This window comes from Thermostichus sp. MS-CIW-41 (assembly GCF_054058915.1).
The window spans coordinates 1-41,811 of the sequence record NZ_JBSSBO010000026.1; the positions used below are offsets into that span (position 1 = coordinate 1).

The 41,811-nt window shown below is 58.3% G+C and carries 37 protein-coding genes and 1 pseudogene; 19 read left to right on the plus strand and 19 right to left on the minus strand.

What is annotated here, in order from left to right; genetic code table 11:
- Nucleotides 1-343: 343 nt before the first annotated feature.
- A complete protein-coding gene (locus ACVWXE_RS08830; protein WP_457490113.1) occupies nucleotides 344-1,843 on the plus strand; it encodes a S41 family peptidase in 1,500 nt (499 codons plus the stop codon).
- Between the two features lie 211 nt (nucleotides 1,844-2,054).
- Nucleotides 2,055-3,404, plus strand: a complete 1,350-nt coding sequence (locus tag ACVWXE_RS08835; RefSeq protein WP_457490114.1) for an adenylosuccinate synthase — start codon at nucleotides 2,055-2,057, stop codon at nucleotides 3,402-3,404.
- Nucleotides 3,405-3,686: 282 nt separating this feature from the next.
- Here ACVWXE_RS08835 and ACVWXE_RS08840 read toward each other — a convergent pair whose 3' ends face one another.
- Nucleotides 3,687-4,286 (minus strand): pseudouridine synthase, encoded by a 600-nt coding sequence (locus ACVWXE_RS08840; RefSeq protein WP_457490115.1) that lies wholly within the window; start codon nucleotides 4,284-4,286, stop codon nucleotides 3,687-3,689.
- Nucleotides 4,287-4,433: 147 nt separating this feature from the next.
- On the opposite strand from ACVWXE_RS08840, the gene ACVWXE_RS08845 reads away from it, so the two are divergent.
- Nucleotides 4,434-4,847 carry a hypothetical protein gene (locus ACVWXE_RS08845; protein ID WP_011431749.1) on the plus strand — a complete coding sequence of 138 codons (414 nt, stop codon included), beginning with the start codon at nucleotides 4,434-4,436 and terminating at the stop codon, nucleotides 4,845-4,847.
- Nucleotides 4,848-4,913: 66 nt separating this feature from the next.
- Here ACVWXE_RS08845 and ACVWXE_RS08850 read toward each other — a convergent pair whose 3' ends face one another.
- The 7 genes and pseudogenes from ACVWXE_RS08850 to ACVWXE_RS08880 all read right to left on the minus strand — a co-directional run bounded on the left by ACVWXE_RS08850 (nucleotide 4,914) and on the right by ACVWXE_RS08880 (nucleotide 13,724).
- A complete protein-coding gene (locus ACVWXE_RS08850) occupies nucleotides 4,914-7,466 on the minus strand; it encodes a glycoside hydrolase family 10 protein (RefSeq protein ID WP_457490116.1) in 2,553 nt (850 codons plus the stop codon).
- A gap of 189 nt (nucleotides 7,467-7,655) precedes the next feature.
- A pseudogene (locus tag ACVWXE_RS08855) lies at nucleotides 7,656-8,955 on the minus strand (RNA-guided endonuclease InsQ/TnpB family protein).
- 201 nt (nucleotides 8,956-9,156) lie between these two features.
- On the minus strand, nucleotides 9,157-10,470 hold the full coding sequence (hisD, locus tag ACVWXE_RS08860) for a histidinol dehydrogenase (protein ID WP_414422451.1): 1,314 nt from the start codon (nucleotides 10,468-10,470) through the stop codon (nucleotides 9,157-9,159).
- Nucleotides 10,471-10,703: 233 nt separating this feature from the next.
- A complete protein-coding gene (locus ACVWXE_RS08865) occupies nucleotides 10,704-11,447 on the minus strand; it encodes a hypothetical protein (protein WP_457490117.1) in 744 nt (247 codons plus the stop codon).
- Nucleotides 11,448-11,562: 115 nt separating this feature from the next.
- On the minus strand, nucleotides 11,563-12,747 hold the full coding sequence (locus ACVWXE_RS08870; RefSeq protein ID WP_457490118.1) for an LL-diaminopimelate aminotransferase: 1,185 nt from the start codon (nucleotides 12,745-12,747) through the stop codon (nucleotides 11,563-11,565).
- Between the two features lie 49 nt (nucleotides 12,748-12,796).
- The gene (locus ACVWXE_RS08875; protein ID WP_414407272.1) at nucleotides 12,797-13,381 is read right to left on the minus strand and encodes a TolB family protein; all 585 of its coding nucleotides are present in this window, start codon (nucleotides 13,379-13,381) and stop codon (nucleotides 12,797-12,799) included.
- A 58-nt stretch (nucleotides 13,382-13,439) separates the two neighbouring features.
- Nucleotides 13,440-13,724, minus strand: coding sequence for a DUF427 domain-containing protein (locus ACVWXE_RS08880; protein WP_414328853.1), 285 nt, complete (start codon nucleotides 13,722-13,724; stop codon nucleotides 13,440-13,442).
- Nucleotides 13,725-14,258: 534 nt separating this feature from the next.
- Between ACVWXE_RS08880 and ACVWXE_RS08885 the strand changes: the two genes are divergently transcribed.
- The 9 genes from ACVWXE_RS08885 to ACVWXE_RS08925 all read left to right on the plus strand — a co-directional run bounded on the left by ACVWXE_RS08885 (nucleotide 14,259) and on the right by ACVWXE_RS08925 (nucleotide 23,225).
- Entirely contained in the window at nucleotides 14,259-15,668 is a 1,410-nt protein-coding gene (locus ACVWXE_RS08885; RefSeq protein WP_457490126.1) for a DUF697 domain-containing protein, read from the plus strand.
- 36 nt (nucleotides 15,669-15,704) lie between these two features.
- A complete protein-coding gene (locus ACVWXE_RS08890) occupies nucleotides 15,705-16,469 on the plus strand; it encodes a proteasome-type protease (protein WP_011431739.1) in 765 nt (254 codons plus the stop codon).
- 52 nt (nucleotides 16,470-16,521) lie between these two features.
- Nucleotides 16,522-17,508: a glycine--tRNA ligase subunit alpha gene (gene glyQ / locus ACVWXE_RS08895; RefSeq protein WP_414328660.1), complete on the plus strand. Its 987-nt coding sequence runs from the start codon at nucleotides 16,522-16,524 to the stop codon at nucleotides 17,506-17,508.
- A gap of 150 nt (nucleotides 17,509-17,658) precedes the next feature.
- Nucleotides 17,659-18,186 (plus strand): LabA-like NYN domain-containing protein, encoded by a 528-nt coding sequence (locus tag ACVWXE_RS08900; RefSeq protein ID WP_457490119.1) that lies wholly within the window; start codon nucleotides 17,659-17,661, stop codon nucleotides 18,184-18,186.
- A gap of 329 nt (nucleotides 18,187-18,515) precedes the next feature.
- A complete protein-coding gene (gene lepA, locus ACVWXE_RS08905; protein WP_414382983.1) occupies nucleotides 18,516-20,327 on the plus strand; it encodes a translation elongation factor 4 in 1,812 nt (603 codons plus the stop codon).
- On the plus strand, nucleotides 20,320-20,925 hold the full coding sequence (yqeK, locus tag ACVWXE_RS08910; RefSeq protein WP_414389772.1) for a bis(5'-nucleosyl)-tetraphosphatase (symmetrical) YqeK: 606 nt from the start codon (nucleotides 20,320-20,322) through the stop codon (nucleotides 20,923-20,925). Before lepA ends, yqeK begins: the two co-directional genes overlap by 8 nt.
- Before the next feature lie 42 nt (nucleotides 20,926-20,967).
- A complete protein-coding gene (rsfS, locus tag ACVWXE_RS08915) occupies nucleotides 20,968-21,339 on the plus strand; it encodes a ribosome silencing factor (RefSeq protein WP_011431734.1) in 372 nt (123 codons plus the stop codon).
- Nucleotides 21,340-21,935: 596 nt separating this feature from the next.
- Entirely contained in the window at nucleotides 21,936-22,256 is a 321-nt protein-coding gene (locus ACVWXE_RS08920) for a hypothetical protein (protein ID WP_011431733.1), read from the plus strand.
- Nucleotides 22,257-22,313: 57 nt separating this feature from the next.
- Entirely contained in the window at nucleotides 22,314-23,225 is a 912-nt protein-coding gene (locus ACVWXE_RS08925; protein ID WP_457490120.1) for a histone deacetylase family protein, read from the plus strand.
- On the opposite strand, the gene ACVWXE_RS08930 is transcribed toward ACVWXE_RS08925, so the two are convergent.
- From ACVWXE_RS08930 to remA, 6 genes are all read right to left on the minus strand, one after another.
- Nucleotides 23,222-24,373, minus strand: a complete 1,152-nt coding sequence (locus ACVWXE_RS08930) for an NAD-dependent epimerase/dehydratase family protein (RefSeq protein ID WP_457490121.1) — start codon at nucleotides 24,371-24,373, stop codon at nucleotides 23,222-23,224. The genes ACVWXE_RS08925 and ACVWXE_RS08930 overlap by 4 nt on opposite strands.
- A 92-nt stretch (nucleotides 24,374-24,465) precedes the next feature.
- Nucleotides 24,466-25,404 carry a fused MFS/spermidine synthase gene (locus ACVWXE_RS08935; protein WP_414342992.1) on the minus strand — a complete coding sequence of 313 codons (939 nt, stop codon included), beginning with the start codon at nucleotides 25,402-25,404 and terminating at the stop codon, nucleotides 24,466-24,468.
- 119 nt (nucleotides 25,405-25,523) lie between these two features.
- Complete coding sequence (gene speD, locus ACVWXE_RS08940) at nucleotides 25,524-25,982, minus strand: adenosylmethionine decarboxylase (protein WP_414328672.1); 459 nt, start codon at nucleotides 25,980-25,982, stop codon at nucleotides 25,524-25,526.
- Between the two features lie 62 nt (nucleotides 25,983-26,044).
- Nucleotides 26,045-26,569, minus strand: a complete 525-nt coding sequence (locus ACVWXE_RS08945) for a hypothetical protein (protein ID WP_457490122.1) — start codon at nucleotides 26,567-26,569, stop codon at nucleotides 26,045-26,047.
- A 210-nt stretch (nucleotides 26,570-26,779) separates the two neighbouring features.
- The gene (gene gmk, locus ACVWXE_RS08950; RefSeq protein WP_369791759.1) at nucleotides 26,780-27,427 is read right to left on the minus strand and encodes a guanylate kinase; all 648 of its coding nucleotides are present in this window, start codon (nucleotides 27,425-27,427) and stop codon (nucleotides 26,780-26,782) included.
- A 100-nt stretch (nucleotides 27,428-27,527) separates the two neighbouring features.
- Nucleotides 27,528-27,797 (minus strand): extracellular matrix/biofilm regulator RemA, encoded by a 270-nt coding sequence (gene remA, locus ACVWXE_RS08955; protein ID WP_414330335.1) that lies wholly within the window; start codon nucleotides 27,795-27,797, stop codon nucleotides 27,528-27,530.
- A gap of 359 nt (nucleotides 27,798-28,156) precedes the next feature.
- On the opposite strand from remA, the gene ACVWXE_RS08960 reads away from it, so the two are divergent.
- Entirely contained in the window at nucleotides 28,157-29,173 is a 1,017-nt protein-coding gene (locus tag ACVWXE_RS08960) for a phosphotransferase enzyme family protein (protein ID WP_187147247.1), read from the plus strand.
- Nucleotides 29,174-29,412: 239 nt separating this feature from the next.
- Here the strand turns inward: ACVWXE_RS08960 and trmFO are convergent, their stop codons facing one another.
- Nucleotides 29,413-30,792: an FADH(2)-oxidizing methylenetetrahydrofolate--tRNA-(uracil(54)-C(5))-methyltransferase TrmFO gene (gene trmFO, locus ACVWXE_RS08965; protein WP_414412725.1), complete on the minus strand. Its 1,380-nt coding sequence runs from the start codon at nucleotides 30,790-30,792 to the stop codon at nucleotides 29,413-29,415.
- A 183-nt stretch (nucleotides 30,793-30,975) separates the two neighbouring features.
- On the opposite strand from trmFO, the gene trpD reads away from it, so the two are divergent.
- Nucleotides 30,976-32,007: an anthranilate phosphoribosyltransferase gene (trpD, locus tag ACVWXE_RS08970; RefSeq protein ID WP_414329730.1), complete on the plus strand. Its 1,032-nt coding sequence runs from the start codon at nucleotides 30,976-30,978 to the stop codon at nucleotides 32,005-32,007.
- Nucleotides 32,008-32,058: 51 nt separating this feature from the next.
- Here trpD and ACVWXE_RS08975 read toward each other — a convergent pair whose 3' ends face one another.
- The 3 genes from ACVWXE_RS08975 to ACVWXE_RS08985 all read right to left on the minus strand — a co-directional run bounded on the left by ACVWXE_RS08975 (nucleotide 32,059) and on the right by ACVWXE_RS08985 (nucleotide 32,978).
- The gene (locus ACVWXE_RS08975) at nucleotides 32,059-32,226 is read right to left on the minus strand and encodes a hypothetical protein (protein WP_457395908.1); all 168 of its coding nucleotides are present in this window, start codon (nucleotides 32,224-32,226) and stop codon (nucleotides 32,059-32,061) included.
- Complete coding sequence (locus ACVWXE_RS08980; protein ID WP_457395907.1) at nucleotides 32,213-32,335, minus strand: hypothetical protein; 123 nt, start codon at nucleotides 32,333-32,335, stop codon at nucleotides 32,213-32,215. Before ACVWXE_RS08980 ends, ACVWXE_RS08975 begins: the two co-directional genes overlap by 14 nt.
- A gap of 271 nt (nucleotides 32,336-32,606) precedes the next feature.
- The gene (locus ACVWXE_RS08985; RefSeq protein ID WP_457384674.1) at nucleotides 32,607-32,978 is read right to left on the minus strand and encodes a nitroreductase family protein; all 372 of its coding nucleotides are present in this window, start codon (nucleotides 32,976-32,978) and stop codon (nucleotides 32,607-32,609) included.
- 275 nt (nucleotides 32,979-33,253) lie between these two features.
- Between ACVWXE_RS08985 and dapA the strand changes: the two genes are divergently transcribed.
- Together dapA and ACVWXE_RS08995 are read left to right on the plus strand one after the other, a co-directional pair.
- Nucleotides 33,254-34,174, plus strand: a complete 921-nt coding sequence (gene dapA, locus ACVWXE_RS08990) for a 4-hydroxy-tetrahydrodipicolinate synthase (RefSeq protein WP_457490123.1) — start codon at nucleotides 33,254-33,256, stop codon at nucleotides 34,172-34,174.
- Nucleotides 34,175-34,393: 219 nt separating this feature from the next.
- Nucleotides 34,394-36,229 (plus strand): ribonuclease J, encoded by a 1,836-nt coding sequence (locus ACVWXE_RS08995; RefSeq protein WP_457490124.1) that lies wholly within the window; start codon nucleotides 34,394-34,396, stop codon nucleotides 36,227-36,229.
- A 71-nt stretch (nucleotides 36,230-36,300) separates the two neighbouring features.
- Here ACVWXE_RS08995 and ACVWXE_RS09000 read toward each other — a convergent pair whose 3' ends face one another.
- Entirely contained in the window at nucleotides 36,301-37,182 is an 882-nt protein-coding gene (locus ACVWXE_RS09000; RefSeq protein ID WP_457490125.1) for an SGNH/GDSL hydrolase family protein, read from the minus strand.
- A gap of 238 nt (nucleotides 37,183-37,420) precedes the next feature.
- On the opposite strand from ACVWXE_RS09000, the gene ACVWXE_RS09005 reads away from it, so the two are divergent.
- The 3 genes from ACVWXE_RS09005 (at nucleotide 37,421) to purD (ending at nucleotide 41,367) form a co-directional block, all read left to right on the plus strand.
- A complete protein-coding gene (locus tag ACVWXE_RS09005; protein ID WP_457474020.1) occupies nucleotides 37,421-38,710 on the plus strand; it encodes an HD domain-containing protein in 1,290 nt (429 codons plus the stop codon).
- A gap of 83 nt (nucleotides 38,711-38,793) precedes the next feature.
- Nucleotides 38,794-39,969 (plus strand): glycosyltransferase, encoded by a 1,176-nt coding sequence (locus ACVWXE_RS09010; RefSeq protein ID WP_414383000.1) that lies wholly within the window; start codon nucleotides 38,794-38,796, stop codon nucleotides 39,967-39,969.
- A gap of 102 nt (nucleotides 39,970-40,071) precedes the next feature.
- The gene (gene purD, locus ACVWXE_RS09015; RefSeq protein ID WP_457467032.1) at nucleotides 40,072-41,367 is read left to right on the plus strand and encodes a phosphoribosylamine--glycine ligase; all 1,296 of its coding nucleotides are present in this window, start codon (nucleotides 40,072-40,074) and stop codon (nucleotides 41,365-41,367) included.
- Nucleotides 41,368-41,811: the final 444 nt, after the last annotated feature.

The following is a 41,811-nucleotide window of genomic DNA, read 5'->3' on the forward strand; positions in this document are numbered from 1 at the left end:
AATTTCTTGACGCAACTCTTGTGGGACTATCAGCTTGCAACGTACAGAGATAGTCTGGCTCATGGGCTTATTGTAGTTTATCCAGACTTTTGACCGGCAAACCTGTATAGAGGAGGGCTTTCCTCCCGACACCAAGCCTGCGGCTATGGTGCGGGCCTCCAGCCCGAAAATTTGGTGAATGCGCTGGGGATTTTCTGGCTGAGGGCATTTCCTTCAAAAGCAAGGGGGCGCAGCCCCTAGTGTTCCAAGTCGCAAAAAATAGATATCTACCACTGCTGGCAGTGGCAAAGGGGAGCGTTTAGGGTTTATCCTATTCGCAACATCTGCAAGAGGGCAGGCTGCCATGAAGGGATTTGCGCGCGTACTTGGGGCTTGGGGGATCCTCACCCTGATCGCCGGGATCTCGCCCGGCAGCGCTGTGGGCCAATCGGCCTTGCCTCCTGTGCCCATCATGCCCTCGGATCCCCAAGGTTCGTTTCCCGATCCAGGGATCCCGGCAGCCCCTTCGCCTCCCCGTGAGCCGGTCGGGCTGGATCTCCGCCATCTGGTGGGATTGTTCATCAACGAGTCCTTGGGTGCAGGCAACCAAGCTGCTGCGGTTAGTTACAACGACCTCTACACCCGCCTGTTGGCCCGAAGCTACGGGGATCCCCGCCCCCCCATTGAGGTGGAGTACGAGTTCATTCAAGAGATCCTGCGGGAGTATGGGGATCCCGCCGATCGCTTCTGGGATCCGCAAGCTTTCAAGGACTTGCTCAACCGTCCCCGTCCTCCCGTACAAGCCCGCGGGATCGGCCCGCGCCAGGTTTATTTGGCAGTGCCGGATCTCACCCCAGCCACGGCTCAGCAGATCCGCCAAACCCTCTACACCCAAGACTACAGCCAGGGCATTGTCCTCGACCTGCGCGGCTCGGTGGGCTACGACCCCCAAGTGGTAGCAGATGTGGCGCGCCTGTTTTTGCCCCGCTCCGTCCAGCCGCTGCTGATTACCGAAGACCGATTCGGGCAGCCCACCCTCTGGAACAGCGAAAATCTGCCCATTGCCGCCGGGATCCCGTTGGCCGTTCTGGTGGATGGCAACACCCGCCAGGGGGCCACCCTCCTGGCTGCCCAGTTGGGAGCCAGCGGTAGCACCCTTATCTTGGGACAGCCCACCCAAGGCAGCGAGCGACAAACCCGCTTCTTTGCTCTCCCCTCCGGCGCGGCGGTGGAACTGGCCGTGGCCACCTGGAAAACAGGGGATGGTCGCTCTTTGGAGCGAGGTTTAGTGCCTTTGCAGACCGTGGAAGGAGATGACAATGCTTGGCTGAATGCCGGCCTGCAAGCGCTGGCCTTGCCCCCCCGGCGACCTGCCCTGCCCCCACGGCCTACCGTGCTGGTGCAAGAGGGCCGAGTTGGCCGCTTTGAGCTGGGCATGGATACCCGCAACGTGGATACCCACCTGCTGGGCAATGTCGATCAGATCCCAGCGGCCTCTGGAGCCAATGTGTTTCAGCCCAACAGCGACCTGAAGATCTTTTACCTACAAGACTACATCCTCTTCACCTACCGTCATCCGGGCATTGTGGATAGCTTTTTCGCCAACCGCATCTACACCACCCACCCGGAAGCCATGACCGGCGAAGGGATCCGCATCGGCTCCACCTATTCGGAAGTGATCGCCGTTTACGGCGGGCCCGGCGAGAACGGCTACAACGAGGTGGTACCCTATCCCAAGGGAAGCCGAGAATATCTGCGCGACGACCGCTACTACGTCAACTACGATGCCCTGGGCCTGGCCTTTGCCTTTGAGGTGGGATCCAACCAGGTCACGGCCATTGGCCTGTTCAAGCCGGGGAGCTGAAGGCGAGGGCAACTGGGGAATCTCTGTTGGCTTGCCAGAGGGTTCGGGGATCCCGCCCATCTCCACGTTGTCCCCTGCCGGAGAAAAGTTAATCGATTGTTAATCTTTTTGTCCTGATCTCTCAACATCGCCCGGAGCGATGCGGTAGATTAGTGCAGCAACCCCCGCAAAGGGGATTTTTTGTGCCATCTACGGACTGTAGGAGAAGCTCTTGGCAAACGTCGTGGTTGTCGGTGCCCAGTGGGGCGATGAAGGAAAAGGGAAGATCACCGACCTCCTCAGTGAAAAGGCCCATGTGGTCGTCCGCTATCAAGGTGGGGTGAATGCAGGGCATACCCTGGTGGTGGGGGGCCAAACCTTCAAGCTACACTTGATCCCCTCTGGCATTCTCTACCCCGACAAACGCTGCATCATCGCCAGCGGCACGGTGATCGATCCCGAGGTTCTGCTGGCCGAGATCGACCGACTGCATCAATTGGGCATTTCCACCGACAACCTGTTCATTGCCGAAACGGCCCACGTCACCCTGCCCTACCACCGGGTTATTGACATCGCAGAAGAGGAGCGGCGTGGCATTTACCGGCTGGGCACCACCGGTCGGGGCATTGGCCCCACCTATGCCGACAAGGCCGAGCGCATGGGCATTCGCGTCGTGGACTTGATGTACCCTGACCAGCTGCGGGAGCGCCTCAGTTGGGCCATTCCCTACAAAAATGTCTTGCTGGAAAAGATCTATAACTTGCCGCCCTTGGATCCCGAGCCAATTATCGAGCAATACCTGGCCTATGCCGAGCGGCTGCGCCCCTATGTTACCGACGCTGCTCTGCTTCTCACCCAAGCCATCGAAGATCGGGAGAACATCCTGTTTGAAGGGGCTCAAGGCACCCTGTTGGATCTCGACTACGGCACCTACCCCTACGTCACCTCCTCCCATCCCATTGCCGGTGGCGCTTGTATTGGCGCTGGGATCGGCCCCACCAGCATTGACCGGGTGATCGGGGTGGCCAAAGCCTACACCACCCGCGTTGGCGAAGGCCCTTTCCCCACCGAGCTCAAAGATGAGATCGGGGCGTACCTGGGGGCAACCGGTGCTGAATTTGGCACCACCACAGGGCGACAACGGCGCTGCGGCTGGTTTGACGGGGTAATTGGGCGCTACGCGGTGCGAATCAATGGCCTAGACTGCCTGGCCATCACCAAACTGGATGTGCTGGATGGCTTGGATGAGATCAAGGTGTGCGTGGCCTACGAGTACCAGGGGCGGGAAATTCGTCACTTTCCCAGCGATGCCCGGGTTTTCGCCCAGTGCAAACCCATCTACGAAACCCTGCCGGGCTGGAAATGTTCCACCAAAGATTGCCGCTCCATCCAAGACTTGCCCCCCGAAGCCCATGATTACCTGAAGTTTTTGGCACAGTTGATGCAGGTGCCGATTGCCATTGTTTCTCTGGGGGCCAGCCGCGACCAGACGATTATCGTCGAGGATCCCATCCACGGCCCCAAGCGGGCCCTTCTCTACCCCAATGGTGGCAAGCGCGCCCACGCCCTCATGCCCGACTGAGTGGGCTCAAGAACAATTGGGAACAAGGGCAATCATAGGGCAATCATTAACAAACAATGTAGTGATCAAATGCTCAGTAATGATCAATGTGAGTTAAGTTATGGTCATTTCAGGTTAGGGTGAAACGCCTAAGCTACGGAGAAAAGCCTTCCGGCCCTGTGCGTTCAACGTCTTAGGTGTGGATGCAGTGTCCTAGTTTATAGTCATTTAAGAGGGAATAAAACTGTTCCGTTGTCTTGCTTCCCAGCTCCTCACTGCCGAGCGAATAGGAAGCGTCTTAATCTAACTTGAAATGACTCTAATGGTTTGAGAAAAACAATATTGCCGCAGTTGGGCCAGTTCTACCTCACTGAGATCTTGCCACTGGCCAGGAGCAAGCCCCGCCAGAGAGAGGGGCCCCAGTCCAACCCGAACCAACCGCAAAGTTGGGATCCCAACGGCGGCAGTCATGCGGCGCACCTGGCGATTGCGACCCTCCCGCAGCGTCAGTTCCAGCCAGGTGGTGGGGATGGAGCGGCGAAAGCGAATGGGGGGATCCCGTGGCGGCAGGGTGGGTTCCTCAGCCAAGACCTTAACCTGGGCCGGGCGCGTTTTTCGCCCTTGGATGATCAGCCCCTGTTGCAGCTGTTGCAGGGCTTGGGGGGTGGGGATCCCTTCCACCTGAACCCAGTAGATGCGCTCATGGCCGAACTTGGGATCGATCAAGCGGGCATTGAGGCGACCATCATCGGTCAGCAGGAGCAGCCCTTCGCTGTCGCGATCCAGTCGCCCCACCGGATAAACCCTGGGCACCGGAATAAAAGACTTGAGGGTGGGCCGTCCCTCTCGGTCGGTGAATTGGGTGAGCACGCCATAAGGCTTGTAGAACTTGAGATAGCGCATGACACACAAAACAACAAAACTGTGAACCCAACCTTTCCAATCTTTAAGATTTGGCAGAAAGATTTGGCAGAGCGGCTTCAACGGTAAGATCAAGCCTTAAGGAGCAATATCCCTCCATCGCCAGCAGCGTTTGACGGAGCTCAACCCATGACCATAGACAACAACTTACTCTGGGTTTTGGTTGGAACAGCAGGGCTCTCTCTCCTCAGCCTGGTGTACGTGCTGGTGGATGAGGGCAACAAACGTCGCCGCTACGAACAGCAAAAGGAAAAAGAAGCTGCTCAGCCACCTGCGGTTGTTCCTGCAGAAGAAGCCGGGATCCCAGCTGCACCTCCTCCTTCTGCTCCTGAACCTGTTGCTGCTCAGCCCGCTTCAGCGCCACACACTGCTGACGGGTTCCCAGAAGCGTCGCGTAGCGATGACGAGGAGCCAGAAACCTCCCCGGAAGCGGTTCGCGCCAGCAGGACAGAGTCCTTGCCCAGCCCTGAGGACTCTGCTCTCCCCAAGGAGCCGGATACAGGGCCTGACCCCGCAGAGGAAATGCCGAAAGATACCCCATAACAGTTTTTTTCGGTTCTGGGGAAGTTCTGGGGATAGATGGGATCCCCATCCCGCAAGAGGGGAGCTTCATGCCCTCATCAGGGTTTGCTCTCCGTAGCGCAGCATCATCTCCAAAGCCGCGAGACGGTTGCCCCAAACTTGAACTCGATAGGGGTTGCGCAGAGATTCCAGCCGCATCCAAGTGGCAAGATTGGTTTTCAAGTTGCCCAGTTGCTGACGGGCTTGTTCCAGGGCTTCCGGGGTGGGATCCGCTGCCAAGGCCGCCAGGGATCCCTGCACCCGCTCTATTTGCTCCATCCATTGGCTGTGCTCCCACAACCCCAACCGTTTCTGCTCGAGCAAAAACATCCACTCCTGCCGCAGCGCCTGGAAGCGATCCCGAACAGCCCCAAAGGGATCCCGATAGGGAATGCGAGTCGAGGCAATGGCGGAGGACCTGAGGATGGCTTCCAGCTCTGGGGTAAGCTGCCGCACCGAGAATAAAGCAAACCCCCCGGTGGGCAAATCCCGCACCACCTGCAGTTGATCCAAGAACTCGACGGGCGGCAAGTTCAACAAATTAAGGCTGGGGACGAAGAGGGTGGAGAAGCGGCTGACAATTTCCAAATTGGGCTGCACCAGTTGCGCCAAACGCCGTGTATTGCCCGCATAGGTGAGGGGGATCAACAGATCCAGCTCCCCTGCCTGGATCCACTCTTCCCAGTTCTGCTGCAGCCTTTGCAGGCGCTCCTGCTTGGGCAGAGCATAGACAGCTGCCGAGAGGATCACGCGCGGGTTGAGGGAGCGGGCGGTGCGGGCAATGGCCTCCACCACCTCGTTCACCTGCTGGGTGCGGTAGCGGGTCCACAACTGCCAGAGGGAGCGATCCCTCAAGGGATCCAACTCCAGCGGATCGACGCCGGACAACTGCTGAAACCCCTGACGAGCGGCCCGACCGAAGCCAAACACCTGGCGGCTGGCAGCGTTTTGGAAGGGATAGCGGATGTAGTCCAGGTGGATTCCGTCTACCTGGTAGTCTTGCACTAGCTCGCGGGTAAGAGCCAGGAGATAGCTGCGCACCTGCGGATTGGCTGGGTCTAGCCAGGTTTCCGGCTGCCCGCGCGGGAACAGACGGCCACGATTGTCCAGATTGGCCCAATCGGGGTGAGCCGTCAGCACCGGGCCGATGTAGTCTTGGGGCAAGTTGATCTCCGGCAGCAGATTGTGGCGGGTGTTGCCCACCGCAAGAGTCCAAATCCAAGCGTGCAATTCGAGGCCCCGCTCATGAGCCAAGCGCACCGCCGCCCGCAAGGGATCCCAGCCACGGGTGAGGGGGTTCTGTTGGGGGGCGACGCGGCTGGGATGAATGGCAAAGCCAGCATTCATCGTCTCGAAAAAGACGGTGTTGAGGCCAGCCTGAGCCAGGCGATCGAAAATCTGAGCCAGCCCTGCCTCAGAGCCTGCCTCGACAATGGTGCTCCGATCCAGCCAAATGGCCCGTACCTCAGACAAAGCCGTCAACCGATCCACCGGGTAGTGGGCCCACAGATCCGCCCGTGCCTGTTCAAAAGCCTGCCGCGCCTGCTCGTATTGCCCTGCCTCCACCCAGGCCGGTAGCTGTTGCAACACGCTGCGGGCTTGCTCCAAAATGGGCTTGTACTCGGCTGCTTCTACCCCCCCTTGAGTGGCCCGAGCCAGCAACAGGGATCCCTCTACCCGACCCAGCAAGCTCCCCAGCTCTTGGCGCATGGCCAGCAACTCCAGGGTGTTGATGGTGCTCCGCACCGCTGGCAAAGGGGATGGGGTGGCAGCAGCCTGTCTGAGGGCAGCGAAACGGCCTTGGGCCCGGCGCAGAGCCGCTTGCAACCACTCCCGATCCAACTGCGCCGTCTCCTCGGGAAACTCCCCCCAACGCCAACCCAGGTACACACTCTGGCGGCTGGCAATCACCGCATAGGCATTGTCCCCCATGTCCACCTCTTCCCAGACGGCCACCAGACGACTTTCCGGGCCGGTGGGCAAGAGGGCTCCCCCGGCAACCACAAAGTGCTCCGCACCGCTGGCGCGATCGGCCGCCTGAACGCTGCGGGCCCATGCTTCAGCAAACTCTGTCAGGCGCACCGTACTGGCCAGAGGAATATCTCCGCTCCAGTAGGCGCCAATCAGGCTGCGTAAGGGATCCCGTGCCTCAGCAGGGATTTCCAGCGGGCCGCTGACGATCAACTGACCCCCTTCCTGTTGCATCCATTCGGCGAGAGCATGGGCTTGAGCAACGGTTAGGCGATTCACGTTTGGCAAAAAGACTGTGCTGCGCCCCCGCAAACCTGCTGGCTCGATCCCGTCGATCACCTGGTAGCTGAGGCCGCTCTGCTGCAGTTGCCGCTCGATATTGGCCCAGTTCTGCCCTGGCAAGCGTACCACCGTCAGAAGGTGCTCCGCACCGTGGACAGCGCTTTGGCCGTGGGCAACCGGGGATCCCGTCCAAACCAGCAGACCCACCCAGAGGAAACCCAGACAAACTGCCAGGGGCTTGAAGAATCTTAAGATGAAGCCCCAGAAACGATCCCTCACCATCCCAGACCAGCCTGCTTGAGGACTCCGTCCCGCCAAAGGACTGGGGAACCGAACCGCCAACAGCATTGGATCTCCTTTCTTTGAAGACCATCCGTCAGGAGCGCGGATATGAACCTGCACCTGCCCAGACCATTCAACATTATTCAATTCAACAATGATGTTGGTGAGGATCCCTGCCAGTGGAAGGGGGAAATCCCCAGGCGGCGCTAGGGCAGGCGAGGGATCCCGTTGCTTGTCCAGGTTGAGAAATAGGGCTTATTTTGGAGTGTGACATACTCCCGCACTCATGCTGACGCAAAGCGCTCCGCGCCGCTGGCGCGAAAAGGACATTTCCTGCGCTTGAGGACTCCGTCCCGCTGACGCGAAAAGAACGGGATGCCCCACCGCCCTGTGCTTGATGTTGATGGCCGCATGGTGGTCGCGCTCTAGTTCTAGCCCACAATGGGAACAAGAATGCCACCTGTCTTGAATCGCTTTCGGTACTCTTTGACCACACCGAGAGCAGTTTTGACTGCTGCCGTTGGGATTCACTGCAATCGCCCTCAGCCCAGCTCTTTCAGCCTTGACTGCCAGAATTCGCAGAAATTGTCCCCAACCAGCATCATAGGTGGATTTTGCTAGCTTCGTCCTCGCAATACCTTTGATATTCAGGGCTTCGTACCCAATATGCTTGCCCTTGCTTACCAGCCAGTTCGCTGTTTTGTCATGAAAATCTTTGCGCTGAGATAGTGGTTAGTGGATAGTGGTTAGTGGATAGTCACTATTCACTATCTACTGGTCACTATCCACTAGTCACTAGCCATAGGCGGTTTGACCCCTTCTTCTCGCGAGACAAGGCTCGCTGCAACCTCTTGAGCCTGAGCTCTGCCTTGCGATAGTACTGGGGAACTGGAACAGACTCCCCCGCATCGGTCACCAAAAAGGAGTCCAGTCCCACGTCGATCCCTGTAGTGTTTTCCAGCGTTGCAGACTCAGGAGTAAACTCAGGGACGGACGAATCTTGCAGGCTCAAGGTCACATACCACCCGTCTGCCCTGCGGCTGATGGTAGCCGCCTTAATCACAAAGCCCTCAGGCAAAGGACGGTGCTGAATTATGCGAACAGCACCGATTTTGGGCAGATGGATAAACTGCCCGCAAATGCAGTCCTGTTGCATCGGGGGGAAACTGAAGGAGCGATACCGCCCAGCTCCCTTAAATCTGGGTTTCCCTGCCCGCTTGCCGTTACCGTCCCCCTTCAGCCACCGGTCGAATGCTTTGTGCACTCGCTCTATGCAGTTCTGGAGGACTTGCGAATGGACTGCTCTGTACTCCGGAAACAGGGCTTTCATCTTCACCAAATCCCGTTTCTGGGAGTAGAAATCGGGATTGTCTTTTAACTCAGGCAAGTGACAGATTAAGGGACAAGCATTGATGTCACAGCGATTGTGTTCCCACCACGCAAAGCGCTCTGCCAAGCGATAGTTATAGTGCTTCCGCAACAACTCTAGCTATTGCTCCATTAGAGCAACTTGGCTAGAGGTAGGGCGTAAGCGATATTGATAGGCAGTTCTCATGATGAGTTTATAAAAGTTCTCATGATGAGCGTATAAAATCCTGCTACGCCGGTCATAGCACCAGTAAGGACAAAGCATCGTGTCCTTGCCTCTCATCCCGACCCTCACCCTGGATAGTGGTGAGTGGATAGTGACTAGCCACTAGTCACTAACAGAGGGTGGGGCTTCCCGGCGGTCTAGCTAACTGCGACCAGGGCTTGATTAGCGCTCCTCCGCCAACCGCACCTGTACCGACTGGCCGTGGGCGGGCAACCCTTCCGCTTGTGTGAGAGCCTGAATGGCGCTGGCCACCTCCCGCAAAGCCGCTGAGCTGTATTGAATCAGACTGGAATGCTTTAGGAAAGTTTCCACCCCCAAAGCCGAGGCATAGCGGGCCGCACCGGCGGTGGGCAAGGTATGGTTGGGGCCAGCCAGGTAATCTCCTACCGCCTCCGGAGTATGGTGGCCCAAGAAAATGGCCCCCGCATGGCGAATGGGATCCAGCAAAGCCCAGGGATCTGCCACCTGCAGTTCCAAATGCTCTGGCGCAAACAGGTTGGACAAAGCCACCGCCGTTGACAGATCCGGCACCACCGCAATCAGCCCGTAATTCACCACCGACTTTTCCACCATCAGACGGTTGGGATGGGCCTCCATCTGGGTGGCCACCGCCTGCTGCACCTGCTGGGCCAGCTGGAGATCGGTGGTCAGAAGGATGGCCGCCGCCAAGGGATCGTGCTCGGCTTGGGCCAGCAAATCGGCAGCCACATAAAGGGGGTTGGCGCTCTCGTCGGCGATGATCAACACCTCCGATGGCCCGGCCAGCGAGTCGATCCCCACCGTGCCGTACACCAGCTTTTTGGCCAAAGTTACGTAGATGTTGCCGGGGCCGGTGATCACGTCCACCTTGGGGATGGTCTCGGTGCCGTAGGCCAAAGCCCCTATTGCCTGAGCCCCTCCAACGCGATAGATGGTGTGGATGCCTACTTCTTGGGCGGCCACCAAAATGGCCGGGCTAATCCCCTTGCCCCCCGAGCCGTCGGATCCCGGTGGCGTCACCATCACAATCTCGGGCACCCCTGCCACCTGGGCCGGGATGGCGTTCATCAACACCGTGCTGGGATAGGCGGCTCGCCCTCCCGGAATGTAGAGGCCGGCGCGATCCACAGGGCGGTATTGCTTGCCCAAGACGATCTCAGGGCCGGGAAAGCTTACCCAACTGCTGGGCACCCGCTGCCGGTGAAAAGCTTCAATGCGCTGCTTGGCCAGCCGTAGGGCTGAAAGCAATTGCGGAGATACCGCCTGGTAAGCTGCCTCTAGCTCGGCCCCAGACACCTTCAGCTCGGCAACGCTCAGCTCCACCTGGTCAAACTCAGCCGTATAGGCCAGCAGGGCCCGATCCCCCTGACGGCGTACCGCTTGCAGGATCTCCCGCACAGTTGCTTCACGGTGCAGGTTCTGGTCAGCCTGAGTGCGCTCCGAGATCCGTCTAAGCTCGGCTTCAGCCTCGGCTAGCTGGGTGACGATTCTCAGCATGGCAACTCCTTCGCATAGCGCGCCGTAACCCCATACTAACGAGGGATCCGGCGGCATCGCGGTAGCAAATGCAGATCTTCGGCTGCACCGGTTTCGGCGACAAGAGGAAACATCTCCAAGCAGGGATTCCGTCTGCACCTGGCGTGATCCGGGTTGAGCATGGTCATAGCTTAGCCTGGATTGTCCTCGGCCAAGCGCCGATAGCCCTACTCAGGAAAAAGACTGGCCCCTTTTCATAGGCGCAGTTCTGACGATTTGATCAAGTTGCGAAAATCGTGGATTACCTCTTCACAGCGACGGAAAAAAGCCAGCACCCAATCCCGTAGCACCCTTTGCTGAGATTCGTCCAGTTCCTTGAGGGATCCCCGGTAGTGGATCTGGCCGCTGCGCTCGATCTCGAACTGGTTCAGCCATTCTGCTTTGGATCCCTGGCGTTCCACCACTTCCTGCCGTGCTGCCTTCCAATAGTTGACGATCACCGCCTTGCCCAAATAGCCGGTTGTAATCTGGCAGAGACGGTTCAGAGATTGCACGAAGACATCCATCTCCATGCGCGGGCCCGCCACAGGAGCGGAACTGGGCTGGGTAGCGTTCCGGCCTGCCTCTGCCTGGCTGGTAAATAGACGAAAGGTGGCCAAGCCCTTTGGCGTATCCTGCTGCAGCTCGGCTCGCAGGCGGTTCACGGCCAAGGTGTAAACCGGCATCACCAGCTCGTCATTCACCGCCACCAGCAGCGCCCATTCCGGCCCAAGGGGGTAAACGAAAACCCGCTGCTCGGCAAACTGAAAGTCAAAATAGTCAAGTCCTGGGGGCATGGTCTCCAAAACTTGAAACAGCCCTTCGGTAAGGGCTTGCTGCTGTCGGCTATCCAAATCCTGAAAAGAGCGGTAGAAGAAAGGGCGACCTGCCCGACTCAAGAGCGCCACCCCCATCACCCCGCGGATGGACAAAAAACTGTCGAGCGTTTCCTTCTCCATGCCCACTCAACTTGGGTAACACTCTTACTCTTATCCTGACTTAGATTGCCCGAGGGTGGGCGAGCACAACCAACCGAGAGCTGGATGCTCGATGTTTGGGATTGATGTTTGGGATTTAGGAAATGCACCGGGACAAAAACGCCTCGATCCGTCCCACCGCCTCCTCCAGACGGGATCCCTCGACCACCAAAGCAAAGCGGACATAGCCTTCCCCACTGGGGCCAAAGCCAGAACCGGGAGACAGGGCAACCCCTGTGGCTCTCACCAAGTCCAGACAAAACTGGGCAGAAGAGCCGCGATAAAACTCCGGCAGAGGCGCCCACAGATACATGGTGGCTTCTGGCAAGGGCACAGGCCAACCGATGCGGTGTAGAGCCGCCACAGCTATATCCCGTCGCTCGCGGTACACCTGCCGCCAGCGCTGCAAAAAGCTATCGGGAACTGTCAAAGCTGCTGCTGCCCCCCGCAGAATGCCCTGGTATTGGTGGAAGTCGATGGTGGATTTCACCCACCGCAGGGCTCGGATCAGCTCTCGGCTGCCAATGGCGTAGGCCACCCGGAACCCTCCCATGTGATAGGACTTGGAAAGAGAAAAAAACTCGATGGTGCGGGTTTTATCGGGATCCGCCTGCAGCGCAGAAGGGGCCACCTGGCCGTCGAAGCGCCAGTCCACATAGGGAAAATCGTGGGCCAGAACGATGTCGTACTGCTGACAAAACTGCAGGGTTTCTTGCCAAAACTCCGGGGTGACGGTGGCAGTGGTGGGGTTGTGGGGGTAGTTCAACACCAGCAGCCGCGCCTGCCGGCAGATCGCTGCCGGGATCCGATCCCAGCGGGGCAAGAAGCGGTTTTCCGCCCGCAGGGGCAGGTAGTAGGGGATCCCGCCCGCCAGATGGATCCCGCCCACGTGAGAGGGATAGGCCGGATCCGCAACCAAAGCAACATCGCCGGGGTTGAGCAGGGCCAGGGGCAAGAGGGCCGTTCCCTGCTGGGATCCGATCAACGGCAGCACCTCTGTTTCCGGATCGATCTCCAGGCCGAACTTCCCCATGTACCACTTGGCGCAGGCAGACCGAAAGTCCGCCGTGTCGTGAAACAGCGTGTAGCCATAGGTAGAGGGATCCGACAGAGCCGATTGGATGGCCGCCAAGGAGTCTGAAGGTGGGGGCAGATCGGAGGATCCCAGAGACAGATCGATCACATCCAGGCCAGAGCGACGAGCCTCTCGCTTGGCTCGATCCATTTGGTCAAACACATTGCCGCCGAGGGGCTGAAGTCGCTGGGCGAGGGGAATCGACATGCAACAACTCTTGCAAAGCAGGGGGGTCTATCCTAGCTTGAGGATCCCCTCAGGGATTGTCGCCAGAAGTGGGGGAAGAAGGTGAGGTTGGACGCGTGCTGGCCGCCGGCCCCCGGTCGAAAATCTCGATGTGCCACTGTCCTTGGCCGTTGCTCTCAAAAGCGATAAACCGGCCATCGCCGCTGATGGTGGGGTTGCGCACATCTCCTGGCACCCGGCTGCTGATGTTTTCTATCCTGCGAGTTTCCCGGTCGTAGAGGAAGATCTCAGACTTGCCCAGAGCATTGGAGACATAGACGATGTAGCGACCATCGGCGCTGATGTCGGGCGAGGTGGCCGCCACGTCGCTGGAGTTGAGGCCGGGCAGATCCACCAAGCGACGTTCCACCGTGTCGTAGAGAAAAATATCCTGGCTGCCGCTGCGGGCCGAGGAAAACACCAGGTAGCGGCCATCTCCGTTGAAAGCAGGCTCCCCATCGGGGAAGATGCTGTTGAGGCCACTGTTGGTCAGGCTGGGACGCGGGGTGCGAAAACCTGCGGGGCTGCAGCCCAACAGCACCAAGCTCAATCCGGCCAGGCCCAGCTTTCTCGCCCACCGGGCCGCGCCAAACAGGATCCGGCCATCGGTCAGCATGGCATCGCCTCTCCAACCCACTCTTCCCATCATACCCGGTTGACAAACTCGGCTCCGGCTAGGGCTCCACCTTGACACCCTTCCAGAAGGCCACATAGCCGCGGATGTTGGCGGCAGCGGGTTTGGGATCCGGGTAGTACCAGGCGGCATCTTTGTTCTCCTGGCCGTTGACCACGAGGGTGTAGTAGCTGGCCTCCCCCTTCCAGGGGCAGGTGGTGTGGGTAGAGCTGGGCTGGAAGTATTCCCGGCGCAGAGATTCCGGCGGAAAATAGATGTTGCCTTCTACGGTTTCGTAGCGGTCTGTCTCGGCCACCACTACCCCATTCCAGATAGCCCTGGGCATGGAAAACCTCCTCTTGCCAAGTTTCGGATATCGGATTTTTGAGTTGCGGATCCCTGCGGCTGAGGCCGCCTTGCTTTGAGCTTAACTCTTCCCTTCCTCTTATGATCGTCTTGTATTGTCCCTTGTATTGTCCGATGAGAAGCTCTCTGTCCGGTGGGGAAGCCTGCCGATCCCGAGAGCAAAGTGGAGCATGACTCTAGTCAATAATAAGCTCAACTATACTGAAAATAATGTATAATATGTTCAGTACGGATTACTACCAGTTGATCTTTCTGTTTACTTTCGAGTCTGCCAACATGGTAGCCAAAGCAAAGCAGAAAATTGGTAGTAAGACGACACGGAAACTGCGCTTTGGGTATTCTACTCAAAGCTTTGCGGGATACCGCCATTCTGTTTGGACTCCGTCCCGCTAACGCGAATGGAAACAAACAGAATGCTATCGCTGCATAGTTGAACAGTGATGTTCAGCAGTGTTCAGCGTAAATGTATCAGTCTTTTAAGGGCTGCTTCCTACCGCTATTGAGCGCTACGGCTATGGCTCGCCGCAACACCCTACAAGATGACCTCAACTACCAACAAGCCAAGCGCAGCCTGCGCCAGTGGGTGGCCCAACTGGATCTGCGCCCCCAAGAGGTCGCGGGCTTAGAAGGGGAGTTGGAGAGCTTGCAAGCGCTCTTGGACAAGCTGGAAACCGAGGTCATCCACATCGCCGCCTTTGGTCTGGTGGGGCGAGGCAAGTCTTCCCTGCTCAATGCCCTGCTGGGCGAGCCAGTCTTTGAGACGGGGCCCACCCATGGCATCACCCGTACCCAGCAAGCGGCAACTTGGAACATCAGCTGGGAAACCCGCCCCCAGTCCTCCTTCTCTGGCACATCCCTGCAGGGATCCCGCCTCCCCCCTTCCTCGGTGCAGTCGGTACAGGTCACCCATTGGCAGGGATCCCGTCTGGAGCTGATCGACACTCCCGGCCTCGATGAAGTAGACGGCGAAGAGCGGGCGCGGCTGGCCCGAGAAGTGGCGCAGCGGGCGGATTTGATCCTGTTTGTCGTCTGCGGGGATCTGACGCGGGTGGAGTTTGAGGCTCTGGCCACCCTGCGGGAGGCGGGCAAGCCTATGCTGCTGGTGTTCAACAAGATCGACCAGTACCCAGAGGCGGATCGCCAGGCCATCTACGACAAGATCCGCAACGAACGGGTGCGGCAGCTCCTTTCTCCCAACGAGATCGTCATGGTGGCGGCCTCCCCTCGCGTACCCCGCCTGGTGCAAAGGCCGGATGGGAGCTTTGCTGCCCAGATGGAAGTGGGATCCCCGCAGGTGGATGAGCTGCGCCTGAAAATCCTGGAAGTGCTGCATCGGGAGGGGCGTTCGCTGCTGGCCTTGAATGCCCTCCTGTTTGCCGATCGGGTTAACCAGCAGGTAATTGAGCGCAAGCTGCAAACCCGTGCCCAGCAAGCCCAAGACCTCATCGCCTCAGCCGCCCGCACCAAAGCGCTGGCGGTTGCCCTCAACCCCATCACCCTGCTCGATACCTTGGGAGGGCTGGCCATCGATGTCACCCTGATCCTGCGCCTGGCCCGCCTGTACGGCTGGCCCATGAGCACTGCAGGAGCCACACAACTGCTGCAGAAGATCATCCTCAGCATGCTCAGCCTGGGCGCCGGCGAGTGGGTGGCGCTGTTGGGCCTGGGATCCCTGAAAACCTTGCTGGGGGGATTCTCTCTGGGAGCCTACGGTTCCGTGGCCCTGACGCAGGCGGTGTTGGCCGGGTTTTCCTGCTATGCCATCGGCGAGTCCGCCCGCCGCTACCTGGCCCAGGGAGCCAGTTGGGGGCCAGAGGGCCCCAAAGCCGCCATAGCCCAGATTTTGGCCGATTTGGACGAAGCCTCGATCACCGCCCGCCTGCGGGAGGAAATCCGCCACAAAATCGGATTTGCTTTCCCCTGACCCTCTACAATCAAAAAGCCGAGCCGCGTCGTCCTCATGACCTACTGCCTTGGCATCATCACCCGCTTTGGCTTGGTGATGGCGGCAGATTCCCGCACCAACGCCGGGGTGGACTACGTCTCCACCTACCAAAAGCTGTTCGATTTTTCCGTGCCCGAAGAGCGGGTGATCTTGATCTGCACCTCCGGCAACCTGTCCATCACCCAGGGCGTTTTGACCGAAGTGCAGCGGGATCTGCGCCAACAGGAAAGTTCCAATCTCCACACCTTCCCCCATCTCTACGACGTGGCCCGCTACCTGGGATCCAAAATTCGTTACATCCAGGAGCAAGACCGACCCTGGCTGGAAAAAGACGGCATCGACGCCCAGTGCAGCCTGTTGTTGGGGGGACAGATCCGAGGCGAGGAGCCGGCCCTCTTTTTGATCTACAGCCAGGGCAACTGCATCCAGGCCACCCCGGAAACCCCTTTTTTGCAGGTGGGGGAAACCAAATACGGCAAGCCAATCTTGGATCGCACCCTCTCCTACGAAACCTCGCTAGCAGATGCGGCCAAATGCGCTCTCCTCTCCATCGACTCCACCATGAAATCCAACATCTCCGTCGGCCCCCCCATCGATTTGGTGATGGTGCAAGCGGATCAGTTCAAGGTCACCCACCGTCTGCGCCTGCGCACCGGGGATCCCTACCTGGCCAAGATGCGCAAACTGTGGGAGAGCGCCCTCAAACAAGCCTTCGACCAAATGCCCCCCATCGAGTGGGACTACTCGGATCCAGCTGATCGGGAAGAGCTGCTCGACTGAGAGGGGGAGATTGGTAGGATAGGGGTTAATCCATCTCTGCCCAACCCCTGCCATGTCAGCCCACACCTTTCAAGACTTGATCTTTCGCCTGCAACAGTTTTGGGGGGAGCAGGGCTGCTTGATCCTACAACCCTACGACCTGGAAAAAGGCGCCGGCACCATGAGCCCCCACACGTTTTTGCGCGCCTTGGGGCCGGATCCCTGGCGAGTGGCCTATGTCGAACCCTGTCGCCGCCCCACCGATGGACGCTACGGTCAAAACCCCAATCGCCTGCAGCACTATTTTCAATACCAAGTGTTGATCAAGCCCTCCCCCGATGACATTCAAGATGTGTACCTAAATAGCCTGCAAGCTTTGGGCGTGAACCCGGCAGAACACGATGTTCGCTTTGTGGAAGATGACTGGGAATCTCCCACCTTGGGGGCTTGGGGCGTGGGCTGGGAAGTGTGGCTGGACGGCATGGAAGTAACCCAGTTCACCTACTTTCAGCAGGTGGGCGGACAAGATTGTCGCCCGGTTTCTGTAGAAATTACCTATGGGCTAGAGCGCCTGGCCATGTATCTGCAGGGGGTGGATTCGGTTTTCGATCTCTGCTGGAATGAGCATCCTTCTCTGGGACGGATTACCTATGGACAAATCTATTTCCAAAATGAGGTCGAGCAATCTTATTACAACTTCGAGTATTCCGATCCGGAGATGCTACTGGAATTGTTCCGGCTCTACGAAGCCGAGGCCAAGCGTTTGATCGAAACCACCCAACAGAAACTGCAGAAACAGGTGTTGCCGGATCGGTTGGCCGTGTCTCTGCTCCTGCCCGCCTACGACTATGTGCTCAAGTGCTCCCACACCTTTAACCTGCTCGACGCTCGTGGTGTCATTGCTGTAGCCGAGCGCACCCTCTACATTGGGCGCATCCGTAACCTGGCTCGACAATTGGCGGAGCTGTACGTTAGCCAAGCGGATCGACCGGGATCCAGCTATGCCCTGCGGCAACCGGAACCCGCTTTGGTTTACAGGGGTGCCTCTCCCCAGAGTTAATTCTTGAGAAAGGGATCCCACCTTTGGCTATGATGAGAGATTGGTGTCAGCAAGGTGCTGGCTGCCCAAATGGCTCTTGTGGAAAGTCAGTGACCTCGTTTTCATCCTCTTTTTCTGACCAGTTCACCTTACTTTTTTCGGAAAAGCTTTATGTTTTACCGTCATCCCGTCACTCGGGTTTCCATCTTTATTGATGGCAATAATATGTTTTATGCTCAACAGAAAAATGGCTGGTTTTTTGACCCACGCCGGGTGCTGGATTATTTTGTTAGATCACAGCCGAATGTTGAATTGGTCAACGCCTTTTGGTACACCGGCATCAAGGATCCCCATGATCAGAGGGCCTTTCGAGACGCTCTGATCAGCATGGGCTTCACTGTGCGCACCAAGATCCTCAAAGAATATCGAGATGAAGACTCCGGTCGGTACTCCCAAAAAGCAAATCTGGATATCGAAATAGTAATCGATATGTTCAACACCGTTGGCCAGTACGATAGGATCATTCTATTTAGCGGCGATGGAGATTTTGAGCGGGCCGTCGAGCTGTTGCGTTCCAAAAACACGCTGATTACAGTTGTCTCCACCGAAGGGATGATCGCCCGCGAGCTGCGCAACGCCACCGACCGCTACATCGACCTCAATGACATTCGCCCCTACATTGAGAAGTTAGACAAGTAGTGCTTTGGGCAGGGTTCTGGACTGCTTCCTCTGCCGTCGGGTCAGACCCATAGCCTCCTGGCGAGCTGGCGACAACACCGCCTAAGTTCGTTCTGGCTTTTTCCATCTTCACGGATCCCATCCCTGCCACACAAGCGGCACGTCCGTTGTACCGGGCATCGTCGGCGTTGCCGGAAAAAAGCAGTCCCGGCCAATGCGGAGGACGCTCCGGTGCCCGACAGAAGAGCTGTATCTTCTCCCCTCAGCAGCTAACTTCTGGGCAACCTTGGCTTAGGCAGAGGGCCAGACAGGCTAGCATTGTAAAAAATCTTTGCCCTGATCAGGTTTTTATGACCGGCGTTCCTGTCTCCCGTATTCGCAACTTTTCCATCATCGCCCACATCGACCACGGCAAATCCACCCTCGCCGATCGCCTCCTGCAGGAAACGGGCACCGTTTCAGCCCGCGAGATGAGGCCACAACTGCTGGACAGCATGGAACTGGAGCGGGAACGGGGCATTACCATCAAGCTGCAAGCGGCCCGCATGAACTACCGTGCCCAAGACGGCCAAGACTATGTTTTGAACCTGATCGACACGCCAGGGCATGTGGACTTCACCTACGAAGTCTCCCGCTCCCTGGCCGCCTGTGAAGGGGCGTTGCTGGTGGTGGATGCCTCTCAAGGGGTGGAGGCCCAAACCCTGGCCAACGTCTACCTGGCCCTGGAGAACAACCTGGAAATTATTCCGGTGATCAACAAAATCGACCTGCCGGGGGCCGAGCCGGAGCGGGTGATTGCGGAGATTGAGCAGGTAATCGGCCTCGACTGCAGCGGGGCAATCCTCGCCTCTGCCAAGGTGGGTATTGGCATTCAAGAGATTCTGGAGGCCATTGTGCAGCGGGTGCCCCCCCCACGGGATACGGTGGCGGATCCCTTGCGGGCCTTGATTTTCGATAGCTACTACGACGCCTATCGCGGCGTGATCGTCTATGTGCGCATCATGGATGGGGAGGTGAAGACGGGGGACAAGATTTGCTTTATGGCCTCTGGCCGAGAATACGAGATTACCGAGCTGGGGGTGATGCGTCCCAACCAAGAGCCGGTTGATGCCCTACATGCGGGCGAGGTGGGCTACATGGCCGCCGCCATCAAGAGCGTGGAACACGCCCGGGTTGGGGACACCATCACCCTGGTGAATCGCAAAGCTCCTGAGCCCCTGCCCGGCTACAAAGAAGCCAAGCCGATGGTGTTTTGTGGCCTGTTCCCCAGCAGCTCCGATCAGTACGCCGAACTCAAAGAGGCTCTGGAAAAGCTCAAGCTCAACGATGCTGCCCTGTACTTTGAGCCAGAAATTTCCAGCGCCATGGGCTTCGGCTTCCGCTGTGGTTTTCTGGGCCTGCTGCACATGGAGGTGGTGCAGGAACGCCTAGAGCGGGAGTACAATCTCGATCTGGTGATCACAGCTCCGACGGTGGTGTACCAAGTTACCCTCAACAACGGCTCTGTGATTCGGGTGGACAATCCCAGCAAGCTGCCTCCCCCCAACGAGCGCACCAGCATTGAGGAGCCGATTGTCAGGGTAGAGGTGATTCTTCCTGAGGAATTTGTCGGTACCGTGATGGAGCTGTGTGAGACCAAACGCGGCACTTTTAAAGACATGAAATATCTGGCGCAGGGTCGGACTACGCTGGTGTATGAGCTGCCCCTGGCGGAAGTGGTCACCGACTTTTTCGACCAATTGAAATCACGCACTCGTGGTTATGCCAGCATGGACTACCAAATGATTGGCTACCGCGCCGATGATTTGGTACGTTTGGACATTTTGATCAACGGCGATGTGGTGGATTCTCTATCCACGATTGTGCATCGGGACAAAGCTTTTTATGTAGGCCGTTCTCTAGTGGCCAAGTTGCGGGAGCTGATCCCGCGCCATCAATTTGAAGTGCCCATTCAGGCGGCGATTGGCTCTAAAGTGATTGCTCGTGAAACCATACCGGCCCTGCGCAAAAACGTCTTGGCCAAATGCTACGGAGGAGACGTGACCCGCAAGCGCAAGCTTTTGGAAAAACAAAAAGAGGGGAAAAAACGCATGAAGGCGGTGGGAACGGTGGATGTGCCCCAAGAAGCGTTTATGGCCGTGCTGAAGCTGCAGAATGACTAGGGCGATGGGCACTCAACTGGGGCGGGAAGAGGTGTTGGCCTGGCTACAGGAGCGGGTGTCTCCTCCTCGCCTCCGCCATATCTTGGGGGTAGAGGGGATGGCCCGACAGCTGGCGGCCCACTACGGGCTGGATGAGCAGAAAGCTGCCTGGGCAGGGCTGATGCACGACTTGGCCAAGGCTTTCCCGCCGGAGCAACTGTTGCAAAGGGTGGCTCAGGAACGGGAGCTGGATGAAATTGAGCGGGCCGAACCTCACATCCTGCACGCTGAGGTGGGATCCCTGGTGGCGCGGGAGCAGTTTCAGGTACAGGATCCGGAGATTTTGGCGGCCATTGCCAACCACACGCTAGGGCAGCCCGGCATGGATCCGCTCAGTTGCGTGGTTTTCGTGGCCGATGCCCTGGAGCCGAATCGGGGCAACAGCCCAGAATTGGAGCGGTTGCGGCAGATGGCTTTTGTAGATTTGTCTAAAACCGTAGTGGGAGTATGTGACTTGAGCCTAAAATTTTTGCTAGACCGGAATCAGGTGGTTCATCCGCGCACACTCATGACTCGGAATCATTTTTTGTTACATCCTTTAGAAAAAGCGGTGTCCTAGGTTAACTCAGTCGTTTCAGGAGGGTTTTAGTTGCTACATCTCATGCCTGCCCCTGCTGGGGATCCCATCTATTGCATGGCGCTGAGTGCAGCTCGCGCGGCAGAAGAGAAAAAAGGTGGCGATATCGTTCTGCTGGATGTATCCCAAGTCTCCACTTTGGCAGATTACTTTCTTCTGGTCAGCGGATACTCGCTTACGCAAGTCCGCGCCATTGCCCGAGCAATTGAGGAAAAGGTTTGGGACGAGTGGAAACAAACTCCGCGCCGCATCGAAGGGCAGGAATCGGCCTCTTGGATACTGATCGACTATGCCGATCTCATTGTCCATGTGATTATGCAACAGGAAAGGGACTACTATGACCTAGAGTCTTTCTGGATCCAGGCTCAGCGAGTCGATCTGCCCATAGCAGGCTAAATCTATTTGTTTTGGATCCCTGGATTTGGCAGTTCTTCAGGTCTTGGAGCCAAGGGAAGAGTTGCTCTTTACAACTCTTTAACTGCCTTCCAGGGCGTCCTTGACAGACAGAAGTTTTAGTCAATTGTCAAGAAATATGTAAGTTTCTTAATATTCCCGCAATTTCTTACACAGTCACGTGTTAGGGTAGTGAATGACAAATAGCTGAGTAAGATCTTCCTGCCTTTTGCAGTCGAGTTTCTATAGTCTTTGTTAAACGCTCTACCTTGTTTCTCTTGAACGCTGATAATTCTTCGTTGGTACTGAATACCAGCAAAAAGATTTTCCAGCTGCTGATGGCTCCTATTGGCTGCTTTCAGCGGCAAGTGGAAAGGCAAACGAGGCGAATAGAGGAGGCAAGGATTGGCTGCACAAGAGGATCTTACGAACGAAACCGCAACTTCTTCCCGACGGCAGACTTAACTGCAACCGGCTTAAATGGTCGGCTTGTAGGCAAAATCCGGTGCCAAAAGCAGCGGAGGAAGATGGGGAAGCAGCGTTTTTTGTTTAATGTCTGTTTTTAAGAGCGACAGGGATTTTTAGGAGGGACATTCATCATGGAAAAGATGTTGGTTAATATCGTCGAGTACCTGGCATTGGGAGAACTGGAAACTATCCTCTCCACTGAGCACCCCCATCAACAGGTGTTTTATGACGCTAGGGAGCGGGAAGCGATGATGCAGCAGATCCTAAACCGGGTCCCCGCCATCTACATGTGGCTGGCTGCCGATGAGTGTCCCAGCCGCGATCAACTCAATTCCTCTGAGCTGGAATTGCTGCGGTCGGTAGTGCGGGATGTGGTCAATCAAAAACTCCAACAAGCCTCTTTTGGCCTTGACCCCTATGCGGGATCCATGTCAGAGGTCTTCTACGGATAGAGGGGGCGGGCTTAAGCTACACTGCAAAGGCGTTGCCTTAGCTTGTTGCCTCTGCCCATGTTGCCTGTTTACTATTCCGATATTTTCCTCAGCCACGATACTGGGCCATTTCACCCCGAGCGTCCGGCTCGCTTGCAGTCCATTGTTAAGGCGCTGCGTGGTGCCCCTTTTGCCAACCAGTTGGAATGGCGGGATCCCCCCTTGGCGGAGCTGGCAGAGCTGGAGCGAGTACACTCGCGTCGGCACATTCAACAGGTGGCTGAGTTGGCAGCAGCAGGTGGGGGACACATTGATGCCGACACTGCTCTCTCGGGGAGAAGTTTTGAGGCAGCGCGCCTGGCTGTGGGAGCTTGGATTGCCGGCTCTGCTTCGGTTTTGGCCACCGCTCAGCCGGCTTTAGTGCTGTGTCGTCCGCCTGGGCATCACGCGGAGCCGGAACGGGCAATGGGATTTTGCCTCTTCAGCAACGCGGCCATTGCGGCGCTGTGGGCGCTGGATCAGCCGGGGGTAAAGCGGGTGGCGATTTTCGATTGGGATGTGCACCACGGCAACGGCACGCAGGCGGTGGTGGAGCGCTATCCCCAACTGGCTTATGCCTCTATCCACCAGTTTCCCCTCTATCCCGGCACGGGATTGGCCCAGGAAACCGGGATCCACGGCAACCTCTGCAACGTGCCTTTGCCTGCCGGCTCGGATTGGTTGGCCTACAAAAAGGCCCTCGACGAGAAGATCTTGCCGTTCTTGCAAGCGTTCCAGCCGGATTTGCTGCTGGTGAGCGCCGGCTTCGACTGTGCCAAAGGGGATCCCTTGGCCGGTATGCGGATAGAGCCGGAAGACTTTGGCCGCATGGCCCGCCTCTGCCTGGAGCAGGTGACCCGCAAAACCCTCTTCGGCTTGGAAGGCGGCTATAACCTGGACAACCTGGCGCGCGGCTGGCTGAGCCTGGCCCAAGCTTGCCTGGAGAGTTAACCTTTCCACTTCACCTTGGGTAAAATCTGCCGCACATCCACCCGATCCTTGTACTTGAGAGCAAAGTTGAGCAGCGAATCCAAGAGGGAATCGGACAGATAGTGGGGCTGGAGGCCCAGGTCTAGGAGCTTGGTGTTTTTGGCGTTGTAGTAGTGCTCTTCCAGCTCGACGCGGGGGTTCTCCAGGTGGTTGATTTCCACCTTCAGGCCCATGGTGGCTCCCGCCTTTTGCACCAGCAACGCCAGTTGCTCAACACTAAATTGCTCTGTGAACTGGTTCATCACCCGGAATTGGCCCGGCTCGGCAGGGTGAGCAATGGCCAGCTCCACGCAGCGCACCGTGTCGCGGATATCCAGGAAACCGCGGGTCTGGCCGCCCTTGCCATACACTGTCAGCGGATGGCCCACGGCCGCTTGAATGCAGAAGCGGTTCAGAGCTGTGCCGAATACGCCATCGTAATCGAGACGGTTGATCAGCACCTCGTCCATGCCGGTTTCTTCTGTGAGCACGCCGTATACCACCCCTTGGTTGAGGTCGGTGGCCCGCAGGCCCCAGACGCGGCAGGCGAAGTGGATGTTGTGGCTGTCGTGTACTTTGGAGAGGTGATACATGGATCCCGGCTGCTTGGGGTAGGGCAGGGTATCCTTGCGGCCATTGTGCTCGATGGTGATGTACCCCTCCTCGATGTCGATGTTGGGGGTGCCGTACTCGCCCATGGTGCCCAGCTTCACCAGGTGGCAATCGGGAAATTCCTCCTTGATGGCGTAGAGGATGTTCAAGGTGCCCACCACGTTGTTCACCTGGGTCATCACCGCATGCTCGCGGCTGATCATCGAGTAAGGGGCAGAGCGCTGCTCGCCAAAGTGAACAATGGCCTCCGGCGGGAAGCGGCGCATGCAGGAGATCAGGGCTTCGTAGTTGGTAACGTCGCAGACAAAGATGGGAATGTCCTTGCCGGTTAGCCCCTTCCAGCAATCCACCCGTTGCTCTAGCTGGGCAATTGGGGTCAGGGTAGAAACCCCCAGTTGCAGATCCCAGAGGCGGCGGACGTAGGAATCGAGAATGGCCACCTCATAACCCCTGTTGGATAGGTGCAGGGCTGTCGCCCAGCCACAGTATCCGTCACCACCAATAACCAGGACTTTCATCAGGGAAGCAAAATTCGGCTGCTCACGAATCTACCAAGTTATGGCACCAAAGACAAACTCTCCTGGGATCCCTTTGAGCGCTGCATGGCTCCTCATTCAATGCGAGGCGGGTTGTCCAGGGTATAAACCGTGGTCTCGGCGGCAATGGCACGGCGCAGGTGAGCTGGGACTTGGTAGAGGCCCAGAAGGGTGATGCCATCGATGAATTGCAGTGCCCCTCGCTCGGGATCCAACTGTTGGCTCAGAATCTGGTCGATCTGCTCCGGTTCTGGCCTGGAGGGGATGGGATCCTGAGCTGCCAGGGCAAAACCCAGTGGGCCACCGTAGGTGGGGGCATAGATGGCGTAGGGCTGCACGGCGGCAAACACCGTTTTCAGGGTGCGAACAATGCGGGTGTGTTGATGAAGCTCAACCGGCCCCGTCGGCCCGGCTTGGATGGTGAAAGCCCCATCGGGCTGCAACTTGGAGCGAATCTGGCGGAAAAACTCCTGGGTGAAGAGGCGGTAGGCAGGGCCGGACTCAATGGGATCGGAAAGATCGGAAAGGATCACATCCCAAATGGGGCCTGTTTCCTGGAGAAAATCCAAGGCATCGGCAATCACCACCTCCACCCGCGGATCTTCAAAGGATCCCTGGTGCATTTCCGGCAGGTGCTCTCGACAGGCGGCCACCACCTCCCCATCGATATCCACCATCACCACCTGCTCCACCGAGCGCCAACGCAGCACCTCCCGCAGCGTTGCCCCTTCTGCCCCCCCCAACACCAGTACCCGCCGGGGGATCCCGCCCGCTTGCACGACCTGCACCATAGCCGGATGAACCAAAGCCTCGTGGTACAGAAACTCATCCACGGTAGTGGATTGCCAATGCCCATCCAGCATCAGACCCTTGCCGAAGGCCCCCGTCTCGGCGATCAGCATCTCCTGGAAAGGGGTTTTTCGGTAGGCCAAGATGCGCGTGACGGCACGGGCGGTGTAGTCCCAAGGGGTAAAGTACTCCTGAACCCAGAAGAAACTTCTCGGGCTGCTCATAAGCACCTCGCTACAGCTTTTTCCAGCAACATAGACTGACCTCTGGGGTGAATCGGATCCCACCCAGCCTACAGATGGCCCCCATGACAGTTTGGAAAAAGCTGCGATTGGCGAAGATCTCAGCGCCTTCGTCGGGTCGCTTCACAGGTGAGCACCTCAGCCGAGTCTGGGGCCTCTTCCAGGAGTGTCGGTTGCGCGGTGCGGCGGGGCACCTTGCGCAGGGAATATCGTCGCGCTTGAAACACGTCGATCAGATATTCACAGGCCGCTTCCGGTCGGGTGTGGCGACCACAGGTGAACACATCCACCGCCGCATAGCCCGCTTCGGGCCAGGTGTGAATGGAGATGTGGGATTCCCCCAAAAGAGCGAGGGCTGTAATCCCCTGTGGCTCAAATGGATGGCACAGCTCTCCCAAAAAGGTGGAGTTGGAGCGTCTCGCTGCCTCCCGCAAAGCCTGTTGCACCAGGGAGGCATCATCCAAAAGTTTGGCCGGGCAGTCGTAAAGCTCCAGGATACAGTGGATCCCGATCAGAGCTGGAGACCTATCCCCTAATTGGCCAGATAGTGTGTGCAGCATACTATCCCCTAATTGGCCAGATAGAACTGATTAGAACCAGAGGCTGCACAGAAAGCGCAGCTTTACCATTGTCTCACAATCAGGCAGAACTGGGCGTAGTAGCCATCGGCTCTCCGCACTACCCGCACCCGATTGATTTTCAGGGTGAGGATGTCCCGCCGCGCCTTGTCGTTGCAATACAAAGCAAAGGTGCCTGCCTGGAAGCCATCCGTGAAGGTGAGGGACATCCCATCTGCTGCCAGCTTCCAGCCGGAGATCTTGTACTCCACGGAGCGGCAATGTTTCTGGAACTTGGGATAGCCCTTCCGGGCTGCCTTCTCCTTGCAGCGGCGGTAGAAGTTGGAGATGGCAAACCAGGCCCGCTCCGCACTGGCTTGTCGGGCAGAGGAGTTCAGCTTCTGGGCGAAGGGGAACTCTCTGGCCAAGTCCTTGCAGAGGGAGTACAACGTGGCCCTGTTCACCCCCTGATGATCCATCCAGTGGCGCAGGCACTTGTTGCACACGAACTGGGCAGTCCGAATGGCCTCATACAGGGCTTGGTACTGCTGGGCTGTGCCGTTGAGGAGCTTGGCTTCGAGGACGCGCATGAGCCTACTTTATCAAAGGTCTAGCAAGATAAAAGCCGCCCTGGTCGCGTCAGCGGGCCGTAGGCCTTAGGGCGGGGCTTCAGACCCAGTTTTTTGGTAAAGCCAAACTACCCTCCCCAGCAGCTTTTTTCTTAACCGAAAGTTAACCCTAGGCCCAATCTGGAGCCACTGCACCACCGACAACAGCGTTCCGGGAAGGGGCTGGAGAAGCTAGGGCTGCTGCTCCTTTGAAGAGGGAGAGGGGGGATAGAGCAGGGCTTCCAGCTCCTGCAGCGCTTGCTCCAGGTTGTCGTTGACAATCACGTAGTCAAATTCGTCTTGGGCATCCAATTCCTTGCGGGCCTGTTCCAGGCGGCGCTCGATGCTGGCCTCTGAGTCTTGTCCGCGCTCGCGGATGCGACGTTCCAGCTCTTCCAGAGAAGGGGGACAGAGAAAGATGCGAATGGCATCTGGGTACTGTTGCCTCACCTGACGGGCCCCCGCCAGCTCAATTTCCAGCAGCACATCCTGACCCTGATTGAGTTTTTGGAACACGATCTCGCGGGGAGTGCCGTAAAAGTTGCCCGCATACTGTGCCCATTCCAACAGCTCGTTGGCTTCAATCAAGTTGAGAAATTCCTCCCGACTGCGAAAGTAGTAGTTGACGCCTTCCTGTTCGCTGGGGCGGGGGGGGCGGGTGGTGACCGAAACCGAGAGATACAGCTCGGGGTGGCGCTGGCGCAACTGGTTGACCAGCGTACCCTTACCCACTCCGCTGGGCCCTGTCAAAACCACCAAGCGACCGCGCGGGGTAGGAGCCGGAAGGGATCCCTGCTGCTGCGTACACTCAGAGGAAACCGGGGTAGGAGAGGTTGGCATAGACAGAGACCGACGCAAGACGGCTGGGCAATTGACTTGTTTGGGTTGGTTTTAGGATATCTCACTTCTGGTTTCTCAAACGGCTCACAGCGATGGGCTTTCACTCGGTTTCGTCTGGCAAACCGGGCTTGGCCGTCAGGAAGCGGTTGGCAACGGTTTCGGGTTGGATGGCGGAGAGGATGACGTGCCCGGAATCGGTGATAATGACAGCGCGGGTACGACGACCATAGGTGGCATCCACCAACTGGCCCCTCTCGCGGGCATCGCTGATGATGCGTTTGATGGGAGCTGACTCGGGACTGACAATGGCGACCACACGCCCAGCGGCGACGATGTTGCCAAAGCCAATGTTGATTAGGCGGGTATCCATGGGGTGATGAGGGAACCTAACGGTTGTCCGGCCAGCAACCTTCATTAAGGTAGCAAATGGGGCTCTTTCGCGGGTTTGCCACAACGACACCTGAGTTCTCGGCCAATTGGGCAGTGAGTTCTGGCGACAAGTCCCGTTCGGGTGAGCCGCAAAAAGGCTGTGGTTGCATAACAAGCTGCACCCTCCCAAACAACTTGCCCTGTTTATCGAGGACGGTAAAATCGTCAACATGAAGCCACTTCAATAGAACTTGAACTGTAAGCCTCAAAGGCCGCCGCTGTGGTAAGCAGTTTGAGGCAGCTCTGAAAACGAAAAGATCGACCCAGCACCCCAAGCTTGAATAGATTTCTTCCTTGCCTATGCTTGACCTGACTTGGCTGGATCCCCTTGTCCAGCACTTTCAACTGGGGGATCCAGAGCCACCCGAAGCCATCCGAGTGGGCCTCATTCACCAAACTTGGAAACTCAACACCTCTGAGGGATCCTTCATCGTCCAGCGCCTTCATCCCCGATTTGATCCTGCTGTCACTGAAGATGGTCAAGCCATCGGCCAATGGTTGAGACAACACGGCTTCCCCGTCCCCCAATTCCGCCGCGCTCGCGATGGATCCCTGCACTTGTCCTGGGCAGAAGGGCTGTGGCGGGTCATGGATTGTCTGCCGGGATCCTGTCACCCAACTCCTCCCAATTGGGGCTATCTGGAAGAGGCGGGGGCAGCCGTTGGACGCCTGCATCGACTCTTGGCCCAGATGGACTATCGTTTTCGCTTCCAGATCCCGCATTTTCACGATACGGCTCACCTTTGGCAACAGCTACGCCAGTATGAGCCGGCCCCAGAAGTGCAGGCAGAATGGCAGTTTTTAATCGAAACTGTGCCCAATCTTCTGCTGCCCTCGGGGATCCCAACTCAAATCATCCACGCCGATCTCAAGTTCAACAACTTTTTGTTCGATGAGCAGGGGCGATTTGTGGGCCTGGTGGATCTGGACACCTTTATGTATCACAATCTCTATGTTGAATTGGGGGATGCCCTGCGCTCCTGGGGCAAACGAGGAAATACCCTTCAGCCAGAGGCGATCCTGGCCGGGTTGCGGGGCTATGCCCAAACCGGGAACTTGCACGCCCTACAACCGGAACTCCTTCTCCAAGGGATCCAACTGATTACCCTGGAATTGGGGATGCGCTTTTTGCAGGATTGGTTTGAAGACGCTTACTGGAATTGGGATCCCCAGCGCTACCCCAGCCGCAAAGCCCATAACCTGGCCCGCTGCCAACAGCAAATTTGCCTCTATCAAGACCTAACCCAGAGGGCACCCCAACTGTTGGAGTCCATGCGCGCCCTTTTGTCTTGTGAGCAGCGGAAAGAGGGAAGGTAGCCAACAGGTTTGCCCAGCTTTTGACAGCTCGTTTTGGGATCTGCTACCGCGGCATAGGAATGAAACATTTCTAAATATTTCTGTGGCATTGCTTCCCGACTCTCCTCCCCCAGAGGGAGAGGGGCTGGGGGCGGTCGCGAAACGCCTAGGAAGTGTCTCAATCTAGTTTCAAATGACGATAACGCTCAATCTCGACTTTGACTTGGATCGCAATGGTCGGGAACACGCTCCAAGCTCCCCTAGGCGGTTTGCACTTGGCGCACCAACCCAGTCGTTTTCAGAGCAGCCAAAGCCCGATCCCGGTAACGGCCATAGCGCTCCTGCTTGTTGCGAAGCTTGCGCCCCTCCAAATCCGGCAACAGCCCAAAATTGGCCGGCATCGGCTGAAAGTGCCTGGGATCGGCGCTGCTGATGAACTGAAACAGGGATCCCATCATTGTTTCGGGGGGCAGCGTGATCAAGGGCAACCCCAGAGCCAGGCGGGCGGCGTTCTGTCCGGCCAACCATCCCCCTGCCACCGCGCAGGCATAGCCCTCGGTGCCCACCAACTGGCCGGCGGCAAACAGCGTGGGTCGGCGACGAAATTGCAAGGTCGGCCACAGAAGCTGGGGCGAATTCAAAAATGTATTGCGGTGCATCACCCCAAAGCGGACAAACTCCGCCTGTTCCAGGCCGGGGATGAGGCGAAAGACCCGCTGCTGTTCTCCCCATTTCAAGTTGGTTTGAAAGCCCACCAAGTTCCACAGCTGCCCTGCTTTGTCCTCTTGCCGCAACTGCACCACCGCGTAAGGACGGGATCCCGTGCGCGGATCCACCAGCCCCACCGGCTTCAAGGGGCCGAAACAGAGGGTGTCTTTGCCACGGCGCGCCATTTCTTCAATCGGCAAGCAGCCCTCGAAAAACTTGCGCTCCTCTCGTTCAAAATCCTTGAGGGGCGCCTGCTCCGCCTCCACCAGCGCCCGCCAAAACCGTTCGTACTCCGCTTCCGTCATGGGGCAGTTGAGATAGGCTGCTTCCCCCTTGTCGTAGCGGGAAGCCTGAAACACCACCGCTCGGTTCAACGAATCCCCGGTAACAATGGGGCTAGACGCATCAAAAAAGCTCAGGTACTCCAGGCCCGTAAAGGCTTGCAGTGCCTTGGCCAGGGGATCGCTGGTCAGAGGGCCGGTACAGAGGACGGCAATGCCCTCCGGGATCTCCGTCACCTCCTCCCGACGCAGGGTGATGCGGGGATGGTTTTGAATGGCTTCCGTGAGAGCCTGGCTGAAGCGGGCCCGATCCACTGCCAATGCCCCTCCTGCCGGCACTGCATGGCAATCCGCCGTCGCGATCACCAGGGATCCCAGTTGTCGCAGTTCTTCCTTGAGTAGCCCTGCCGCCCGATCGCTGGCTGCAGCCCCAAAGGAGTTGCTGCACACCAGCTCCCCCAACTGATCGGTGTGATGGGCCGGGCTCTGACGCACGGGGCGCATCTCCGAAAGGATGACAGGCAACCCTGCCTGGGCAATTTGCCAAGCAGCTTCTGTCCCCGCCAACCCCCCGCCCACAACATGGATGGGGGCAAAGGCTCCCGCTCGTGCAAGCTGGCTGCAAGCCCTTGGGTTAGTTGGAGGGTTCATCACAACCTCCGGGAGGGAAGAGAAGAATAGAACGCACCCTGCTAGGGCCGGAAGCGGTTCAGGTCAAACCCACTATACCAACCATCAGCATGGCCCGACCTGCACGAGGCAAGTGACCCAGAGGCGGGATACGCTACTAGATACGCTACTATGAGTACCCGCTGACACCCAGGATCCCGACCCATGACGGAAACGGCTGACCTTTGGCCACAGCTTTTGGGGCAGTTGCTGGATCGGCAATCTCTCAGCGAAGCCCAAGCTGAACAGTTGATGAACGGTTGGCTCCAGAACCAAGTGCCAGATGTGGTGTCGGGGGCGATTCTGGCGGCCCTGCAAGCCAAGGGTGTGAGCGCTGGTGAACTGGCCGGCATGGCACGAGTGCTACAGCGGGCTTCGCTGGGATCCCCGCTGGACTTGCCTCTCCTGGTGGATACCTGTGGCACCGGCGGCGATGGGGCCGGCACTTTTAACATTTCCACGGCGGTGGCCTTTGTGGTCAGTGCAGCCGGGATCCCGGTGGTTAAACATGGCAACCGTTCCGCCTCTGGCAAGGTCGGCTCGGCGGATGTGCTGGAGGCCCTGGGGGTGAACTTGGGGGCTGAGCCAGAGCGGGTGCGGGCGGCTGTGGCGGAAGTGGGCATCACCTTTTTGTTTGCTCCCCAGTGGCACCCGGCCATGCGGGCGGTGATCCCCTATCGGCGGGCCCTCAAGGTTCGCACCATTTTCAACCTGTTGGGGCCCTTGGTCAACCCCCTCTATCCCAACCGCCAGGTGATCGGGGTTTACGCCCAGGAGCTGGTGCCGGTAATGGCAGAGGCCCTGCGCCTGTTGGGACGGGAAGGGGCCATTGTGTTGCACAGCCGCGAAGGTCTCGACGAGGCCGGTCTGGATCAACCCACCGATCTGGGCATCCTGTCCGGTGGGCTGGTACGGACGGAAGTCTTGAACCCTGCAGATTACGAGCTGACCCTGGCACCCACCCAAGCTCTCAAGGGGGGGGATGTGGCGGAAAATGCCGCCATCCTCACCCAAGTTCTCCAGGGATCCGGGACGCCTGCCCAGCAGGATGTGGTGGCCTTGAATGCTGCTTTGGCCCTGCAGGTGGCCGGAGTGGCCCCCGATTGGAGAGCCGGGATCGCCCAAGCTCGCGAGATTCTCGCCAGGGGTGCCGCTTGGGATCGCTTGCAACAGCTGGTTCATTTTCTCAAGGCTTGATGCCGGTAGGAGTCCAGGAGAGGGCGACAGGGATCCCACCTGAGCCTAGGGCTAAAACTCCCGCCCTCGCCCAAAGGCCAGAACTTCATCCACCCCCAAGCGAGGCTTGCGCGGCAGGTTACCCGCTGCCGCATATCCAACCGCCAGCAGCATCACCGGCACGTAGCGGTCGGCAATGCCGAACTCCCGCTTTACCCCTTCCGGATCAAAGCCGATCATCGGGCCCGCTCACCAAACCCTTGGCCTGAGCCGCGATCATCAGCGCCATGGCAGCCATCGCCCCAGAGCGAATCGCTTCATCCCGCGCCAAGGTGGGATTGTGGAGCATGCCTCTAACCCCCAAAACCCTGAACTTTGCTGAATTTACTGAGCTTTAGGCGGTTTGGCAAAAGTCATTGAGAGGGATATAGTAGACCAAGTTTCCCCCTGATCCTTGAGTCCACCGCAACGGTTGCCGGGAAGTGAAGGGGGAAAGCGCTCGGGGGGTATTCCTCAGGGCTTTGCGGGATACCGCCTTCCTGTTTGGACTCCGTCCCGCTGACGCGAACAGAGGTAGGCAGGATGCGATCGCTTCTTTCCTGAACCATGTTCAGGAGAGTTCAGCGTGAATGTATCAGATAGGTTGCCTGGGCCATGTTCACCCAGCCTTCCGCTTTTTCGGGCGAGAGGATCCCGGCAGCAACGCTTCTTTGCACAATTTCAGGCAGTTTCTCATACCCCCGCAGATCCCCCAGGATGATAAACACCACCGATGCATCCGCCACCTTCTGTTGGTTGTAGGCCAGAGATTTGAGGCGCTCTTTGTCTTCCGGGTCGGTGACCGCAACAAACCGCCAGTGCTGAATGTTGAAGGAAGAAGGAGCTTCCGTAGCATAAGCCACCAGCTCTCGGATCTCCGCTTCCGATAAACGGCGGCTGGGATCCAATTTGTCGGCGGAAATGCGCTCTTTCAGGGCAGTTAGGGCGTCCATAGGGATCCTCAAGTGTCGGTAGAAAGGCTGCTCCCCCCAAAGGTAGGGGCAGGATTGGCAAATGGCTATACATTCCGTGTTCAAACGGTCTGTCTTCTTTGTTATCTCCCTTTTATCCAGCCTGTGGCAACCGGGTGAGGCACAAACTGGGCCTTGGCAGGGCAGGCAAGCGGGATCCCTAACGCAAAGGCAGGTATGATGGAAAAACAAACTGGTCTCATCTGGGTCGCCCGATTAATCGTCGGATTGGTGTGGTTGATGGGGAGAAGCAATCGGTGAACTTCGGTCGAGTGCTGACGGCCATGGTTACCCCCTTTACCGATGAGGGGGAGCTTAACTACGATGAGGCCGCTCGTTTGGCCGATTACTTGGCAACCCACGGCAGTGACGGCTTGGTGGTCTGTGGCACCACAGGCGAATCTCCCACCCTAACCTGGCAAGAGGAGTATGAGCTGTTCCGCGTGGTGCGAGATGCCGTAGCCGGTCGGGCTAAGGTGATCGCCGGGACGGGATCCAACTCCACCCGTGAGGCCATTGAAGCCACAAAAAAGGCTGCGCAATTGGGTTTGGATGGCTCTTTGCAGGTGGTGCCCTACTACAACAAGCCTACCCAGGCCGGCCTTTATGAGCACTTCAAGGCCATTGCTCAAGCCAGCGACCTGCCCATCTTGCTCTACAACATTCCCAGTCGGACAGGGGCCAGTTTACAGCCGGAGACCGTAGCGAAATTGGCAGAATTGGAAACGGTTGTCGCCATCAAAGAAGCCAGTGGTATGATGGATGTAGCTTCGGAAATTCGGCGACTCACTCCCTCGCGTTTCGCCATCTATTCAGGGGATGACTCTCTGACGTTGCCGCTCCTATCTTTGGGGGGGAGCGGGGTGATCAGTGTAGCCAGCCACCTGGTTGGGTTGCAGTTGCAGGAGCTGATCCAGAGCTACATCAGGGGGCAACACGATCAAGCTTTGGCCCACCACCTGCGCCTGTTTCCGTTGTTCAAGGTTTTATTCATCGAGACCAACCCAGTTCCGATTAAGGCCGCATTGGAGATGCAGGGTTGGCGAGTGGGTCGGGCGCGCCTTCCCCTAGCGCCTCTACAGCCCAGTTCTCTGCAGGTTTTGCGACAGGTGCTTGAAGAGATGGGCCTACTGGCTGAATCGAAGGGATCCGAACAAATGGCGACGAAAGTTTCATGATTGCATTTTTAGGCTTTGCTTCTGCCATGACCACGGTTTTCAGGAGTTTGCAAGGGGCTCTTTTGTGGCGTTTGACCTGTGGGTAGGTAGCTTTTTCCCTGAAAAGCTCTTCCCCGGCCTGGGAAATGGATGAGTTGCGGCTTTCGCCCACAACTTTGTCGGGGATAGCTTGTGCCCATTTCTGTTTTTGTTTTTTTACTGTTGAGGATCTAAACCCATATGCCAACACCACGTTCTTCAGTTGCTTCTCGTTCTGTAACCCCACAATCCACCTCTTCCGTTCAGATGATTCCGCTGGGCGGCGAACGGGAGATCGGCAAAAACACATGGGCCTTCCGCTACGAGGATGACATCATCCTCTTGGATGCCGGTTTGGCTTTTCCCGATGAGAGCATGCACGGCATTAATATCGTGCTGCCGGACATGACCTACATCAAGCAAAATCGAGACAAAGTGCGGGGGATGGTGGTTACCCACGGCCATGAAGATCACATCGGCGGGATCCCGTATCACCTGCGGGAATTTGATATTCCGGTCATCTACGGCCCCAGATTGGCGCTGGCGCTGCTGGAAGAGAAATTGCGGGAAGTGGGCCTGCTCAACCGCACAGAGCTGCGTCCTGTGGGCCCCCGCGAAATCGTTCCCTTGAGTAAGCACTTTTTTGCCGAATTCATTCGCAACACCCACTCGTTTGCCGATAGCTTTACGGTGGCTCTGCACACGCCTGTGGGCGTCATTATTCAGACCGGCGACTTTAAGATCGACCATACCCCCGTGGATGGGGAGTACTTCGACCTGCAGCGGTTGGCCGAACATGGAGAAAAGGGAGTGCTCTGCCTGATCAGCGACTCCACCAACGCTGAAGTGCCGGGGTTCACCCCCTCTGAAGCCTCAGTGGTGCCCGGTCTCACCAAGGCCATTGCCGGAGCCAAGGGACGGGTGATCATCACCACCTTTGCTTCTTCGGTACATCGTCTCAACTTGGTGCTGCAGATTGCCGAACAGCAAGGTCGGGTGGTGTCTCTGCTGGGCCGCTCCATGCTAAACGTGGTGGCTCATGCGCGGCGCTTGGGCTACATCCGCTGCAAGGACGAGACGCTGCAGCCGATGCATGTGATCAACAGCCTGCCGGATGACCGGGTGATCATCCTCACCACCGGATCCCAGGGAGAACCTCTAGCTGCTCTCACCCGCATCGCCAACGGCGAGCACCCGCAGTTGCAAATCAAGCCAGGCGACACGGTGGTGTGGTCGGCCAACCCGATCCCTGGCAACACCATCGCGGTCTCGCGGGTCATCGACAAGCTGATGGAGCTGGGAGCCAATGTCATTTACGGCAAAGACAAGGGCCTGCACGTTTCCGGCCACGGCTGCCAGGAAGACCAAAAGCTGATGATTGCCCTCACCCGCCCCAAGTTCTTCGTTCCCACCCACGGGGAATACCGCATGCTGGTCAAGCACGCCGAAACCGCCATGAGCATGGGGATCCCGCGGGAAAACATTGTGATCATCGACAATGGCGATGTGGTGGAGGTGAACCGGGAGCGCATTGCCATCACAGGCCGCGTCCCCTCTGGCCTACAGATGATCGCCGCTTCCCACGATGGAGTGGTGATGGATGAGATGCTGCAGGAGCGGCAGCAGATCGCCAAAGATGGCATGGTGACGGTGGTGATCAGCCTGGACGGCAGCGGCCAGTTGCTCTGCACCCCGCAGGTGCAAACCTTTGGCTTGGCGGGGGAAGGGAACCAACTCAAGGGATCCGACCTGAAACCCCTTCTGGAGAACACCCTTCGGCAAGCGTGGCCCCAATTTGCTCGCTCGCTGGAGCGGGGCAGCCTGGACATCGACTGGGCCGGCCTTAAGGGCGAAGTGGAGCGGGTGGTGCGCCGTTTCTTGCGAGAACAATTGCCCGGCAAGCCCACGGTGGCGGTTTTTGTGCAATCCCCTGAAGAGGAGTCTGTGTCTTCCCTGAGTGTGGAAACCCAACCGGAGCCGGTAGCGGGTGCTCTGGGCCGGCGGCGGCGTTCCTCGGCAGCGGTAGCTGCTTCCTAAAACTGGCCCGTTCTCCGTGGCTGGATCGTCTAAGCGCCTTTGGGATCCCTTGCCGAGCGCAGGGATCCTTCCTATTGTGCCGGCTTGTATCCATCCGTGAGAAAACTGCGGAGGGCAGACTCTGCCGCCGCATCTGGTTGCAGGGATCCCACCTCGCTAAAGGGAGGGCAGCGGGTTTGGGGAGGGAGCGGTTGCCGAAGGGCGCTCAAGAAGGCATCGGCCAAATCGGCGTAGCCCCGGTCGTTGGGGTGAAAGCCGTCGGCCAGCGGGCCGGGAAAGAAGGACTCGCGTCGGTAGGAGCGGGGATCGCAGAGCAAGTCCACCACTGGGATCCCCTGTTGGCTTAAGGGGTTGATGGCCCGTTGCGTGAGGCCAACCGAGATCAGGGAGAGCAGTTGGCGCACGCTGCTGGGTTGCTGCTGACCCAGAGGAATCAGGGCGAAGTTGGGCAGGTTGGCCACCGCCAGGCGAGCTTGAGGGGCACGGGCACGCACCGCTTGCAGCAGGGTTTGGTAATCGGCGGCGAATTGTCGGATCTGCTGATCGACGAAGGGCAAGGGATCCTCACCTTGGAGAGCCCGTTGAGCCGCCGCCAGAGCGATGGCGTTGGTATCGTTTCCGCCCACCCAAATGGTGATCAGGGTGGCATCGGGGGGAAGGCGCGGCACTTGATCCTGCAGCAAATTGGCCGGGATCCCCTGCCTCAGGGCTTGCATGGCGGGGCTGAGCACCGCTCCCGAACGGCCCAAATTGACCAGCTCAACCGGGGCCGGCAAAGACCGGGCCAGGCGGGGCACATAGCCCGTTCCATTGGGGCAGTCCAGGGGCTCTGAGCGCTGGGGTCGAGTGCCGGCGGCGTTGGCTGGGCCATCACAGGAAATGGAGGCGTTGTAGCCAACGGCATCGCTGGCTCCCAGGGCAACGTAGCGGGTGAGGGTGGGTGGGCTGGGCACAACAGGGGATCCAGAACTGGCAGAGCAGCCGGTTAGCCCCAAACTGAGTATCAAAATCAGCAGGGAGAGGAGGAACACCCAGCTGTCTTGTTGTCTTGGAGTCGAGTTTTCTGGGGTTCGGGTGCTGGCATCCTTTGCAGAGAGAGGCATGGGAAAGCGGGCATAGATAGGGCGAGGCGGGAAGCACCCCCAGACAGGCTAGCCAAGGATCCCAAAATTGGCGAGGTATGGTGGGAGTATGCCGCTACGGTTTTGCAAGTCCCGCACCTACCACGATCCCCTGCATGGCGCCATCAGCCTGAATGGAGGGGACGCGGTTGAGGCTCTGCTCATTCGCCTGATCGATACACCGGCCTTTCAGCGGCTGCGCCGCATTCGCCAGTTGGACACGGCCTTTTTTACCTTCCATGGGGCAGAGGGATCCCGCTTTACCCATTCGGTGGGGGTGCTGCAGGTAACGCGGCGGCTGTTCGACAAATTGGCCCATCGCTACCCAGAGCTGCGTCCCTATCGGGCGGTAACCTTGGCCTCGGCTCTGCTGCACGACATTGGCCATGCCCCTTTTAGCCATGCCGGGGAAGAGATCTTCGGCTGCCGGCACGAGGTTTGGACGGCCCGCATTCTCCGGGAGGATCCCCAAGTGGGGACGCTGCTGGCAGAGTTTGATTCCCAACTGCCGACCCAGATGCAGCAGGTGTTGCAGAAGCAATTTCCCCTGCCGCTGGTAGGTCAGCTTATTTCCAGCCAACTGGACTGCGACCGCTTCGATTACCTGATGCGGGACAGCCTGCTCACGGGCGCCCAATATGGCCACCTCGACCTGGATCGCATCCTAACGGTGCTGGATTATGACCCGGAGACGGGATCCCTGTCCATCCCGGCTCGCAAAGGCTTGGGGGCCATCGAGCACTACCTGGTGGTGCGCTATTTCATGTACACCCAGGTGTACCAGCACCCCAAGAGCCTCTGTGCCCGTTTTATCTTGGAGCGGCTATTCAGGCGGGCAGAGGCGCTCCTGCAAAGGGGGGAGATTGAGCTGGATCCCATCCTCAGCGCTTGGTGCTGGGCCTCGCTGGCGGCTCAAAAAGGGGATCCCTTCGAGTTGCCGCTCCCCCTCTACTTGGCTGCCGACGATATCATCTTCAGCTACCCCATGCGCCTCTGGGCCATGTCGGGGAAGGATCCCATCTTGGCGGATCTGTCGCGGCGCTACTTGGAGCGGGATTTGTTCAAGGCCCGCAACATTACCCAGTTGTCTGAGGAACAACGCCAAACCCTGGTGGCCGCCGTGCAGGCCAAAATGCTGCAGGACGGGCTGGATCCTGAAAGTTACTTGGGCATCCGCTCTGCCCATGTCCAGGGCTATAGCTTTTATGACCAAGGGATCCAGCTCAAAACCGAGCGTGGCTATGAAGAAATTGCCCATCTTTCCCCTTTGGTGCGTGCCTTGGTGGAAACCCAGCGCCAGGTCTGGCTAATCTTTCCCCGGCCCTATGGCGATATCGTAGAGGGGGTTTTGTCTGCCTAGAAAATCATTGGGCCATCCCAGAGCTAGAGCATTAGAGGTGGGAATCTGTTCCTGAGCACATCTAAACAACGAGGGAAGCAGGAGTGGGGATCCGAGAAATCCTAACGGGGGTACTGTCCTTAACAGCTTTGGCGATTGCCCTAGTGGCCCTGCAACTGAGGCGAGCGTTGCGGGCTTCCCCCTGGCTGAGGGATCCCCCGGCGGAACAGGCAGGGGAAATCGCGGCCGGGATGGAGCGGCTGGCGGTGATCGTGCCCGCCTACAACGAGGCCGAGAACGTGGTGGGCTGCCTGAGCAGCATTCTGGACAGCACCTCTGCCCCTTTACAGGTGTGGTTGGTGGACGATGAATCCACGGATGCCACCTGGGAGCTGGCCCAAGCCCTGGCTGCCGAACGGCAAGATCCGCGCCTACACCTGCTCAAGGGGGATCCCCGTCCCAAAGGCCAAAGGTGGGTGGGCAAAAACTGGGCCTGTGCCCAAGCCGTCGCCCGCGTAGAAGCCGACTACTTGCTGTTTCTGGATTGCGACGTGCGGCTGGGATCCGGTGCCATTGAAGCGGCCTTAGGACATTTGCTGGCAAGCGGCAGCGGCTTGGTGAGTGTAGGGCCGCAATTGGTGTGCGGTTGCCTAGCGGAGTGGCTGGTGCAACCCATCATGATGACCATCCTGGCGGTGGGTTACAACTTTGCCGCCGTCAACGATCCCGACAACCCCAAAGCCTTTGCCTTTGGTCCCTTCCTGCTGTTTCGGCGCTCTGCCTACGAGCAAGTTGGCGGGCATGCCGGAGTGGCCGATGTGGTGATCGAGGATGTGGCCCTGGGGCAACGGATCAAAGCCCAGGGGTTGGGCCTGCAAATTTGCCTGGGAGGGCCGCGGGTGCGCAGCCGCATGTATGCCAACGGGGCTGCCCTTTGGGAAGGGTGGACCAAAAACTGGTTCCTGGGCCTGGAGCGCAACTGGGCCTTGGCGGTGTTGGCAATGGGTACGGTCTTGGGGATCTGCAGCTTGCCCTGGTTGGGGGTGATCCTGGCTGGGGCTACGGGATCCCTGGAGGTGCTGTTGGCCAGCTTGGCAGGGATCCTGGCCCAATTGGCCATCCGGCTTCTGCTCCGGCATTGGGCGCATCTGCCCCTCTGCTACTGGTGGCTAACGGCAGTGGGGGGTTGGGCGACAGCGGCCATCATCTTGGCTTCGGCCATCCGCACCACCACCGGCCGCAACTGGACTTGGCGGGGCCGTTCTCTCGCCGTCCACTGACCGGAGTGCGCCAACACCCCAGAAATGGTACAAGAACATGGTCTAATGGGGGATGTTCGGAAAACAGGCAAGCTGGGTTTAGAAACAGCGGAATAGCACACCATGCAGGCTCTGGTCATCGGATCTGGGGGGCGAGAACACGCTCTGGCCTGGAAGCTGTTGCAGTCTCCCCAGGTTACTCGGATCTACTGTGCCCCCGGCAACGGCGGCATGCAGCAGCTGCCCCGCTGTCAATCCGTGGCTTTGGCGGCTACCGACATTGAAGGCCTGGTGCGGTTTGCTACCGTACAAGGGATCCGCCTGACGGTGGTAGGGCCAGAGCTGCCCTTGGTGCAGGGGATCGTGGACGCCTTCCAGGCAGCAGGGTTGCCCATTTTCGGGCCTAGCCGCGCCGCTGCCCAACTGGAAGGAAGCAAACTCTGGGCTAAGCAATTGATGCAAGAGGCGGGGATCCCGACTGCTCGCGCTACCGGCTTTGCTGAGCTATCTGCCGCTGTGGCCTATCTCGACTCCCAGAGTTTCCCAGTGGTCATCAAAAAAGATGGACTGGCTGCCGGCAAGGGGGTAACCGTTGCCCAAAACCGGGAAGAAGCGGTGCAAGCTCTAGAAGCTGCCCTGGCCAAGCCGGGCGATCAGGTGCTGATCGAGGAGTTTATCCCCGGCCAGGAGGTGTCGGTTTTGGCTCTAACCGATGGCCAGATCTGTGTGCCGCTGCCACCTGCCCAGGACTACAAGCGCCTTGGCGAGGGCGATACCGGCCCCAACACCGGCGGCATGGGAGCTCATGCCCCTGCGGATCACCTGGTCACTCCAGAAGGGTTGGCCCGCATCCAAACCCAGATCCTGGATCCCACCCTGGAGGCTTTGCAACGGCGGGGCATCCGCTACCAGGGGGTGATCTATGCCGGTTTGATGATCACGCCCAGTGGGGATCCCTACGTGTTGGAGTACAACTGCCGCTTTGGGGATCCAGAGGCTCAAGTCCTCCTGCCCTTGCTGGAAAACCCTTTGGACGAGGTGCTGCTGGCCTGTATAGAAGGACGGCTGGCCCAAATCCAGCTCAAATGGAAACCCGGCTATGCCGCCTGCGTGGTGATGGCAGCCCCAGGCTATCCCGATGCCTACGAGCGAGGGATCCCCATCTCCGGCTTGGATGCAGCTGCCACCACGGGGGCGTTGGTGTTTCACGCGGGTACCCGCCAGGCAGGCAAGCAGCTCCTGAGCGATGGCGGGCGCGTTCTCTGTCTTACCGGCCAAGGGGCAACCCTATCCGAGGCCCTGCGCCAAGCCTACGCAGCTGTGGAGCAAGTGCAGTTTCCCAAGGCCTACTACCGTTCTGACATCGGCAGCCACGCCCTGGGGCCTGCCGTCCGCCGAGGAGTGATCCCTACCCCATAAAGCCATCCCTTGCCCTCTCAGCTGCAGCCGGATGGAAGAAGCCCCAGAGGGGTCGCTCCTCCAGGGCCCATAAAGCAGCTTTGAAAAAAGCTTTGATGCTTAGACGATAGCGCTTTCGGTAACAAGACGGCAACAGTGATATCAAAAGCTCAACTTTACTTTAGATTCCTTAACAATAGCCCTCTGCTTTGACTAGGCACGGATATTGCTGAGCTGAGTCTCTCCCCTCTCGAGGGGGATCCCCCATTAGCCCACTTGAACTGTTGCGGACCCGGATCCCCTAGAGCAGGCATTTCCTCTCCCAGGGTGGAAGAGGGGTTGGGGGTGGTCGTCTGGGGCAGCGCATGGCAGAGGAGCATGACTCTAGTCAATAATAAGCTCAACTATACTGAAAATAATGTATAATATGTTCAGTACGGATTACTACCAGTTGATCTTTCTGTT

Excerpts from the sequence above, each read along its gene's own strand:
- ACVWXE_RS08850 (WP_457490116.1), bottom strand. The coding sequence starts at position 7,466 with ATGCTGTTGGCGGTTCGGTTCCCCAGTCCTTTGGCGGGACGGAGTCCT.
- trpD (WP_414329730.1), top strand. The coding sequence starts at position 30,976 with ATGACGGAAACGGCTGACCTTTGGCCACAGCTTTTGGGGCAGTTGCTG.
- ACVWXE_RS08890 (WP_011431739.1), top strand. The coding sequence starts at position 15,705 with ATGACCTACTGCCTTGGCATCATCACCCGCTTTGGCTTGGTGATGGCG.
- gmk (WP_369791759.1), bottom strand. The coding sequence starts at position 27,427 with ATGCCAACCTCTCCTACCCCGGTTTCCTCTGAGTGTACGCAGCAGCAG.
- ACVWXE_RS08885 (WP_457490126.1), top strand. The coding sequence starts at position 14,259 with ATGGCTCGCCGCAACACCCTACAAGATGACCTCAACTACCAACAAGCC.
- trmFO (WP_414412725.1), bottom strand. The coding sequence starts at position 30,792 with ATGAACCCTCCAACTAACCCAAGGGCTTGCAGCCAGCTTGCACGAGCG.
- speD (WP_414328672.1), bottom strand. The coding sequence starts at position 25,982 with ATGCTGCACACACTATCTGGCCAATTAGGGGATAGGTCTCCAGCTCTG.
- ACVWXE_RS08935 (WP_414342992.1), bottom strand. The coding sequence starts at position 25,404 with ATGAGCAGCCCGAGAAGTTTCTTCTGGGTTCAGGAGTACTTTACCCCT.
- ACVWXE_RS08980 (WP_457395907.1), bottom strand. The coding sequence starts at position 32,335 with ATGCTCCACAATCCCACCTTGGCGCGGGATGAAGCGATTCGCTCTGGG.
- yqeK (WP_414389772.1), top strand. The coding sequence starts at position 20,320 with ATGACTAGGGCGATGGGCACTCAACTGGGGCGGGAAGAGGTGTTGGCC.
- lepA (WP_414382983.1), top strand. The coding sequence starts at position 18,516 with ATGACCGGCGTTCCTGTCTCCCGTATTCGCAACTTTTCCATCATCGCC.
- ACVWXE_RS08900 (WP_457490119.1), top strand. The coding sequence starts at position 17,659 with ATGTTTTACCGTCATCCCGTCACTCGGGTTTCCATCTTTATTGATGGC.
- ACVWXE_RS08985 (WP_457384674.1), bottom strand. The coding sequence starts at position 32,978 with ATGGACGCCCTAACTGCCCTGAAAGAGCGCATTTCCGCCGACAAATTG.
- ACVWXE_RS08960 (WP_187147247.1), top strand. The coding sequence starts at position 28,157 with ATGCTTGACCTGACTTGGCTGGATCCCCTTGTCCAGCACTTTCAACTG.
- ACVWXE_RS08845 (WP_011431749.1), top strand. The coding sequence starts at position 4,434 with ATGACCATAGACAACAACTTACTCTGGGTTTTGGTTGGAACAGCAGGG.
- ACVWXE_RS08975 (WP_457395908.1), bottom strand. The coding sequence starts at position 32,226 with ATGATCGGCTTTGATCCGGAAGGGGTAAAGCGGGAGTTCGGCATTGCC.
- rsfS (WP_011431734.1), top strand. The coding sequence starts at position 20,968 with ATGCCTGCCCCTGCTGGGGATCCCATCTATTGCATGGCGCTGAGTGCA.
- remA (WP_414330335.1), bottom strand. The coding sequence starts at position 27,797 with ATGGATACCCGCCTAATCAACATTGGCTTTGGCAACATCGTCGCCGCT.
- ACVWXE_RS08945 (WP_457490122.1), bottom strand. The coding sequence starts at position 26,569 with ATGCGCGTCCTCGAAGCCAAGCTCCTCAACGGCACAGCCCAGCAGTAC.
- ACVWXE_RS08880 (WP_414328853.1), bottom strand. The coding sequence starts at position 13,724 with ATGCCCAGGGCTATCTGGAATGGGGTAGTGGTGGCCGAGACAGACCGC.
- hisD (WP_414422451.1), bottom strand. The coding sequence starts at position 10,470 with ATGCTGAGAATCGTCACCCAGCTAGCCGAGGCTGAAGCCGAGCTTAGA.
- ACVWXE_RS08865 (WP_457490117.1), bottom strand. The coding sequence starts at position 11,447 with ATGGAGAAGGAAACGCTCGACAGTTTTTTGTCCATCCGCGGGGTGATG.
- ACVWXE_RS08920 (WP_011431733.1), top strand. The coding sequence starts at position 21,936 with ATGGAAAAGATGTTGGTTAATATCGTCGAGTACCTGGCATTGGGAGAA.
- glyQ (WP_414328660.1), top strand. The coding sequence starts at position 16,522 with ATGTCAGCCCACACCTTTCAAGACTTGATCTTTCGCCTGCAACAGTTT.
- ACVWXE_RS08930 (WP_457490121.1), bottom strand. The coding sequence starts at position 24,373 with ATGAAAGTCCTGGTTATTGGTGGTGACGGATACTGTGGCTGGGCGACA.
- ACVWXE_RS08875 (WP_414407272.1), bottom strand. The coding sequence starts at position 13,381 with ATGCTGACCGATGGCCGGATCCTGTTTGGCGCGGCCCGGTGGGCGAGA.
- ACVWXE_RS08995 (WP_457490124.1), top strand. The coding sequence starts at position 34,394 with ATGCCAACACCACGTTCTTCAGTTGCTTCTCGTTCTGTAACCCCACAA.
- ACVWXE_RS08840 (WP_457490115.1), bottom strand. The coding sequence starts at position 4,286 with ATGCGCTATCTCAAGTTCTACAAGCCTTATGGCGTGCTCACCCAATTC.
- ACVWXE_RS08830 (WP_457490113.1), top strand. The coding sequence starts at position 344 with ATGAAGGGATTTGCGCGCGTACTTGGGGCTTGGGGGATCCTCACCCTG.
- purD (WP_457467032.1), top strand. The coding sequence starts at position 40,072 with ATGCAGGCTCTGGTCATCGGATCTGGGGGGCGAGAACACGCTCTGGCC.
- ACVWXE_RS08925 (WP_457490120.1), top strand. The coding sequence starts at position 22,314 with ATGTTGCCTGTTTACTATTCCGATATTTTCCTCAGCCACGATACTGGG.
- ACVWXE_RS08870 (WP_457490118.1), bottom strand. The coding sequence starts at position 12,747 with ATGTCGATTCCCCTCGCCCAGCGACTTCAGCCCCTCGGCGGCAATGTG.
- ACVWXE_RS09005 (WP_457474020.1), top strand. The coding sequence starts at position 37,421 with ATGCCGCTACGGTTTTGCAAGTCCCGCACCTACCACGATCCCCTGCAT.